54 protein-coding genes (2 of these 54 cut by a window edge) are annotated in these 57,671 nt (G+C 45.0%); 26 read left to right on the top strand and 28 right to left on the bottom strand.

What is annotated here, in order from left to right; translation table 11 throughout:
* A protein-coding gene (locus ACXAC1_RS17890; protein ID WP_475063253.1) for an alpha/beta hydrolase family protein crosses the window boundary here: on the top strand, positions 1 to 332 show its final stretch. The gene continues 532 nt to the left of window position 1, outside the view; only the last 332 of its 864 coding nucleotides appear in the window; the start codon falls outside the window, past its left edge; it ends in the stop codon at positions 330 to 332.
* Between the two features lie 11 nt (positions 333 to 343).
* On the opposite strand, the gene ACXAC1_RS17895 is transcribed toward ACXAC1_RS17890, so the two are convergent.
* Positions 344 to 1,276 (bottom strand): nucleoside recognition domain-containing protein, encoded by a 933-nt coding sequence (locus ACXAC1_RS17895; protein WP_475063255.1) that lies wholly within the window; start codon positions 1,274 to 1,276, stop codon positions 344 to 346.
* 480 nt (positions 1,277 to 1,756) lie between these two features.
* On the opposite strand from ACXAC1_RS17895, the gene ACXAC1_RS17900 reads away from it, so the two are divergent.
* Together ACXAC1_RS17900 and ACXAC1_RS17905 are read left to right on the top strand one after the other, a co-directional pair.
* Positions 1,757 to 4,150 (top strand): putative bifunctional diguanylate cyclase/phosphodiesterase, encoded by a 2,394-nt coding sequence (locus ACXAC1_RS17900; protein WP_475063256.1) that lies wholly within the window; start codon positions 1,757 to 1,759, stop codon positions 4,148 to 4,150.
* Positions 4,151 to 4,445: 295 nt separating this feature from the next.
* Entirely contained in the window at positions 4,446 to 4,898 is a 453-nt protein-coding gene (locus ACXAC1_RS17905) for a GNAT family N-acetyltransferase (RefSeq protein WP_475063257.1), read from the top strand.
* A gap of 52 nt (positions 4,899 to 4,950) precedes the next feature.
* Here the strand turns inward: ACXAC1_RS17905 and ACXAC1_RS17910 are convergent, their stop codons facing one another.
* A complete protein-coding gene (locus tag ACXAC1_RS17910; RefSeq protein WP_475063258.1) occupies positions 4,951 to 5,649 on the bottom strand; it encodes a YbiU family protein in 699 nt (232 codons plus the stop codon).
* Between ACXAC1_RS17910 and ACXAC1_RS17915 the strand changes: the two genes are divergently transcribed.
* From ACXAC1_RS17915 to ACXAC1_RS17945, 7 genes are all read left to right on the top strand, one after another.
* A complete protein-coding gene (locus ACXAC1_RS17915) occupies positions 5,586 to 6,032 on the top strand; it encodes a hypothetical protein (protein ID WP_475063869.1) in 447 nt (148 codons plus the stop codon). The two genes, ACXAC1_RS17910 and ACXAC1_RS17915, sit on opposite strands and share 64 nt — an antisense overlap.
* A 318-nt stretch (positions 6,033 to 6,350) precedes the next feature.
* Positions 6,351 to 7,223, top strand: coding sequence for a MurR/RpiR family transcriptional regulator (locus ACXAC1_RS17920; protein WP_475063260.1), 873 nt, complete (start codon positions 6,351 to 6,353; stop codon positions 7,221 to 7,223).
* A 25-nt stretch (positions 7,224 to 7,248) separates the two neighbouring features.
* Entirely contained in the window at positions 7,249 to 8,001 is a 753-nt protein-coding gene (locus tag ACXAC1_RS17925; RefSeq protein ID WP_475063261.1) for a transporter substrate-binding domain-containing protein, read from the top strand.
* A gap of 86 nt (positions 8,002 to 8,087) precedes the next feature.
* The gene (locus tag ACXAC1_RS17930) at positions 8,088 to 8,801 is read left to right on the top strand and encodes an ABC transporter permease (RefSeq protein ID WP_475063262.1); all 714 of its coding nucleotides are present in this window, start codon (positions 8,088 to 8,090) and stop codon (positions 8,799 to 8,801) included.
* Positions 8,801 to 9,511, top strand: coding sequence for an ABC transporter permease (locus ACXAC1_RS17935; RefSeq protein ID WP_475063264.1), 711 nt, complete (start codon positions 8,801 to 8,803; stop codon positions 9,509 to 9,511). The genes ACXAC1_RS17930 and ACXAC1_RS17935 overlap by 1 nt, the downstream gene beginning before the upstream one ends.
* Before the next feature lie 24 nt (positions 9,512 to 9,535).
* Positions 9,536 to 10,780, top strand: coding sequence for an NAD(P)/FAD-dependent oxidoreductase (locus ACXAC1_RS17940; RefSeq protein ID WP_475063265.1), 1,245 nt, complete (start codon positions 9,536 to 9,538; stop codon positions 10,778 to 10,780).
* Positions 10,781 to 10,788: 8 nt separating this feature from the next.
* Positions 10,789 to 11,580, top strand: coding sequence for an amino acid ABC transporter ATP-binding protein (locus ACXAC1_RS17945; protein ID WP_475063266.1), 792 nt, complete (start codon positions 10,789 to 10,791; stop codon positions 11,578 to 11,580).
* Between the two features lie 181 nt (positions 11,581 to 11,761).
* Here the strand turns inward: ACXAC1_RS17945 and ltrA are convergent, their stop codons facing one another.
* The 5 genes from ltrA to ACXAC1_RS17970 all read right to left on the bottom strand — a co-directional run bounded on the left by ltrA (position 11,762) and on the right by ACXAC1_RS17970 (position 17,951).
* Positions 11,762 to 13,096 carry a group II intron reverse transcriptase/maturase gene (ltrA, locus tag ACXAC1_RS17950; RefSeq protein ID WP_475063267.1) on the bottom strand — a complete coding sequence of 445 codons (1,335 nt, stop codon included), beginning with the start codon at positions 13,094 to 13,096 and terminating at the stop codon, positions 11,762 to 11,764.
* A gap of 743 nt (positions 13,097 to 13,839) precedes the next feature.
* Complete coding sequence (locus tag ACXAC1_RS17955) at positions 13,840 to 15,216, bottom strand: short-chain fatty acid transporter (protein ID WP_133559501.1); 1,377 nt, start codon at positions 15,214 to 15,216, stop codon at positions 13,840 to 13,842.
* A gap of 76 nt (positions 15,217 to 15,292) precedes the next feature.
* Positions 15,293 to 16,474 carry an acetyl-CoA C-acetyltransferase gene (locus ACXAC1_RS17960; protein WP_475063269.1) on the bottom strand — a complete coding sequence of 394 codons (1,182 nt, stop codon included), beginning with the start codon at positions 16,472 to 16,474 and terminating at the stop codon, positions 15,293 to 15,295.
* An 82-nt stretch (positions 16,475 to 16,556) separates the two neighbouring features.
* On the bottom strand, positions 16,557 to 17,216 hold the full coding sequence (locus ACXAC1_RS17965; RefSeq protein ID WP_475063270.1) for a CoA transferase subunit B: 660 nt from the start codon (positions 17,214 to 17,216) through the stop codon (positions 16,557 to 16,559).
* A gap of 36 nt (positions 17,217 to 17,252) precedes the next feature.
* A complete protein-coding gene (locus tag ACXAC1_RS17970) occupies positions 17,253 to 17,951 on the bottom strand; it encodes a CoA transferase subunit A (protein WP_133559498.1) in 699 nt (232 codons plus the stop codon).
* Positions 17,952 to 18,070: 119 nt separating this feature from the next.
* Here ACXAC1_RS17970 and ACXAC1_RS17975 point away from each other — a divergent pair, with 119 nt between their 5' ends.
* The 6 genes from ACXAC1_RS17975 (at position 18,071) to ACXAC1_RS18000 (ending at position 24,583) form a co-directional block, all read left to right on the top strand.
* Positions 18,071 to 18,982: a LysR substrate-binding domain-containing protein gene (locus ACXAC1_RS17975; protein ID WP_475063271.1), complete on the top strand. Its 912-nt coding sequence runs from the start codon at positions 18,071 to 18,073 to the stop codon at positions 18,980 to 18,982.
* Positions 18,979 to 20,409 (top strand): sigma-54 interaction domain-containing protein, encoded by a 1,431-nt coding sequence (locus ACXAC1_RS17980; protein WP_475063272.1) that lies wholly within the window; start codon positions 18,979 to 18,981, stop codon positions 20,407 to 20,409. Before ACXAC1_RS17975 ends, ACXAC1_RS17980 begins: the two co-directional genes overlap by 4 nt.
* Positions 20,410 to 20,685: 276 nt before the next feature.
* Positions 20,686 to 21,744: a TRAP transporter substrate-binding protein gene (locus ACXAC1_RS17985; protein ID WP_133559495.1), complete on the top strand. Its 1,059-nt coding sequence runs from the start codon at positions 20,686 to 20,688 to the stop codon at positions 21,742 to 21,744.
* Positions 21,745 to 21,826: 82 nt separating this feature from the next.
* Positions 21,827 to 22,420, top strand: coding sequence for a TRAP transporter small permease subunit (locus ACXAC1_RS17990; RefSeq protein WP_133559494.1), 594 nt, complete (start codon positions 21,827 to 21,829; stop codon positions 22,418 to 22,420).
* 9 nt (positions 22,421 to 22,429) lie between these two features.
* Positions 22,430 to 23,794, top strand: a complete 1,365-nt coding sequence (locus tag ACXAC1_RS17995; RefSeq protein ID WP_475063274.1) for a TRAP transporter large permease — start codon at positions 22,430 to 22,432, stop codon at positions 23,792 to 23,794.
* A gap of 15 nt (positions 23,795 to 23,809) precedes the next feature.
* Positions 23,810 to 24,583, top strand: coding sequence for a 3-hydroxybutyrate dehydrogenase (locus ACXAC1_RS18000; RefSeq protein ID WP_133559492.1), 774 nt, complete (start codon positions 23,810 to 23,812; stop codon positions 24,581 to 24,583).
* A gap of 49 nt (positions 24,584 to 24,632) precedes the next feature.
* Here the strand turns inward: ACXAC1_RS18000 and rcnR are convergent, their stop codons facing one another.
* Complete coding sequence (gene rcnR, locus ACXAC1_RS18005) at positions 24,633 to 24,905, bottom strand: Ni(II)/Co(II)-binding transcriptional repressor RcnR (RefSeq protein WP_133559491.1); 273 nt, start codon at positions 24,903 to 24,905, stop codon at positions 24,633 to 24,635.
* A gap of 131 nt (positions 24,906 to 25,036) precedes the next feature.
* On the opposite strand from rcnR, the gene ACXAC1_RS18010 reads away from it, so the two are divergent.
* On the top strand, positions 25,037 to 25,843 hold the full coding sequence (locus tag ACXAC1_RS18010) for a nickel/cobalt efflux transporter (protein WP_475063275.1): 807 nt from the start codon (positions 25,037 to 25,039) through the stop codon (positions 25,841 to 25,843).
* Here ACXAC1_RS18010 and ACXAC1_RS18015 read toward each other — a convergent pair.
* Complete coding sequence (locus ACXAC1_RS18015) at positions 25,832 to 26,770, bottom strand: DMT family transporter (protein WP_475063277.1); 939 nt, start codon at positions 26,768 to 26,770, stop codon at positions 25,832 to 25,834. The genes ACXAC1_RS18010 and ACXAC1_RS18015 overlap by 12 nt on opposite strands.
* A gap of 100 nt (positions 26,771 to 26,870) precedes the next feature.
* On the opposite strand from ACXAC1_RS18015, the gene ACXAC1_RS18020 reads away from it, so the two are divergent.
* Positions 26,871 to 27,443: a helix-turn-helix domain-containing protein gene (locus ACXAC1_RS18020; protein ID WP_475063278.1), complete on the top strand. Its 573-nt coding sequence runs from the start codon at positions 26,871 to 26,873 to the stop codon at positions 27,441 to 27,443.
* Positions 27,444 to 27,538: 95 nt separating this feature from the next.
* On the opposite strand, the gene ACXAC1_RS18025 is transcribed toward ACXAC1_RS18020, so the two are convergent.
* Positions 27,539 to 28,399, bottom strand: a complete 861-nt coding sequence (locus ACXAC1_RS18025) for a DMT family transporter (RefSeq protein ID WP_475063280.1) — start codon at positions 28,397 to 28,399, stop codon at positions 27,539 to 27,541.
* 106 nt (positions 28,400 to 28,505) lie between these two features.
* Between ACXAC1_RS18025 and ACXAC1_RS18030 the strand changes: the two genes are divergently transcribed.
* Positions 28,506 to 29,393 carry a LysR family transcriptional regulator gene (locus ACXAC1_RS18030; protein ID WP_475063282.1) on the top strand — a complete coding sequence of 296 codons (888 nt, stop codon included), beginning with the start codon at positions 28,506 to 28,508 and terminating at the stop codon, positions 29,391 to 29,393.
* A 24-nt stretch (positions 29,394 to 29,417) separates the two neighbouring features.
* On the opposite strand, the gene ACXAC1_RS18035 is transcribed toward ACXAC1_RS18030, so the two are convergent.
* The 3 genes from ACXAC1_RS18035 to ACXAC1_RS18045 are packed head-to-tail and all read right to left on the bottom strand — an operon-like array spanning position 29,418 to position 31,834.
* A complete protein-coding gene (locus tag ACXAC1_RS18035) occupies positions 29,418 to 30,338 on the bottom strand; it encodes a PDC sensor domain-containing protein (protein WP_475063283.1) in 921 nt (306 codons plus the stop codon).
* 34 nt (positions 30,339 to 30,372) lie between these two features.
* Complete coding sequence (locus tag ACXAC1_RS18040; RefSeq protein WP_475063854.1) at positions 30,373 to 30,663, bottom strand: proline racemase family protein; 291 nt, start codon at positions 30,661 to 30,663, stop codon at positions 30,373 to 30,375.
* A gap of 25 nt (positions 30,664 to 30,688) precedes the next feature.
* Complete coding sequence (locus tag ACXAC1_RS18045) at positions 30,689 to 31,834, bottom strand: aminotransferase-like domain-containing protein (RefSeq protein ID WP_475063284.1); 1,146 nt, start codon at positions 31,832 to 31,834, stop codon at positions 30,689 to 30,691.
* Positions 31,835 to 31,966: 132 nt separating this feature from the next.
* On the opposite strand from ACXAC1_RS18045, the gene ACXAC1_RS18050 reads away from it, so the two are divergent.
* Positions 31,967 to 32,848 carry an AraC family transcriptional regulator gene (locus tag ACXAC1_RS18050; RefSeq protein WP_475063286.1) on the top strand — a complete coding sequence of 294 codons (882 nt, stop codon included), beginning with the start codon at positions 31,967 to 31,969 and terminating at the stop codon, positions 32,846 to 32,848.
* A 48-nt stretch (positions 32,849 to 32,896) separates the two neighbouring features.
* Here the strand turns inward: ACXAC1_RS18050 and ACXAC1_RS18055 are convergent, their stop codons facing one another.
* The gene (locus ACXAC1_RS18055; RefSeq protein WP_475063288.1) at positions 32,897 to 35,092 is read right to left on the bottom strand and encodes an OsmC domain/YcaO domain-containing protein; all 2,196 of its coding nucleotides are present in this window, start codon (positions 35,090 to 35,092) and stop codon (positions 32,897 to 32,899) included.
* A gap of 106 nt (positions 35,093 to 35,198) precedes the next feature.
* Complete coding sequence (locus ACXAC1_RS18060; protein WP_475063290.1) at positions 35,199 to 35,405, bottom strand: hypothetical protein; 207 nt, start codon at positions 35,403 to 35,405, stop codon at positions 35,199 to 35,201.
* Between ACXAC1_RS18060 and ACXAC1_RS18065 the strand changes: the two genes are divergently transcribed.
* Positions 35,404 to 35,610 (top strand): hypothetical protein, encoded by a 207-nt coding sequence (locus ACXAC1_RS18065; RefSeq protein ID WP_475063292.1) that lies wholly within the window; start codon positions 35,404 to 35,406, stop codon positions 35,608 to 35,610. The two genes, ACXAC1_RS18060 and ACXAC1_RS18065, sit on opposite strands and share 2 nt — an antisense overlap.
* On the opposite strand, the gene ACXAC1_RS18070 is transcribed toward ACXAC1_RS18065, so the two are convergent.
* Positions 35,594 to 36,364, bottom strand: coding sequence for a sulfite exporter TauE/SafE family protein (locus tag ACXAC1_RS18070; RefSeq protein ID WP_475063294.1), 771 nt, complete (start codon positions 36,362 to 36,364; stop codon positions 35,594 to 35,596). The two genes, ACXAC1_RS18065 and ACXAC1_RS18070, sit on opposite strands and share 17 nt — an antisense overlap.
* A gap of 111 nt (positions 36,365 to 36,475) precedes the next feature.
* On the opposite strand from ACXAC1_RS18070, the gene ACXAC1_RS18075 reads away from it, so the two are divergent.
* Positions 36,476 to 37,339, top strand: a complete 864-nt coding sequence (locus ACXAC1_RS18075; protein ID WP_475063296.1) for a LysR family transcriptional regulator — start codon at positions 36,476 to 36,478, stop codon at positions 37,337 to 37,339.
* Between the two features lie 79 nt (positions 37,340 to 37,418).
* Here the strand turns inward: ACXAC1_RS18075 and ACXAC1_RS18080 are convergent, their stop codons facing one another.
* The 6 genes from ACXAC1_RS18080 to ACXAC1_RS18105 all read right to left on the bottom strand — a co-directional run bounded on the left by ACXAC1_RS18080 (position 37,419) and on the right by ACXAC1_RS18105 (position 45,180).
* A complete protein-coding gene (locus tag ACXAC1_RS18080) occupies positions 37,419 to 38,258 on the bottom strand; it encodes a tetrahydrofolate dehydrogenase/cyclohydrolase catalytic domain-containing protein (protein WP_475063299.1) in 840 nt (279 codons plus the stop codon).
* 70 nt (positions 38,259 to 38,328) lie between these two features.
* The gene (locus ACXAC1_RS18085) at positions 38,329 to 40,779 is read right to left on the bottom strand and encodes a GcvT family protein (RefSeq protein WP_475063301.1); all 2,451 of its coding nucleotides are present in this window, start codon (positions 40,777 to 40,779) and stop codon (positions 38,329 to 38,331) included.
* Positions 40,780 to 40,829: 50 nt separating this feature from the next.
* Entirely contained in the window at positions 40,830 to 41,687 is an 858-nt protein-coding gene (purU, locus tag ACXAC1_RS18090; RefSeq protein ID WP_475063302.1) for a formyltetrahydrofolate deformylase, read from the bottom strand.
* A 34-nt stretch (positions 41,688 to 41,721) separates the two neighbouring features.
* Complete coding sequence (locus ACXAC1_RS18095) at positions 41,722 to 42,672, bottom strand: electron transfer flavoprotein subunit alpha/FixB family protein (RefSeq protein ID WP_475063304.1); 951 nt, start codon at positions 42,670 to 42,672, stop codon at positions 41,722 to 41,724.
* On the bottom strand, positions 42,672 to 43,421 hold the full coding sequence (locus tag ACXAC1_RS18100; RefSeq protein ID WP_475063305.1) for an electron transfer flavoprotein subunit beta/FixA family protein: 750 nt from the start codon (positions 43,419 to 43,421) through the stop codon (positions 42,672 to 42,674). The genes ACXAC1_RS18095 and ACXAC1_RS18100 overlap by 1 nt, the downstream gene beginning before the upstream one ends.
* Positions 43,422 to 43,533: 112 nt before the next feature.
* Complete coding sequence (locus ACXAC1_RS18105; protein ID WP_475063307.1) at positions 43,534 to 45,180, bottom strand: electron transfer flavoprotein-ubiquinone oxidoreductase; 1,647 nt, start codon at positions 45,178 to 45,180, stop codon at positions 43,534 to 43,536.
* Between the two features lie 502 nt (positions 45,181 to 45,682).
* Between ACXAC1_RS18105 and ACXAC1_RS18110 the strand changes: the two genes are divergently transcribed.
* The 3 genes from ACXAC1_RS18110 to ACXAC1_RS18120 all read left to right on the top strand — a co-directional run bounded on the left by ACXAC1_RS18110 (position 45,683) and on the right by ACXAC1_RS18120 (position 48,422).
* Positions 45,683 to 46,684, top strand: coding sequence for a taurine ABC transporter substrate-binding protein (locus tag ACXAC1_RS18110; RefSeq protein WP_475063308.1), 1,002 nt, complete (start codon positions 45,683 to 45,685; stop codon positions 46,682 to 46,684).
* 67 nt (positions 46,685 to 46,751) lie between these two features.
* Positions 46,752 to 47,561 carry an ABC transporter ATP-binding protein gene (locus ACXAC1_RS18115; protein ID WP_475063310.1) on the top strand — a complete coding sequence of 270 codons (810 nt, stop codon included), beginning with the start codon at positions 46,752 to 46,754 and terminating at the stop codon, positions 47,559 to 47,561.
* Between the two features lie 3 nt (positions 47,562 to 47,564).
* Positions 47,565 to 48,422, top strand: coding sequence for an ABC transporter permease (locus tag ACXAC1_RS18120; RefSeq protein ID WP_475063312.1), 858 nt, complete (start codon positions 47,565 to 47,567; stop codon positions 48,420 to 48,422).
* An 80-nt stretch (positions 48,423 to 48,502) separates the two neighbouring features.
* Here the strand turns inward: ACXAC1_RS18120 and ACXAC1_RS18125 are convergent, their stop codons facing one another.
* Together ACXAC1_RS18125 and ACXAC1_RS18130 are read right to left on the bottom strand one after the other, a co-directional pair.
* The gene (locus tag ACXAC1_RS18125; RefSeq protein ID WP_475063313.1) at positions 48,503 to 49,417 is read right to left on the bottom strand and encodes a LysR substrate-binding domain-containing protein; all 915 of its coding nucleotides are present in this window, start codon (positions 49,415 to 49,417) and stop codon (positions 48,503 to 48,505) included.
* Between the two features lie 4 nt (positions 49,418 to 49,421).
* Positions 49,422 to 50,327: a LysR family transcriptional regulator gene (locus ACXAC1_RS18130; protein WP_475063315.1), complete on the bottom strand. Its 906-nt coding sequence runs from the start codon at positions 50,325 to 50,327 to the stop codon at positions 49,422 to 49,424.
* Between the two features lie 122 nt (positions 50,328 to 50,449).
* Here ACXAC1_RS18130 and ACXAC1_RS18135 point away from each other — a divergent pair, with 122 nt between their 5' ends.
* Positions 50,450 to 52,870: a GcvT family protein gene (locus ACXAC1_RS18135; protein WP_475063317.1), complete on the top strand. Its 2,421-nt coding sequence runs from the start codon at positions 50,450 to 50,452 to the stop codon at positions 52,868 to 52,870.
* Positions 52,871 to 52,990: 120 nt separating this feature from the next.
* On the opposite strand, the gene ACXAC1_RS18140 is transcribed toward ACXAC1_RS18135, so the two are convergent.
* From ACXAC1_RS18140 to safD, 4 genes are all read right to left on the bottom strand, one after another.
* Positions 52,991 to 53,581 (bottom strand): helix-turn-helix domain-containing protein, encoded by a 591-nt coding sequence (locus tag ACXAC1_RS18140; RefSeq protein WP_475063319.1) that lies wholly within the window; start codon positions 53,579 to 53,581, stop codon positions 52,991 to 52,993.
* A gap of 177 nt (positions 53,582 to 53,758) precedes the next feature.
* Complete coding sequence (pdxR, locus tag ACXAC1_RS18145; RefSeq protein ID WP_475063321.1) at positions 53,759 to 55,264, bottom strand: MocR-like pyridoxine biosynthesis transcription factor PdxR; 1,506 nt, start codon at positions 55,262 to 55,264, stop codon at positions 53,759 to 53,761.
* 206 nt (positions 55,265 to 55,470) lie between these two features.
* Positions 55,471 to 56,862 carry an aminotransferase family protein gene (locus ACXAC1_RS18150; RefSeq protein WP_475063323.1) on the bottom strand — a complete coding sequence of 464 codons (1,392 nt, stop codon included), beginning with the start codon at positions 56,860 to 56,862 and terminating at the stop codon, positions 55,471 to 55,473.
* Between the two features lie 293 nt (positions 56,863 to 57,155).
* Positions 57,156 to 57,671: the final stretch of a sulfoacetaldehyde dehydrogenase SafD gene (gene safD, locus ACXAC1_RS18155; protein WP_475063325.1), read on the bottom strand. Its footprint extends 855 nt past the window's final position; the window shows 516 of its 1,371 coding nt (coding positions 856-1,371); the start codon falls outside the window, past its right edge — the gene reads right to left on this strand; the stop codon is at positions 57,156 to 57,158.

The raw sequence follows: 57,671 nt of genomic DNA on the forward strand, positions 1-57,671 counted from the left end.
ATCTGCCACTCGATGTATTTCGTCAGTGGCGTCATTGGTGCCAATTTCCCCGTTACTTTTTCGACGACCCAGCTATGCAGGGGATTGAACAAAGTTATGCTGCGGTTACAACGCCGATCTATGCTGTCAATGCGCTCGATGATTTATGGGCCATGCCTGCATCGAGGGATGCTTTTCTACAAGCCTATACGAATGCCACCATTGAGCGAGAAGACTTAGATCCTAAAAACTATCAGGGCAAAGTCGGTCATATGGGATACTTTAGGGAACACGCCGCCCCTATGTGGGACGACGCTCTCTCTTGGTTTGAGGCAAAAAGAACTATGCCCTAACGGCCTTACGACTAGTAAAACCAAGCAATGTGGATCACAGCACGAACCAACAGCCCAAACAAGGCTCCCATCAGCGCATAACGGAAGATTTTACCGATACGAGGACCAATGGCTGAAAATAGCGCTAAACCTACTAAATCCACAGGGTTACTGGCCAAACCGACAATAATATTCAGATCACGTGCGGTCAGTGTGCCCTGCTCCACCTGATCAATGATCACCCCTAAATAGGCCGTTCCGCCAGCGATGTATTTGGTAATAATTGGCAGCACCGCAGTGCCTGGCAAACCTAGCGAACTGAATATCGGCTCCAACCACTTAGTTAGCACGTCGATAACATGCAAATCTTTTAGAATAGTGAGAATAAAAACCGTGATGATCAACATTGGGATCATGTTGATGGCGATCTTCATACCCTCCATGCCCCCATCAGATAGAGACTGCACGATGGTTTTTTTAACTTTAGGGCCTTCTTCGATGGCTTCTGTACCGTTTGCGTAGGCGGATTGATTACGCATTAAAACATAGTAAGTAAAGGCTGATGCCAAGATGCCACCGATAATTGAAGAGGCCAAGAGCACCCAAATATTGACGCCGTAAGCAATCATCGGAAAGGAAATGTTACCTTGGGTTAAAGTCAGGACTAAAGCCATGGAGGCAGCTAACTTGCGCTGATCTTGCTCCATCAAATCAATTTTTGCCAACGTTGGAAAAGGCGCGACAGAACTCACAAATAGCATTTTAGTGGAGGCGATCACACTCAGGCCAGATGCACCGAAAGTATGCGTAACAGCGGACAGTTTGACGGATAACCAAGCCAATATCCCTTTGTTTTCGATCACCTTCATAAGTCCCCCCATCACGACGGTAATGGGAAGCATCAAATATAAAACAAGGTCAATGGCAAGCCTGCCGGAGTTTTGAATGTTTTCGATAAAGTCCATTCTGTTCTTCTTATCAAGGTAGAGGCAAACGTTGTATTTACATATTATGTATCCAAAATACAATTAAGTAAAACCAACCTAGTTAACCTCAATTATCGATGTTATGCCTAAAGAAAGTGAGCGCTTCGAATTTAGCTATTGACTACTTTATCGCTATTGAAAAAATCTATCCATATCCATATCCATATCCATATCCATATCCATATCCATATCCATATCCATATCCATATCCATATCCATATCCATATCCATATCCATATCCATATCCATATCAAAGCCTATTCTTATCGAAATTTATGAGAAACGTACATCTAAATAAGCATTCTTTAGATTATCGAGCATTTTTTCTGTGGTGTTCACCAGTTCAAACAATAATAGACTTGTTAGCTAAACATACTCCGGTGTATTCGTAAGAAGACAAGGTGATACTCTCATGTTTTAATGGAGTCATGGATTTCAATACGTTTAGGAACGCCCCGCATGATGCTTTCACTGATCACTCAAGTTGCCCTTTTTTCTGCTTTTCCGCTTTATTTTACCTTTCTAGACCCATTAATACGTCGCGCCTCATTTTTTATCTACATTGCGTTGGTTCTTTTAATTGGCGGCTTCTTTGGTAATGTCTACAGCTTACCTATTACTGAAAGCATAAATGTCTCTGGAGGCAACCTATGTTACGGTGCTTTTATGATGTCTGCAGTTCTCTTCGTTTTAGTCGAACGAGATGCGTTTATTCTACGACACCTTGTTCGTCTGGTTGTACTGGTTGATCTCTTCAATATTCTTTTCTCAACGTTAGTGAGTCATGTACTAAACGACCCTGTGGTTATTAACCCTCACAACACGCCTGCAAACTTATTTGAAGTCTCAATTCCGTTTATCATTCTTGGCGGAGTGTTGATCATAACAGAGCTACTCCTTTTGCTATTTTGCTTTGAGAAAATTAAAAGTAGACACTGGTCATACTGGTTAACTGCCGCGATTTATATTGTATGCTTTGTAGTCGCACTTTGTTTAGATGGCATTTTATTCCCGTTAATTGCGCTAGGTTTCAGTGAATTAGCGATAGAAATTGTTATTGGCGGTTTACCAGGTAAAGCTCTCATAGCATCCCTGTACGCAATCCCTCTTTGGGGATTTGTTCTAATAAAACGCCAAACCTTCCGTCAGTTTCTACATGCAGAGCCCTTTAAATGGTCGCTTCTATTGACCACTAGCCAAAAGCTCATGCAGGAGCTTTCCGAGAAGGAGTACGGTTTAAAGCAGGCGGACACAGTTTTCCAACATGTCAAAGAAGGCCTTGCTATCATTGACTCTGATGGAACCGTGTTACGTACTAACCCTGCATTTACAAAACTATTAAACCTATCTCAAGGAAGTGAAATAGCTGGTCAAGATATTAGTCAATGGGTACATCCTCTAGATGCCAACTGGGCAGACATTCGAATAAACAGTAATTGGAAAGGAGAAGTAGTATTTAAGCCAAATAACACGCCCGGCCTACTGTCTATCAGTGCTACTGCTGGTGATCATACAGATCAACATAGTACTTTTGTGTGTTCACTCGTTAATATTGATGAACTTAAACAAACCCAAGAAAGATTGGCTTATTTAGCTAGACATGATGCATTGACCGGTGTTGCAAATCGAAGATTACTTGATGAACACCTAGCTGACTTGAAGCAACTTAATGCCTGTTTAATCATTGTGGATTTGGATCATTTTAAAGATGTGAACGACAGCTTTGGGCATGGTGCTGGTGATTATGTATTAAAAGAGGTGAGCCAGCGGATTATTCAAACCTTAACCGACATAGAATATGGTAACACTGTGCTTTCAAGAACTGGCGGAGATGAATTTGCCATTTTAATGAACAACGTCTCTAACAACGTCATTCGACAACTTGTTGAAAATATTCGTCTAGCCTTAACGCCAGTACTAACGCTTCCTCAAGGCAGTTTGATTTATGTATCAGCGACGATTGGAGTAAGTACTCAACACTTAGGTGAAAACCGAGATTTGCTGCAAGAAGCGGATGCAGCTTTATATTCAGCTAAACGCCAGCAGCGTGGTAGCGTTGGTTTCTACGAAGAGCACTTAACCGACATTAGCCAACGTAAGCTGATGCTCAGTTCCAAATTAAAGGCTGCACTAGAATCAAACAAGCTAACCGTTTTATATCAACCACAATATTCTGCTAACACTGGCGACATTGTTGGTGTTGAAGCATTAGCCCGATGGTGGGATGATGAGCTAGGCTGGATTTCTCCAAGTGAATATATTCCTATTGCTGAAGAAATGGGCATGATTGATGCGTTAGGAGAATGGGTACTACGAGCGGCGTGCGTACAAGCGAACAAATGGGCGCAGCAGTCAGGGAGCAAAAATCTTAAAGTATCCGTGAACGTATCAGCTTACCAATTACGCTTTGGGCGCTTTGTCAACACATTGAAAAAGGTACTAGATGAAACGAAACTGACTCCAAGCATACTTCAGTTAGAATTGACTGAGTCTGCATTCATTGAAAGAGAGCAAGAAGTCATTCCCCAAATGAGCTCCATCAAAGCTATGGGAGTCTCGCTGGCAATAGACGATTTCGGGACAGGATACTCCTCCTTATCTTACGTTGCTTCTTTACCTTGGAACACACTCAAAATTGACCGAAGCTTCATTGATAAACTGCCGAAAGACGAAACGCAACAAAAGATGGCCGACACAATCATTAAACTGGCCAAGAATATGAACCTAGAAATCGTCGTGGAAGGTGTCGAAACCAAAGATCAGCTAGATTGTTTAGCTGAATTGGGCTGTGATGTAATACAAGGATTCTATTACTCACCAGCCATCCCGGCCGATGAAATCAACTGGGCTTAGTTGAAATAAGTAGCGTCTAAGATGCTTAAGCTATTTAGTATACAGCTTAAGCATCGACCAAATTACACTTATTAAAACTCATTAAATGCTTACATCCCAAAAATAAAGCTAGCTAAAATCACTTGCAGCCAGTTTTTAGGGGTGGACAACGCAATTTGCGCCCCCGATCAAACTTCCGACGGCGCAGCGCTAAGCGGAACCCTTCATAGCATAATCTACAATAGATAAGTTAAGATGCTGTGCAGTAAAGTCACTCCCCCAGTAGAAGTGGGACAATTCGCAAGGCAACTATTGAATGATTACTTGGCAACTCAAATCCTTTTCCCAATTAACGACCATGCAGCTTTATCAACTGCTCAAACTTAGAATGGATGTGTTTGTGATAGAGCAAGAATGCCTTTATCAAGAACTGGATGACAAAGACCATATTCAAGCGGTGAACCATTTATTAGGCTATGACGGCGAGCATCTGGTGGCTTGCGCCCGCTTACTACCGAAGGGCGTTAGCTACCCATCGGTTAGCATTGGTCGTGTTGCCATCGCAGAAAGCCACCGTGGCAGTGGTACTGGCCATCAACTCATACAGCAAGCTCTGGATTCATGTGAAGCACTTTGGCCCCACGAACCAATAGAAATCGGCGCTCAAGAACACCTGTCTACGTTCTATCAAAAACATGGCTTTGTACCGACATCGACTATGTACATAGAAGATGGGATTCCACATATTGATATGAAATTAGAACGATAAGAGCGCTTCTTTTCATCAAGACTCCCGCCATAGCTTCTCATTAAATTAGCGTTTACCTTTCGGCAAACGCTTTAAGACCCAGTGAAGACAAGTCCTGCCACTGGAAACGATCCTCCCAATTCATCTCATAATGCTCTTCTGGGAAGTCATCCGGCGAACGACCGGCTTTGAAAGCCTCAGCACACTGTTTGGCATACTGGAGGTTTTTCTCACACCCAGGTGCCGCCGGAGTGTACATCACATTGCCCCAGCCTTGCTGATTTTCAACGGGATCCACCCCATGAATCAAATCACAGTGCCACCATACGGAGTCCCCTGCGTTAAGGTCTGGGATTAAGGCTTTAGCCCTTAATAATAAGCTATGCCATTGCTCATCAATCGGCAGGACTTTACGAGGCGACACACCACACAACGCTTCGTCAGCGACATCATCAAGTAAAGGGCGAATTAAGAGATAAGCCATGGCCGCTGGCAAAGGAATCGTGAACAATACTCCTTGATCACATTTTATATCGCACAGCGCCGTCCAACCTTGAAAGGTTCTAAACGCCGAGCATTTGGTGGTGCCTCCCACATACTCATCCACATAAGGACGATAGGCAGCATCCCAAGGATCATAATGCTGGAAATCGCCGCTCAAGATATGACGAAAGACTTTCTGATAGGCGGGTAATAACCATCGCTCCAATGCTCCAGAGTCTGTATGAGGACCTAAGCCATTCGAGCTCGTACCCGGTGGGCGTCGGCGCACACGATCGGGGTAAATGTAAAAGTGTCTACACCGAGCGCTTTTACCAACAAATTAAAGCCGATCAGCCTCACGTCGGTCTTGAAAGCATTCGTCTTATCACTCAGGCCCTGCGCTCAACCTGTGAAGTTTTTGCTCCAGAGACGATAATTCTAGGGGGGGAATTGTCGGCAATAGAAGCCTTTGTGCAGCCATTAACCATTGAGCTACAAGCCCAGCTTGACCAACTATCGGTGTTACAGAGTGAAGTGCCCGAATATGCCCCCGTGCTGGGGGCCGCTCAAGCCGCCTATGAACTCGCTTTGGTTTCCCTAAATTTAGTTGATGAACAAATGGCGGCTTTACGATTAGGTTTTTATACCCTCAAGCGACCATTAGAAGGGTAACGGTATGATTATCCTATATAGTCAATGCAAATAATCGCCCTAACTATGCCCTCTAGTAGGCGAGATTAACTCTCATTACTTATCTAATCATTCATTTCTGCTAGATGAATACACCTTGCTGCATTGTTAGCTATTAATTTGTGATTCTATCGTTCCTATCGCTTTTCTATAAGCGACTTCCACTTTAAGTTTAAAAATTAATTTCTAATAAAATCAATCACTTAATAATTTAAAAAATAATTTTTGACAGTTTTCTGTCACTATTGAAGCAATGACAGAAATTAATTAAATTCAAATTAAGCAAAAAGTGAGGTCGTCATGAGTCAGACATTAATACAACGTTTGGAACAAAGTTTAGAAAACGCTTCCGCGTCAGGTCGCGTGATTGCGACGTACATGCTTTCTAATCTTCAAGACCTACCGTTTCAAACAGCAGCCAGTATTGCTCAGAAATTAGACCTCAGTGAGTCCAGCGTTGGCCGTTTCTGCCGCTCATTAGGCTATCACCACTTAAAAGACTTAAAGCATGATTTAAAGAAAAGTCTGGGGGATGAACCTTGGCTGGTTGGCGACCGTTTACAAGAGTTTCGACAATCCCATGGAGATGGTCCAAATGGCCTATCGCGAAGCTTAGAGTTAGAAATCTCATCTTTAATGCGAGTATACGAATACGCGGTGACGAATGATTGGCACCAAGTTGCGCAAAGACTAGCGGATACACCACAAGTGTTCATCGCCGGGTTTCAAACGGAGCGCGGTGTAGCGGTCTGTATGACTCACCTTTTGCAATACATTCGCCCAGGTGTTCACCTTGTCGATGGTGCTGCTGGTCACTTCAGCGACGTGTTGCTCAGCCGTCCAGAAGAAACCGCATTGATCGTTTTTGAAGCCCGTCGATATTCAAAACATGCGATGGCATTGTGTGCCAAAGCTAAAGAACTCTGCATCCCGACCACCTTGGTAACAGACACTTATTGTGACTGGGCAGCGAGCAATGCCGATGAAGTTTTCCGCATCCCCACAGGGTTTAACTTATTTTGGGAATCCACGGCGTCAATGCTGTCTTGGGTTCATCTAATGGTCAACGAGGTCTGTAAGAAACTGGGGCCTGATGTTGAAAAGCGACTTGAAGCGACAGCTTCTCTTCATAATGAGTTAGTTGGATATACGTCCAAATCCAATAAAAAATAATCGGTAAAACAAAAGGAACAAATCGATGAAAAAAACAATTCTAAGCACTCTTCTAATGGGTTCATTCAGCATCACCCCATTACTGCATGCAGAAACCATTAGAATTGCCACCGAAGGGGCTTATCCTCCATTTAACTATGTGGATCCAAACAATAATCTTCATGGTTTTGATGTAGAGATCACCAATGCTTTATGTGCAAAAATGAACGCCGAATGCACCATAGTCGCACAAGATTGGGATGGTATTATTCCGGGTTTAGTTGCCAAAAAATACGATGCAGTCGTCGCCTCCATGATCAATACTCCTGAAAGAAGACTTAAGGTTTCTTTTACCAATCATTACTACAACACGCCTCTGTCTCTAGCTGTTAAGAAAGGCAGCAATACCACCATGGATAACTTCGATGCAAGCGGCCTTGTTATTGGTGCTCAATCCGCTTCCACACAAGCGTTTTATGCAGAAGACGTGCTTGCCGCAAAAGGCGCCACGGTCAAACTCTACCCAACTCAAGATGAAGCCAATGCGGACTTAGCCAACGGGCGCTTAGACGCAGTGATTGCCGATATGATCCCATTAATGGAGTGGGTTAATAATCATGGTGACGGATGTTGTGAATATGTCGGCGACTTCGAAGGTACAAATGCAGAAGCGGCCATTGCGGTAAGAAAAGAAGACGACCAGCTGAAAGAACGCTTCAATCAGGCCATCGACGCCATCGTTGCTGATGGCACTTATCTAGAGATCTCTAACCGTTATTTCGGTACCAACATCTATTAAGCCTAGTCACAACTTATCCTATGGCACTGTGAGATAGCCTGCCACTAAGAAGGGGCTATCTCTCCTTCATATAAAGAGAGACACCGATGGAATACTTATCGTTACTGTCATTTTCGGATGACGGGTGGGGCATCGCCTTGCTCAAAGGTGCACTGATCACCCTCTCCCTATCACTTGCTTGTTTGCCGATTGGCCTCCCCCTAGGCATGTGGATCGCTATTAACGCTCGTTCTAAGAATAAACTCGCGAAAACGTTTGCGGCCCTTTTTTCAACGGTGTTTAGGGGACTACCAGAGTTATTAACGCTGTTAATTATCTATTATGGTTGCCAAATTCTCATTCAAAACATCATGGAATCCCTCGGTTACAGTGGCGAATTTATCATTCACACTTTTGTCGCCGCGATGATTGCCTTTAGCTTTGTATTTGCTGCGTTTTCTAGCGAAGTGTGGCTGGGTGCCTTTAAGACGCTTCCAAAAGGACAATATGAAGCCGCCTTTGCCTTGGGGATTAGTAAACCCACCATGTTTTTTAAAATAATTTTACCTCAGCTGATTCGAATCGCCATTCCAGGGCTGTCTAATAACTGGCTATCACTTTTAAAAGACACGTCTCTTGTTTCTACTATCTCGCTGATTGATTTGATGCGACAAACAAGTCTTGCGGTGAGTATTACCAAAGAACCCATGTTCTTTTATACCGTCGCCTGTCTAATTTATTTACTTTTCTCCGCCCTATCCGGTCGAGTCTTTACCTTTATGGAGACCCATTACAGTAAGCATTTACGGAGTATTAAATAATGAATTACGAGTCTATTTTAGGTTTATTTATTAATAACGACTTATTTAATATTTATGGTGAAAAGCTATTTAATGGGCTTATCGTCACTGGAAAGTTAGTGGTTATTTCCTTCAGTTTAGGCGCTGTCTTAGGCTTAATCCTTGCGACGGCTCAACTTTCCCAAAATAAGTTTATTCGACGCTTTAGTAAGGGCTACATTTATTTCTTTCGTGGCTCTCCTCTGCTAGCCCAGCTCTTCATGCTCTATTACGGCCTTGGTGCGTTTATGGAGTTTTGGCAAGACGTTGGACTTTGGTGGTTCTTTAGAGATGCATGGTACTGCTCTTTATTGGCCTTTACGTTGAACACGGCCGCTTATCAAGCAGAAATTTTCAGAGGCAGTTTACTTTCCATTCCCAAGGGGCAATATGAAGCAGCTCATGCTCTCTCCTTAAAGCGCTCAACGACCTTTTTTAAGATTGTCTTACCGCAGTCACTTGTTGTGGCCATCGGACCGCTGGGCAATGAGCTGATTCTTATGATTAAAGCCAGCGCCATTTCCTCTCTCGTCACCATTTACGACCTAATGGGAGTATCTAAACAAGCGTTCTCTAGAACCTTCGATTTTGAAATCTACTTATGGGCCGCTGTTTTATACCTAGTGGTTGTGGAGCTGGTACGTCGAAGCATCGTTTATTTTGAAGGTCGACTTGGCCGTCATATGCATTAATACTTTTATAAGGAATACGGCTGCATGCAATTTCAAATCATCGTACTTGGAGCGGGTATCATTGGCGTCAGCAGTGCGCTTCATTTGCAAGCCAAGGGCTACCAGGTGGCGCTAATCGATAAAGCCAGTCCTGGTAAAGGGACCAGTTATGGCAATGCCGGTCTGATCGAGCGTTCTAGCGTCATTCCCTACTCATTTCCAAGGGAGTTCACGTCTTTGTTACGTTATGGCCTGAATCGACAAGCAGACGTCAGATACAGTCTATTTTTTTTACCCAAAGCGGCCCCATGGTTATTAAGCTACTGGAACCACTCTGCGCCTGCGGCACTCGATAACGCCGCGGCCGCCATGCTACCGCTTATAGAACGTTGTGTGGCAGATCATGATCAGTTTATCGAGGCGGCAAAGTTAGAGCGCTTTGTCAAAGACCAAGGCTGGATTGAAATATTTCGTTCTGAGAAAGCCTTTTCTAAAGCCAAAGAAGATGCCTTGGCACTGACCAAATATGGGCTCGCGTTCGATATCTTAGACGGGCCAGCACTGCGTGAACGTGAACCCCATCTCAGCCAGAAGGTAGTAGGTGGTATTCACTGGCTTGATCCCAAAACCGTCAGCAATCCTGGTGCTTTGGTGGAAGGCTATTGCGCTCTATTCAAACAACGAGGCGGTCAGGTTCTGCATGGCGATGCCAGAACCCTAAAACAAACCTCAGATCAATGGCAGGTTGACTCTCATAACGGAATCATCACGGCTCCAGAAGTGGTGGTGGCGCTGGGACCTCAATCCCCCGATGTCTACACGCCACTTGGCTATCGTTTCCCAATGGGCATCAAACGCGGCTATCACCAGCATTATCGCAAGTTGGACAATGTTAATTTAGAACATCCGGTGTGTGATACCAAGGGTGGCTTTGTTTTATCGCAAATGGATATGGGCATTCGTCTCACCACAGGGGTTGAACTGGCAAACTCAGAGGAAGCAGTGAACGCTATTCAGCTAGAACGCTGTGAGAAAATTGCGCGCTCTTTGTTTCCCCTTGGCGAACCCGTTGATGTGGAGCCTTGGTTAGGGCTACGTCCCTGTTTTCCGGATATGAAGCCCATCATCGGCCCAGCCCCCAAGCATAAAGGTTTGTGGTTCAACTTTGGCCATGCCCATCATGGCTTAACCCTAGGCCCTGTCTGCGGACGTTTATTATCCGAAATGATCGCGGGCGATGTCCCTTTTACCTCTCCAACGCCCTACAGTGCAACTCGATTCAAATATTAGGAAGCCTTATGAACACAGCGATTGACTTAACTAATCACGGCCAAACATCCATCGACGCTGCTCGAAATGTAGCCATAAATATCTCTGGACTGAACAAATCCTATGGTGATTATCAGGTTCTGAAAAACATCGATTTACAAGTTAAGGAAGGTGAGCGCATCGTCTTGTGTGGTCCTTCTGGCTCGGGTAAATCCACTCTAATACGTTGTATCAACCAGCTAGAAGTTGCCCAAGGCGGTCATATTTTTGTTCATGACACAGATTTGGCCATGTCGTCAAAGGCCGCTGATAATGTCAGAAGAGAAATTGGCATGGTGTTTCAGCACTTCAACTTGTTTCCACACATGTCCGTATTGGACAACTGCACACTGGCTCCTATGAGTGTCAAAGGCGTTAGTCGAAAAGAAGCGGAAGAGCTCGCCCGCCATTATTTAAAGAAAGTAGGCATTGAGAGTCAGGCCAATAAATACCCGATTCAATTATCTGGTGGACAGCAGCAACGTGTCGCTATTGCTCGTGCGCTGTGCATGAAACCTAAGATTATGCTGTTTGATGAACCAACATCCGCGCTTGACCCTGAAATGGTCGCCGAGGTGCTAGACGCGCTTGTTAAACTGGCTGACACAGGCATGACGATGTTATGTGTCACCCATGAAATGGGCTTTGCTCGTCAAGTCGCTGAACGAGTGCTGTTCTTAGATGGCGGACAGATCATTGAAGATTGCCCTCCCGAGACTTTCTTTAATTCTCCTAAAAGCGATCGCGCGAAAAACTTCCTCGCGCAGATTCTTCAGCATTAACATCCTAAGCGGCATCGCACGAACGCCTTGAAGGATGACTAATATCAGGAGAAGCGAAGCATGGATGGCTTCCCTTCTCCTTCACTATTCCAATCAAAGGAACCGTTCAGATATCGAGTAGGGTGAGGCGTTGCCGCCTCATCCCTCTCACAGAACCGTACGTACGGACCTCGTATACGGCTCATGCAAACTTACATTCAGCATAATTGCTGAACACATACCCCGTTTTCACTTCTTCAAGATTCACCAAACTCTGTTCATCGAACCATTTGTTTGGCATCGCATGGCTGGCTAATGGACTCGCTGCATTTCGCCAACCATTCATGGCTATATGCTTAAACGGTGGTTTGTAACCCAGTTGTTTGAGTCTTCTATGTAACCGTTTTGGCTTTTTCCATAATTTGAGTTGGATACTGCGCAGTCGTCTTCTTAACCATTGGGCGATTCTCTTGAACTCCCCGCTCGCATTGGCAATCCTGAAGTACTGACTGAACCCTCTTAATAGCGGATTCAGCTGTTTGATCACATCACTCAACGGTTTGCCACCGTTTCGCTTCGTCATCTGCTTGAGCTTTTGCTTGAACGAACACAGTTTCTTGGCTTGGATTCGGGTATATCGGCTTCCGATTTCCACACCTAAAAACTTGACTCCTTCACGACTGTGCGTGATATGGGTCTTGTCTTCATTCACTTTTAGCTTAAGCTGTTTCTCCAAGATCTTCGTCGCCTGTACTCGTGCATTCTCTGCACCCGCTCGACTCCGACATAAGATCAGGATGTCGTCCGCATAGCGTACGATTCGATGGCCTCGTTGACGCATTTGTTGGTCAAACTCATCCAAGTAAACGTTGGCTATTAAGGGGCTAATAACACCTCCTTGCGGACTGCCCTGCTCTGTTTCTTGCCAATCCGTACCAACCATTACGCCACTTTTTAGGAACTGTTCTATCAACCTTAATACGCTGCCGTCTGTGATTCGCTTTCTCAGACTTTTTAATATTAAGTCATGATCCAGGCGATCAAAGCACTTTGATAGATCCATATCCACTACATGATTTAGCCCATATCGGCGCATAAACATCGTGGCTTTGTTGATCGCATCATGGCCGCTTCGCTTTGGTCGATAACCAAAACTAGAAGGGTGAAACTGTTCCTCAAAGATGGGCGTAAGGAGATCGGCTAGGGTTTGTTGAACGACTCGATCCCGAACCGTCGGGATGCCAAGCAATCTGACGCCACCATCTGCTTTAGGGATTTCTACCCGTCTGACTGGATGTGGTTTGTATTGCTTGGTTTTCAGTTCAAGAAGAAGCTGATCCAGTTCATCACTCAACTTCGAGGCGAAGTCACTCAGGCTCTGCTTATCTATGCCAGCCGCGCCTTTTGCTTTCCACACCTTTTTGAAGCCTTTGTATAATCGCTCCTTGCTCAGCAAGTGACCATACACACTGTAATAAACTCGATACCTCTTCTCTTGGGTTGTGCGCTGTGTGGGGACAAAATGTTTCTTGTTCATGTCGGTCTATTTCGGTCTGCGGTTTAGCCTTCTAGCTCAATGGCAATTTACTAAACGGTATCAGATCTACTCCCTTGTACAGTTTCCAGCTCCAGCGTTCTGCTTCCACAGTCCACCACGTTGGAAGACCCCAATGATTCATTAGTTCGTGTACCACTAAAAAAAAACATCTGCTCATCACAGGCTTAAAGTTTACTTCCTCCCTTCGCAGCATCGATTAGCTTTTGACTAAACTATGCCCCAACAAACGCCATGTTGTTGGTCAGCTCAGTTTTCTCCTCCACACCATTACTGGGCTTCATTGGCCGAGCCTTACTCACTACTACGGATTCATCTGCCACCTCACACCAACACTTATCTTGGTTCACACCTCGAATAAATGCTTCCGACTTACAGTCGGATTCGATGCCAGGCTTCCCCAGTTACTGCACTGACGCCCTGTTAACAATGCCACCCTCAAACACAGCCTAGGTCTGACTGAGTATTGGACTTTGCGCTATTTTGCACGCTTACCCACCTAAACTGCCGAAGCAGGTTCACTTGCGTTGTGTACTGTTAACTCCCTATCGCTTCCTTCAGACCCTGTCGTTGGCCAGCGACGCCCTTGCGATTCGGATTCTCTTCCCCTCAGTCGGGGTGAGACAGGTTTCTTTCAACCTGACGGGTTTGCCAGCTTCGCTGGGCAAACAAAAAAACGCCCGATTTCTCGGGCGCTTGCTTAACGAAGGAGCGGAATAACTTCGTTAGAAAATCATTAAACCTAGACCGATGATGACACCTGAACCTAGTAGAGCAAGTAGGCAGTAACCCATTACATCTTTTGCTCCAAGCCCTGCGATAGCCAAGGCAGGCAGTGCCCAGAAAGGTTGGATCATGTTGGTCCAAGCATCCCCCCACGCTATTGCCATGGCGGTTTTCGCAGCGTCCACACCCAACTCAGCGCCAGCCGGCATCATGACCGGAGCTTGCACTGCCCATTGTCCGCCACCCGATGGTACAAAGAAGTTCACTATGCCAGCACTTAGGAAGGTAAATAGTGGGAAAGTGGTTTCATTGGAAATCGCCACAAAGCCTTGAGAAATAAGACTTGCCAAGCTGTCACCAGAGCTACCCACTGCTGTCATCATCCCCATAATTCCTGCATAAAACGGGAATTGAAGTAAGATACCTGAGCAGTTTTTCGCGCCATCAGACACAGCATTTAGTAAGCTTTTCGGTGTGCCGTGTAACAAGATGGCGGTGAACAAAAAGGTGAAGTTCACGATATTAAGATTCAGTGCAAAGCCGTTCTGAACAAAGTAGTACACGACAAATACGTAGCCCATTAGACCGATTAAACCAGAAAGCACACGGCTATTTTCCATGCGTTCTGCAGGTGTCATAGACGCTTTATCGATCGACTCAGCGGCATTCGACTCTAATAGTTCTGAAGTATCAAATTCAATCGTATCCTGCGGCGCTGGATGCATTAAGCGATTTAATAGCGGAATGGTCACCAACATCACCAGCAATATAGTGATGTTCATCGGTGAAAAAATCGTCTCAGATGTTGGGATCGCTGCGGTCACTGCACCATTCGTGACTGTCTCAATGTTCGCACCACCTGCGATTGCTAATGGAATCGAGCCAGACAAACCCGCGTGCCAAAACAAGAAACCACTGTAAGCAGAGGCGATTAATAGACGGTAATCCACTCCGCGTATTTTAGCGGCAAGCTCACGAGCAAAAATGGCACCAACAACTAAGCCAAAACCCCAGTTGACCCAGCAGGCAATGGCACTGACTACTGTCACCAGTACGATAGCTTGGCCTGGTGTTTTGGCAATGCCTGCCATGATGGCAAGTTTACGTTTGAACGCCGGCGCACTGGCCATGGCATGACCTGTCACCACAACCATGGCCATTTGCATGGAGAAACTTAGCAGCTTCCAAAAGCCACCAGCCCAAGCTTCAACCACTTGAACAGGGCCTTGCCCAGTACTGGGCATCACCAATGCGAACACCACTAGTGTTAGGACAATCGCAAAAATGAATGGATCCGGTAAGTAACGTTGTAATAGCGTTACGAAGAAGTAGCTTATCCGTTGTAAAGCGGTTTTCTGAGTCATTGAATGAGACATATGTTTTCCCGATTTTATAGTTATTTTAGGTAGGGCTTGTGGCCCTATTTTTACCACTTGCTTTTACTGAACGAACTCAGTGTGATTGACTGATCAACATGGCAACGCCCATGCCTCCGCCGATACACAAAGTCGCCAATCCTTTTTCAGCTTTTTGTTTTTGCATTTCATGAATAAGTGACACCAATACACGGCATCCAGAGGCACCGATCGGATGGCCTAAGGCAATCGCACCGCCATTGACGTTGACTCGTTCAGGGTTGAGCCCAAGCTCTTGCCCCACGCACAGTGCTTGCACAGCGAAGGCTTCGTTAGCTTCAACCAAATCTAAATCCGCAACCTGCCACTGGGCTTTTTGCATCGCTTTTTGGGTGGCAGTAATCGGGCCTGTTCCCATGATTTTCGGATCTACACCCGAGGTTGCAGACGATTCAATGGTGGCTAGCACAGGCAGGCCTAGGCGCTTCGCTTCTGCATCTGTGGTCACCACAACCATGGCAGCGCCATCGTTTAAAGTGGAGGCATTGCCCGCAGTAACACTGCCTTCTTTAGTAAAGGCTGGACGCAATTTCGCGAGAGACTCAGCCGTGGTGTAAGGACGAATCTGCTCATCTTCTGCCACAACGATGGGTGAGCTCTTACGCTGTGGAATGGTGATAGGGATGATCTCATCCTGAAAACGCCCTGCTTCTTGTGCCTTGGCCGCTTTTTGCTGTGAAGCTGCTGCGAAGTCATCTTGTTGAGCACGGCTGATTTGCCATTGATCTGCAATGTTCTCCGCAGTCTGTCCCATATGGTAATCGTGGAACGCATCCCATAAGCCATCAGTGATCATCGTATCCAGCATTGACCAATGGCCCATTTTTTTGCCCGTGCGACTTTGTGGCAATACATGAGGCGCTTGGCTCATGCTTTCTTGTCCACCTGCTACCACTACTTTGGCATCACCATTCAGAACGGCTTGAGCCGCGAGCTGAACGGCTTTCAAGCCTGAACCACAGACCATATTGATGGTCATCGCTGAAACATGATTGCCAAGTCCAGCGTTTAAAGTCGTTTGACGTGCAGGGTTTTGGCCACAGCCTGCGGTTAACACTTGACCAAGTATCACCTCATCAATGTGTTCTGCTAACGAAGGCTGCTTGTCTAATAAGCCTTGTAATACTTGAGTGCCAATGTCTACTGCACTCAGTGGTGATAGCGACCCTTGGTATGCCCCGATTGCACTTCGTCCTGCTGCCACGATTACCGCTTTCATAATGTATTCCTCTTGTCTTAAACCATGATCATAAGAAAAATAAAGCAGTGAATGTCTCCCGTACCAAACGAGAATTCAAGCCTTATGCGAACGTCATTTCCGGAACATGATCAGGAATGATCAACTCACCAGCCGTTTTCTCTTTGATCTCTTCAATAGAAACCCCTGGTGCACGTTCTTTTAGAACGAAGCAACCATTTTCGATTTCTAACCAAGCCAGATCGGTTAAGACTTTCTTGATACAGCCTTTACCCGTCAATGGTAAAGAGCAGTTAGATAGCAGCTTTGATTCGCCACTTTTAGAAGCATGTGTCATGGTGACAATGATGTTGTCTGCGCCAGCCACGAGATCCATGGCGCCGCCCATTCCTTTTACCAGTTTGTTAGGGATCATCCACGAAGCGATGTTTCCATTGACATCCACTTCAAAAGCCCCCAACACGGTTAAGTCCACATGACCACCGCGAATCATGGCAAAGGATTCTGCGGATGAGAAAATGGATGCGCCAGCGACTGCGGTAACCGTTTGTTTGCCCGCATTGATCATGTCAGCGTCTAAGGTTTCTTCCGTTGGGAACGCCCCCATACCTAGCAAGCCATTTTCTGACTGCAACATGACATCCATGCCTTCAGGGACGTAGTTCGCCACTAAGGTTGGAATGCCGATACCCAAATTTACGTAAAACCCGTCGCGCAGTTCTTTTGCCACACGCTGTGCCATTTGTTCTCGTGAAAGAGCCATAGCAACCTCTTATTATTGTTGGATTAGGAGAAACCGTTATGAACGAACGGTGACTTTTTCAATGCGTTTCTCAAATGAGCCTTGGATGACACGATCCACATAAATGCCTGGTGTGTGGATTTGAGACGGCTCAAGTTCGCCCACTTCGACGATCTCTTCAACTTCAACCACGGTGATTTTGCCTGCTGTTGCAGCCAGTGGATTAAAGTTTTGAGCTGTATGACGGTAGATCACGTTGCCAAAGCGGTCAGCTTTCCAGCCCTTTACGATGGCAAAGTCTCCGGTAATGGACTCTTCTAAAAGGTATTCTCTATCATGAAAGCTGCGTGTTTCTTTGCCTTCGGCGACGGGTGTACCAACACCAGTAGCTGTGTAAAAAGCAGGGATACCAGCCCCACCTGCACGCATTTTTTCTGCTAAGGTGCCTTGAGGGGTAAGATCAACTTCCAACTCACCGTTCAGCAGTTGCTGCTCGAACAATGCGTTCTCGCCCACATATGAGGCGATCATTTTCTTGATCTGCTTATCTTCTAATAAGATGCCTAAACCAAAACCGTCGACACCACAGTTGTTCGACACAACGGTGAGGCCCTTGGTTTGGCGGCGCTTGATTTCTGCGATGAGATTTTCTGGAATGCCACAGAGGCCAAAGCCACCGGCAATGATGGTCATGCCATCTTCTAGACCTGACATGGCCTCTTCGTAGGATACGACTACTTTGTCAAAACCCGCCATCACGCCACTCCTAATTATTATTGTGTGATTAATGCTGTCTGGGATGTATGGCAAACAGTTTGACTTATTGGTAAAGATTAATTAATTTTATTTTTCATATTTATTAATAAGAAAAACAAATGAATATCAAACAAGTGAAGGCCTTTTTGTCCGTCGCAGAATCGTTAAGCTTTGCTCAAGCCGCTAATCAACTGCACTTATCTCAACCTGCCCTAAGCCTTGCTATCAAAGGGCTTGAAGAAGCTTTGGGCGGGAAACTGCTGACCCGTACGACTCGAACCATTGCGCTAACACCCGAAGGGGATGCCCTCGTTCCGATTGCCAAACGCTTACTAGCACAGTGGCAAGATGCGGAAGACGAAATGAAGCAGCGCTTCGCTCTGCAACTGGGGAAGATCTCTATTGCGGCCATGCCTTCATTCGCTGGATCATTGCTCCCTAAAGCGATTCAGCAATACCATCAGCGCTTTCCAAATATTCAAGTTGCCATAGACGATGTGCTCTCAGATATCGTGGTGGAACGAGTTGCCAATAACAGTGTTGAACTAGGTGTCACCTTTGAGCCTCAACATTCGGAAGGCCTGACGTTTTATCCTCTGTATAACGATGAATTTATTGCCATTCTTCCGAATCAACATCCACTAGCATCCCAACAAGAAGTCACATGGGCGACTTTGTTACAACACAATTTCATTACTCTACAGCGCCCCTCTAGTGTCCGAAAGATGATTGAGAATACGCTCAAGGACGCCAATATTGATTTGACCGTTGCCTTTGATGCTCACCAATTAACCACTGTCATTCGCATGGTCAGTGAAGGCATGGGGGTGGCGGTGGTTCCAGCCACCTGCCGACAACAAATTCGCGAACAGAACGTGGTTGAACGAACCATTACCTCCCCTTCTATAGAAAGGACGGTTGGCGTCATTTGTAAGCCACGATCCATGTTATCTATAGCCGCAGCCGCAATGCTCGACACCTTAATGGATGCCTTTGCTCAACCAATTAAACAAAGTGAGTCAGACTCATGAAAACATCATCGACATCGAAACTACGCCAAGCGGCGGATACCTATCGCACCATTTTAGATGCCCTTGAAGAATGGGTGGTCGTGGTGGATCACAACGCGCGGATCTTCTTCTTGAACCGTCCATACGCACGCTTTTTAGGGGTTAACGCGGATGATGTAAAAGGCAAGAAAGTCACTGATGTCATCGAAAACACACGAATGCATATCACCATTGAAAAAGGTGTAGCCGAGCGCTTATCCATCCAGAAAATTCGCGGTAGCAATATGATCGCCAGCCGCTTTCCGATTACGGACCAAGGCAAAGTCATCGGTGCTGTGGGTACGGTTATTTTCCACGATACCTATGAGTGGAAGCGAATTAACAGCCATATTAAAGCCCTACTTGCAGAGCATGAATTTCGCGCACAAGACAAGAACACCCCAGAACTACCTACCAGCAGTCATTATCGCTTAGCCGATATCGTTGGCGACAGTAAAGCCATTAAAGAGCTGAATCAAACCATTACGCAAGTCGCATCGGGCGATGTCACCGTCCTATTAAGAGGTGAGTCTGGGACAGGGAAAGAACTTTATGCTCATGCCATTCATCAACTTTCAGAGCGAGCCGATGCACCGTTTATTAAAGTAAACTGCGCTGCTATTCCTGAGAACCTTTTAGAAAGTGAACTGTTCGGCTATGAAGAAGGCGCGTTTACTGGGGCCAAAAAAGGCGGTAAAGCGGGTAAGTTTCAGTTGGCCCATGGTGGCACCTTGTTCTTGGACGAGATCGGCGACTTGCCCTTATCTATGCAGGCGAAGTTACTGCGCGTTCTTCAAGAGCGAGAAGTTGAGGCTGTGGGCAGCACATCACCCAGTCCCGTCAATATCCGCTTGATTACCGCTACGCATCGCCCATTAGAGACTCTGATCAAAGAAGGAACATTTCGCGAAGATCTTTATTACCGCATTAATGTCGTTAATGTCTCGCTGCCACCACTTCGTGAAAGACAAGAAGACATTGCCAAGCTGGCAGAGCACTTCTTACAAGCCTTGTCACGTCGAACTGGCCGTCGCGCCCCTAAGCTAACAGCGCAGGCCATGACCGCACTACTGGAATACCATTGGCCTGGTAACATACGTGAGCTAGAAAATATCATGGAAGCAGCATTTTTCACGGCACAAGATCGTAAGATCCCCTTGTCACTGTTACCTTCGAATGTTCGTAATCATACCCAGTTAGAAACGTCCGTTGAACAAAGTAACGAAAGCGCGACAACATCAGTCTGCACAACAACAGGCACTCTCAAAGAACAAATGGATCGGGCTGAAAAAGCAGCTATCAAACAAGCACTTAGTCAAGCATTTGGCAACAGAACACTGGCAGCAAAACAGTTAGGCATTAGCAAATCCACCCTCTATGAAAAGCTGAGCAAGCATCAGCTAGCCTAAAATATCATGCATTTTGTCCGAATAATCGAACGCCGTCCGATTATTCGGACACCTCAATTATCATTTTTGATTAACAAACCATCACAAAGCGTTCGATTTCTCGGACTATATCTGTCAAAAAAATCTAAACCAAACACTATAAAAACCATAAGCAATTGTTTTTAAATGATTTTTACCAATTGGCATCTTTATTGATATAGAAACTTCCGCTAGATAATTGCCTCTGCATTGGAATGCATTCAGGCACTAAAACAACAATAACTACAGGATCTCATTATGAAGAAAACTCTTGTCGCACTGTCATGCGCGTCAGCGCTTGCCCTATCTGCTCCAACTTATGCAGACTTCGATAAGATTCGCTGGCAAGTACCGATGTCCTTCTCTTCTACTCTCACGGCTCTTGGCGACACTATGCCAGAAGTCTCTAAAATGCTAAGTGATGCCAGTGACGGTCGAGTCAAACTGCAAGTCTTTGAGCCCAATACCGTCATTCCAGCCTTGGGCGTTTTTGAAAACGTCAGTAGCGGTACCATTGACGCTGGCTATTCTTGGATGGGTTATGAGTGGGGACAAGTACCAGCCTCTGCCCTATTTGGCGCAACACCCTTTGGCTTAGAGTCTAGCGAATTCACTGCATGGATGTATTTCCATGGCGGCAATGAAATGCTTAAAGACCTTTTCAAACCACATAATGTTTACCCTATTCTATGTGGCACTATCAGCCCAGAAGCAGCGGGCTGGTACCGAAATGAAATTAATACCCCTGAAGACATGAAAGGGCTTAAGTTCCGCGCCGCTGGTGTGGGTGGTGAAATCATGTCAGAGCTAGGTATGTCAGTAACGGTTCTACCTGGCGGTGAACTGTATCAAGCGCTTGAAACAGGCGTCCTAGATGGTACTGAGTTCTCGATCCCAACCGTGGATCAGCAACTTGGATTCTATCAAGTGGCCAAACACTACTACCTGCCAGGCTGGCATCAACCTAGTACGAACCAATTTTTATACATCAACCTAGATAGCTGGAATGGCCTAAACAAGCAGACTCAATCACTGATTGAGAACACCTGTATGGCCGCAAACACTTTGTCTATCGCCAAAGCAGAAGCCATGCAAGGTGCTGTGTTATCCGACTTTGAGGAAAAAGGTGTTCAACTGCACCAGTACTCACCAGAAATCCTAATGGCGTTTGAAGAAGCGACGCAAAAAGTAATGGCTCGCCGCTCAGCAAGCGATAAAGCTTTTGGTGATATTTACGCTTCCATGAAAGCATTCCAAAAAGAGCACAGCTCATGGAAGAAATTCGGCTACTTACCACGTGATTGGGGCAATAACTAAGCCACACAACACTGTGTAACGTCGTTGTAAGAGGCCAGCCTACGCTGGCCTTGTTCGCTCATTTCTGATTTGGAATTCTAGTATGTCGAATCATGATAACCGCCTTGATCTGGAAGAGATCGAAGCAAAATTATCAGACACTACTTGGTCTGCCCTACCACACACAACGTTAAGCCGACGCATTGAACAGGTTATCGAAACCATTGGACGTAACATTTCGTTTGTTTGGATTCTATTAATGTTGTTAATCGTGGCTAACGCTCTGATGCGCTATTTTTTCAGCGTCAACTTCATCGCATTAGAAGAATTGCAATGGCACCTTTACGCTGTGGGATTCATGATTGGCCTATCTTATTGCTTGATCCACGACGGTCATGTGCGTGTCGACGCCTTGGTTGAGCACAGTCAGTTGCGCACACGGGCCATCATCGAGCTGATTGGCTTAACTCTGCTGCTATTCCCGTTTTGCTTTATCGTCATTGATTACGCCATCCCTTTTATTTCTCGGGCGTATCAACTAAATGAAGTGTCCTCTGCCCCCGGTGGATTACCCATGCGCTGGTTGATCAAATCGACCATTGTCGTGGCATTTGTACTGCTGGCATTAGCGGCATTTTCTCGTTGGCTGCGCTGTCTTGCCTTCCTACGTCAATCTCACTCACGAACGTCTGCGTAGGAGCCAAACATGTTTGAAACGTATGAAATTCTTGTTATGGCAATGCTAGGAAGCTTCATTGCCCTAATCTTTACCGGTTTTCCTGTTGCTTGGATTTTGGCTGGATTAGCCGTGGTTTTTAGTGGTGTAGGCATTATTGGCTATGAATACCTTGATTGGGACACTTACTACATGACCAATTGGCGTATATACGGCACCTTTGTTCAACGCATCTACGCACAAATGAGTAATTGGGTGCTAGTGGCACTCCCCATGTTTATCTTTATGGGACTGATGCTGGAACGCTCCGGTGTTGCCGAAAAGTTAATGGTCAACTTTGTTCGACTGTTTGGCCGTTTTCGTGGTGGTTTAGGCGTTTCCGTTATCTTGATTGGCATTCTTTTCGCCGCTTCCACAGGTATCGTAGGTGCATCCGTGGTGCTGCTTGCGATGCTGTCTATGCCGGTCATGCTGCAGCAGAACTATTCTAAATCCTTTGCCAGTGGCATTGTCGCCTCTTCCGGCACTCTGGGGATTTTGATCCCCCCTAGCATCATGTTGATCATAATGGCGGATCAACTGTCGCTTTCTGTTGGCAACCTCTTTATGGGAGCCTTGATGCCGGGGTTGATGCTGGGCTTTTTGTACATTGCTTACGTCGTTTCTAGTGCATTTCTGAACCCAAAATCTTGTGAGTTGCCCACGGATTTACCGCCTGTTACTTGGGGGCTTATAAAAGAAACCTTGCTTGCGGTAATACCACCCTTAGGCTTGATCTTAGCGGTACTTGGCTCCATTTTCCTAGGTATTGTCTCTCCTACCGAAGCGGCAGGTGTTGGTGCTTTGGGAGCCACCCTGCTCGCGATCGTAAATAAGCGTTTTTCGTTTGAAATGCTGGCCGATGTTTGTCGTCGAACTACAGTCACTACGGCGTTTGTATTCGGTATCTTCTTAGGGGCAACCGCCTTTGCTGTGGTGCTACGTACCCTAGGTGGTGATGAGTTCATCAGTGAAATGCTGCAAAGTATCCCGCTGTCAGCGGCGGGGATTGTGATCGTGATTTTGCTAATTACGTTCGTGGCAGGCTTCTTCTTAGATTGGTTAGAAATCAGCTTAATTTTACTGCCATTAGTCGGCCCTGTTGTGGTCGAGTTGGGATTTGACTTGGTGTGGTTTGTGATTTTGTTTGCACTGGCACTACAGACCTCTTTCTTAACGCCCCCTGTCGGTTTCTCACTGTTTTATCTAAAAGGTGTCGCACCGCCAAATGTCACCACCCTTGATATCTATAAAGGCGTCATCCCATTTATTTTAATCCAGCTTTTAGCAGTCAGTTTGGTGTTTTACTTCCCAGATATTGTGCTGTGGCTGCCTCAATCGATGTATGGGAATTAATTTAAGAGAATCGTTATGAAACATAAAACCGTTTTAATTACTGGCGCAGCCAGCGGAATTGGCCTTGAAATCGCACTAGCGTTTCTTAAACAAGGTGCCAATGTTGCCATTATCGACTTTAACCAAACCGCTTTGGATCAAGTCGCAAAAGACCTGACCCGTTTCTCTACGCAGCTTTGTTTATTGCAGAGCGATGTTACGGATGAAGTGCATTTTGAAAATGCGATGGATCGAGCCATTGAGCATTTCGGCAAAGTAGATATTTTGATCAATAACGCAGGCATTCAACATGTGGCACCGATCGAAGAGTTCCCTACTGAGCGTTATCGCCAGTTAATCGATATCATGCTAATTGCCCCTTTCGTGGCCATTAAGAAACTGATGCCATTAATGAAGGAACAAGGCTTTGGCCGAATTATCAATATGGCGTCAATCAACGGTCTAATCGGTTTCGCTGGAAAAGCGGGCTACAACTCGGCCAAACATGGAGTCATTGGTTTGACTAAAGTTGCGGCTTTAGAAGCAGCCCCTTACGGTGTCACCGTCAATGCTCTTTGCCCAGGGTACGTGGACACTCCTTTGGTTCGTAATCAGCTCAAAGACTTAGCCAGTACCCGCGGTGTCGCTCTAGAGGAAGTTTTAGAAGAGGTTATCTGGCCTTTGGTACCGCAAAAACGGTTACTGGAGGTGGAAGAGATCTCGGACTATTGCTTATATTTGACCAGCGCCTCCGCGAAAGGCATCACCGGACAAGCCGTTGTTATTGATGGTGGCTATACCTGCCAATAATCCCTAATAAACGCCTCTTAGCTTTGATTGGTTAAGGGGCGTTACATAGTTACTTAATGTAAGAATCCAATACCTTTAGGATGACTTGCATATCCTGTTCGCGTTTTTGAGCGTCTTCTTGCTCAGCGATGTGTTCCACCAAATGCCCTTTGATCAGCTCACGCATCACGCCATTCACCGCACCTTTTACTGCGGCCACTTGTTGTAATACGGCTTCACATTCGCCATCTTCCTCTAGCATTTTTTTCAAACCATTCATTTGGCCTTGGATCTTACTAACACGTGCAAGCAACTTCTTTTTGTCTTTTATCGTATGCGACATAGCCAAACCTATTGATGAATGAATAGTGCCTATTGTACTGGCAAAGATAGCAGGATAATTATACTCCCCCATAGTATTTTATACTAAGGGGGAGTATAGTTTTCTCAACATTTACTTTAAAAGACTTTTCTATGGACTTTGTTTCACTTCTACAAAATGGCAATGCATGGCTCTATATCCCTAGCGCGATCCTGTTGGGGGCTTTGCATGGCTTAGAGCCTGGTCACTCAAAAACTATGATGGCGGCTTTCATTGTTGCGATTCACGGCACCGTCAAACAAGCCATTATGCTCGGATTGGCGGCGACGATTTCACATACATTGGTAGTTTGGTTGATTGCTTTGGGCGGTTTATATGTCAGTAATCAACTCACCGCCACCCATGTTGAACCATGGATTCAGTTGCTCTCAGGCGGGATTGTGTTGATCATGGGTAGCTGGATGATTTGGCGAACTCAGCGAAGTCATGCACATCATCACCATCATTCACATGACCATGACCATGACCATGACCATGACCATGACCACCACGATCATAGCCATGAGCCAGAGGAAATCTACTTTGATGAGCATGAGCGTGCCCATGCAATGGAAATCAAACAACGTTTTGAAAACAAGCCTGCGACTAACCTGCAGATCCTTATTTTTGGCCTAACTGGAGGGCTTATTCCATGCCCTGCCGCGGTGACAGTGCTTTTGATCTGTCTTCAATTGAAAGAAGTAGCCCTTGGTTCAACCATGGTTTTGTCTTTCAGCATAGGACTGGCTCTGACATTAGTATCGGTCGGAGTCATTGCCGCGATTGGCGCTCGTAAAGCCCAGCAACGCTGGTCAGGGCTAAACAGCATTGCGACGCGTGCGCCCTATCTATCAGGCGCACTGATCTGTGTTGTCGGCGTTTACATGTGCTGGCATGGTGCCAGCGTACTATTTTTCTAATGCGTCTTTGATTTGCTCTGCAGGGGTTTCGATCAAGGTTTTTTTTCGCTTTGGTCGAAGCTCACTTAGCAATAGTCCAATCACTACCAATACGCCGCCTAGTAGTGCCATCGCAGGTAGTCGCTCCCCTGCTATACGTCCAATGATGCCAGCCCAGACAGGCTCACCCGCATAGATAATAGCGGCGGTAGAAGAATCCACACTGCGTTGTGCCCAGTTCATAGTGAGCTGAATACAAGCGCTGGCCAAACTCAACCCACCAATGATGCCCACTAACGCCCAAGAGAACTCAGGAAGCTCTGTTTCACCGACGATTGGCATGCTGATAAAGGCAAACACCGCTGCAAAGAACAATTGTAAGATCGTGACGTTTTTAAGGTTCACGTTGGGGGCAAAGTGACTAATTAAAATAATCTCAATCGCCAGCGCGATGGTGCTGAGTGCCGTGATGATGTGACCAAAATTCATAGTTTGAGAACTGGAGCCACCGCCAGACAACACCACCAACCCCATAAAGGCGACCAAGGCACCGATACAGGTCATGTAATGGGGGACCTTTTTGAACACCAGAAACAAGATAAATGGCACCAAAGGAACATACAGAGCCGTAATAAACGCCGACTCACTACTGGTGATGTACTGCATACCCACGGTCTGTGCGCCGTAGCCTCCTGTAATGGACAAACCAATGGCCATGGCCGCTATTAAATCGGCTTTGGTGGTGCGTTTTAGCGACTGATAGGACAACAGCCCAATCGCCAAAGCGGCTACAAGAAACCGGCACGCCACAAAAAACATGGGAGAGCTCAAAGTCAGACCAAATTTCACCACCACAAACGTCCCACCCCAGACCACTGTTACCATAAGCAAAGCGGTTTTAGGGCCTATCCAACGTGCCAACCATGGCAATACTGTGTTTTGAAACATAGCTGTTAACTCTTATTGATTTGTGTAATATAGTGCACAAATTAACACTCATTCGCGTATTGTGCAATATAATGCACATGCAATTTTTATGGAGTTTGCTTTGTCCGACTCACACCCTGCCGAAACTCCTGCTGTCTTGGAGTTCGTCGCTGAAAATGTAAAGCGCCTACGTAACGAGCGCCAATTGACCCAGCAACAACTGGCCGACCAATCTGAGGTTAGCCGCAGAATGGTGGCAGCTATTGAAAATGGACAAGCCAACATCAGCCTCGCAAAATTAAACCAATTGGCCATGGTACTTGGCGTGACGTTCTCTGAAATTGTTCGCCCTGCTATCGATAACACGACTCAGCCAGAGCAGATTCTGACTTGGAAAGGTGCGAAAGCGGGCAGCGAAGCATATTTAGGCTGCTCAGTCATCTCGCAAAATGAAGTGGAACTGTGGTCATGGAAACTCGCTGCCGACGACTTTTACCAAGCAGAGCCAGACCCACAAGGCTTCTATGAAATGCTCTATATCATCGAAGGTGTTTTACATCTAGAGCTTAGCGATCAAACCCATATCCTTCAGGCGGGGCAATCTATCAGCTACCCGAGTGATCAACACTATCGCTATGTTAATCAACAATCCTCCCCTACTCGCTTTATCCGTAATGCAGTTGTGGTGAGGTAAAATGACTTTATTATTTAGATTAAAAATTGAACAACTCTCTCAACTACGGCTTTTCAACTTTTTGCTCTGTAGGTTTCACTGTAAAAATGTGACATTTATGCATCCGAGACTTTTAATGTTCTCGCTGTCACCGCTGCGATAATTAGCCCGCCGCCAATCAAGACACTCATGGTTGGCACAGTACCTAATAGCGCCGCAAATAGAATCGCCCAAACTGGTTCAAGGGTAATCACAACCGCGGCTTTGGACGATGGCACAGATTGCAGTGCTTTGGTGAGTACTGTGTAAGCAACGCCTGTGCATAAGAAGCCAATCACGATTAGTGAAATAACATCGTCTGCACTAATGGCTGGCAAAGAGCTGATGCCAAATGGCAGCGCGAATAATCCACAGCTGACAAACTGTACCCACGATGATTGTATCGCCGAGCCTTTTACGGACACTCGTTGGTTGTAAACCAGTATGACCGCATAGGAAGCCCCCGAAGCAATTGCCCAAGCCAATGCCAGCAGACTGTCGGAATCTAGAAAGCTATCGAGTGATAAGATGGATAAGCCTAAGATAATGACGCTAATACAGAGCCATTCGTATTTAGAAATAATAGTCCCGTAGAGTGTTTTATTGATAAGTGCGACAAACACTGGGAAACAAGCAAAGCCCAATGTCCCCACGGCGATTCCCGCTTCTATTACGCCGATGAAAAAACACAGCCAGTGCAAAGCCAAAAGCCCACCGAGTGTAATTAAATGCCCCCACTCCTTTACACTCAGCCTGCGCCACTGATTCTTCTTGAAGAACGCCAACACCAGACCCAATGCTAACGCCGCCAGCAGAGCCCTCATGGCAACAATATTGGTTACAGAGACCTCCATGTTTTTCGCAAACACGGCCGATAACGCAAATAACGCTGTGCTCAAATGAACCAGTAAAACTGCGTGATTTTTCGTTGCTTTCATTTAGCACTCCCTAAAAAAGTGACAATAGCAGCGTTTTTTCGTCCCGTAAAATGCATAATACAGCCATACTCTACCCGAAAATCGAATAGCTAAATGGACCTTCATTGTGAATGTGGAACGAGATTTAGAAATCCAATGGTTAAGAACCTTTAAATCGGTGGCCCAAACGGGCTCCATGACCAAGTCCAGCACTCTGCTGAATCGGTCCCAATCTGCCATCAGCATGCACATTAAAAACTTAGAATCCGTTCTAGAAGGCGAGTTATTTCACCGAGAAATCCGACGCCTCACATTGACCACTTTAGGGCAAGAATTTTTGATCCATGCTGACAATATTCTAAAAGCCCATCGCTCTGCCATTGTCATGGCGAAAGAACAAGACCTGACGGGGAAAATCAGCTTGGGCATTCCAGACGACTATGCGGTGAGTTTCTTTCCGGCCATATTAAGAGCTATAAATGAGGCCTACCCTCAAATCGAAATTAGTTTTGTCTGCGAACCCTCCACGACTCTTGTTCCGCGGATCGCAAAAGGTGAAATAGACATCGGCATCATTACCCAAGACAAAGCCGATAGAGGTGTAAAAATAGCGGCCGTGCCACTTGTCTGGGCTGGCTACATTCCTTACCAATGGGATGAAACCAAACCCCTTCCTGTCGCTATGTATGAATTTGGCAGCGAAGCACGCAAGAAAATCACCGGAGTTCTCGATCAATTAAAAGGCGGTTATAAGATCATTTACAGCAGCGCCTACATTGCAGGTCAGATCGCCGCCGCACAAAGCGGCATAGCGCTATCCATGTTAACCAAATGCTCTGTACCTGAACGCTTACCACTGGTTAGCCATAAGGCACTGCCAACACTGCCCGCTCTGGAGATAGCAGTATTCAAAAGCCCAGCAGAAGATAAGCGCTCCGCCCTGGTCGATTTGATCGAAGAGCTGATAATAAAAACACCGTTTAATGGTGACTACTCTTTTAATGCTCAGACCTAATCAGGGTTTGAGCGTTGCCTCATATCAACTGTCTTCTCGGCTTAATCTTAAATACGCACCAAGCCCCGCTAACAAACCAACTCCTGAAAGCAGCATCCACACACCAAATTGAATATTCTGCACGTTCGCGCTCAACACCGATTTAAACATCAACAACAAGGCTTCAATGGTCACCGCGATAATGATCGCTGACATAAACCGCATAATGGTTCTACGTGAAGACTGATAGTGGTTAATGTCTTTACTCGATAGCACTTCCTCTTCGAGAATGGTTTTACCAAGATCAAATATCGCTAACGACAAGGTCAACATGACCACAATGCCAAAGGAAATATCCGGCGCGCTGCGTTGCTCATCAAATACATTTAAGAAGCTATAGAACGATGCACCAAGCAACCAGATGGCAACCCCAATGAGCGAGGCACCAATCAAGGCATATATGCTCTGAAAGAAGGGATGTAATGAATTTTGACGCACGTTACCTAGCAGGTACGCCACCAACTTAGGCAGATTAAAGTTAATCACCAAGTAGCCTTGATCATTTCCATCTTCGTCCACCAAATGCTGCACCGACGATAATGAAAGCGTGTGCGTCGCTGACGATAAATACGGCGCTGTCACTACCGTTGAATTGGAACTGTTTTGCGCCTCTAAAAAGTAAGGTCGATGACTGCGATCCGCGCCTTTACTGAAATGACGCTTCTTGGCCGCCGTCACACCTTTACTTAAGGCCGTCTCAAACTGCTGAATCCCATGTTGATCGAGACTGTACATCAACTCGATAAACGGATAGGAACGACTCAAATCATGGATTGTCGCAATTTGCTGTTGCTCACTTTTAAGCAATGCCATGGAATCTAAACTGGTAGTGATAGAAGCCAACAGATCTCGTATGGTGCGCTCGTGTTTTCGGTATTTATCAAGTAAAAGGAAGTGATTATGCATTGGAATGAATTCGCTAACTTAATGATTTTATTTTTTATAATTTTAAGTTATTTTCACAATTCACTGAATGAATATATTGATTTATTTTAAAAAAAGCGGTGCTACCTAAAGCATCACCACCATTGGCACTAAGCCAGTACCCAACAGCACGGTTGAAACACAGATACTGTTTGAACCTGGCATGGGGAGTATCTTCTGGCTCCATAATGATCCACGCGTAACTTGCTTCAGGGTGCTTAGAAGGCAACAGCAAATTTACATGGCGAAAGACACCGCCACGGGGCTCGTTTAAAACAAAGTTACGCAGTGTCTGATCCTGATGAATCCACTCGCGCTGCTCCCAAAGTGTTTCACCGTTTCGAAAGTGCCTGCGCCATCCTTGATACGGCTTCTTCTAACCGTTCAGGCGTTGCATTGGTAAAGTTTAAACGCAGTGCCGATATGCCTTTCTCAGCAGAATAAAACACGTCACTAGGCACTGTCGCGACACCTTGCTCAATCAAGTATTTTGCTAATGCGAAACTGTCACAATCAGGCAGTGTCAGCCAGACAAACATTCCCCCAGCAACAGGTTGTGCCTGACATCCAAACGGTTCCAGTTGTTCCAAAGCCTTCAGCAAAACTTGATAACGGCCATGGTATAAGTCACACACTTTGGCGATGTGCTGCTTAAATTCTGAATGCTCCAGTAGCCCTAACAACATGGCTTGCGCAGGAACATTAGAATGTAGATCCGCGCCTTGTTTTACCTTGATCAAAGCTTCAATCCATTGAACGGGGCCTGATACAACGCCGATGCGAAGGCCTGGCGAGGCAATTTTTGAAAACGAGCGCAGCACCAACGCTTGATCAGGGCAAAAGCTCGATACCATCGGCAGTGACTCACCAGAAAAGCGCAGCGGTCGATAAGGCGAATCTTCTAAAAGCGTGACGCCATATTCAACACAAAGCTTGGCCACCGCCTGCCGTGTCGCTAAAGACCAGCACACACCAGTTGGGTTATGGAAATCTGGTACGGCATAAAAGAGCTTTGGCTTATCGTTAGCAAAGCATCGTTCCAATGCCTCTAAGTCAGGACCGTCCGCTAACTGTGCAACAGGTAGAATCGAGGCTTGAACAAAATCAAATACCTGCATCGCTCCCAAATAGCTGGGTGCTTCCATTACTACCCCATCACCAGGGTTAATGTAAGCCCGTGCAATTAAGTCCAATCCTTGTTGAGAGCCTGTGGTCACCAGTAGTTTGTGGTGTTCAGGCAACTGGTACAACTGATTTAGATGCTTGACCAGCGGCGCATACCCTTGAGTGGGGCCATATTGAAACAGCGATACGTCGTTGTGTAACTGCGCAATCGTTGGTTTTAGCAATTCAATAGGAAAAGTCTTTTCATCGGGCAGACCACCAGCCAACGAGATCATATCTGGGTCACTGGCAGCGGCAAGGATTTCACGGATAAAAGAAGACTTCATACGATCAAGAGAAACAGCGGTTTGCATGGTTAGGCATCCATTTGTATTGTTTTTGGAAACACTATCCTACAAATTCAAATACAATATTAATTGTCCATTTATGCGGTAGCTTTTGTTCATTTATGCTATTTTTAAGCCTTTCAACTTGGTGAATTGACTATGTCTTCGCACTCTATGCAGCAACATCAGAACCGTATTAATGAAGTCTTGTTCTACATTCACCAAGACATCAGTCGGCCTTTGGGAGCGAAAGAGCTAGCAGAGGTCGCGGCCTACTCTGAACAGCATTTCCATCGTTTATTCAAAAGCGTTGTGGGAGAATCCATTCATCAATACATTCGTCGTGTTCGCATGGAATACGCCGCCAATCAGCTTATGTTCGATAACCACTCCTCTATTATCGATATCGCCAATCGCTGTGGTTTTAGCTCGGCTTCCTCTTTTAACAAGGCGTTTAAAAGCACCTTCCACTGTGCGCCATCGGCTTGGCGACAACAAGAAAGTCCGACGTTGGAAAAGCCCTACCTAAAAGACCCTGATGTGGCGCGAGGCTATGAGTCCGTCGCCAGTTGCCCGCTTCCCACACCACGTATTCAAGAATGTCCTGCTCGATTAGTCGCCTACAAGCGGCATCAAGGCTATAACCGTTCAATCAAGGAAGCGTGGATAACATTAATGGCTTGGGCCAATGCAGAACAGCGCGATACGGATAAACAATTTGGTTTGCATCATTCTAATCCGGCGTGGGTAGAGCTGGATCAGTGTCGCTATGTGGCGTGTTTAGAAATCGATAGGCCTGTGGCGAGACATTCTGTGGTCAGCCAACTGGTGATACCTGCTGGTTTGCATGCGGTGTTTCGCTTACAGGGAAAATACGGAGAACTGCTACCAAAAATCAGCCAAGTTCTGGAAACTTGGTTGCCCAGCTCGAAGTTTAAACTGCGCTCTACACCAGGCTACGTGCAGTATTATCAAAACCAATTCTTAACCGAAGACGAAAGCTTCGATTTGGAGTTTTACCTGCCAATTAGCTTCTTTTAAGGAAGGTTTATTATCTGAGCGCAATTCCCTTTGCGCTCAGATAAAAGCTTACTTCGATGCCTCAGCGTGCTTCTTTGCACGGTAAGCGTGGAGCTTTTTATAGCTATCGATCAGCTTCAAGTGACGATCTAGCCCTTCAAGTTTCATATTCGTTGGTGCTAGGCCGTAGAACTTGACCGTACCATTCACGGAACCCACTACGTTTTCCATGACTTCTTTGCCAAACATACGGGATAGGTTGGGTAGGAAATCCTCGAGTTCAAGCTCGTCGTCTAGTTCGATTTCCAACACCGCACTGACAGCTTGATAAAACAAACCACGCTCCACGGTATTGTTGTTATAGCTTAGGAATTCCTGCACTTGATCCTTTGCTTCTTCGTGCATTTGCAGCGCGAGGAACAGCAAAAGCTTCAACTCACCTACATCCAACTGGCCCCATGGGGTGTTTTCATCGAACTCAACACCGATCAAGGTACGAATATCGTTGTAGTTATCCAGCTCGCTTTCTTCTAAACGCTCTAGCAATGCTTCCAGCGCTTCGTCGTCCAGTGTGTGAATGTTGAGAATGTCTTCACGGAACAACAAAGCTTTGTTGGTGTTATCCCAAATCAAATCGTCCGCAGGATACACTTCAGAGTAATCTGGCACCAAAATACGACAAGCGTTAGCACCTAGCTCATCGAACACCGCCATGTAGACTTCTTTGCCCATGTCTTCAAGGATGCCCATTAGACCATCGCGCTCTTCTTCTGTGGTGCCTGAGAAATCCCATTCGCAGAATTCGTAATCTGCTTTGGCGCTAAAGAACTTCCAAGAAATCACACCGGTCGAGTCGATAAAGTGCTCAACAAAGTTATTCGGTTCTTGTACTGCGAATGAGTTAAACGTTGGCAGCGGCACATCGTTTAAACCTTCGAAGCTACGGCCTTGCAGCAGTTCAGTTAGGCTTCGCTCTAACGCCACTTCAAAGCTTGGATGCGCGCCAAAGGAGGCAAACACACCACCGGTACGTGGGTTCATCAGCGTCACGTTCATGACAGGGAATTGACCGCCCAAAGACGCGTCTTTCACTACGACAGGGAAACCGTTTTCTTCTAGGCTTTTAATGCCTTCCAAGATACTTGGGTATTTTTCCAAAACCGACATAGGCACATCAGGCAGGACAATTTCTTGCTCGATGATTTGTTTCTTCACAGCACGTTCAAAGATCTCAGACAAACACTGCACCATGGCCTCAGGTAGCGTGTTACCGGCACTCATACCGTTACTTAGGAACAAGTTTTCGATCAGGTTTGATGGGAAGTAGACCGTTTCTTGGTCAGATTGACGCACGTAAGGGATCGCACAAATACCACGCTCGATATTGCCAGAGTTGGTATCGATAAGGTGTGAGCCTTGAAGCTCTTGCTCAGGATCGAAAATGTCCAAGCAGTAATCGTCAAGCAGACCTTGTGGAAGAGAATCGTCTTCGGTCAGCGGGAACCATTTCTCCGTTGGGTAATGCACGAACTCCGCGTTCGCTAATTCTTCACCAAAGTACTGGTCGTTGTAGAAGAAGTTACAGCTAGCGCGCTCAATGAACTCACCTAGCGCAGAACACAACGAACTTTCTTTGGTTGCCCCTTTACCGTTGGTAAAACACATGTGCGACGCGGCATCACGCAGATGAAGAGACCAAACACCAGGCACGATGTTACGCCAAGATGCCACTTCGATCTTCATACCAAGATCTGCCAATAGACCAGACATATTGGCGATGGTATCTTCTAGCGGTAGATCTTTACCCAAAATCACCGTTTTCTCAGCACCGTCAGGTCGCGCCATCGCCATTAGCGACGCACCTGCGTCTAAGTCCTCAACGGTTTCGATCTTAAATTCAGGGCCTTCTTGTACTACCTTTTTAACAGTACAACGCTCAATAGAACGTAAAATGCCTTGGCGATCTTTATCGCTGATGTACTCAGGCAACTCGACTTGAATTTGGAAAATCTGGTTGTAACGGTTTTCAGGATCGACAATATTATTTTGCGATAGGCGAATATCCTCAGTAGGGATATCACGGGCCTTACAATAAACCTTTACGAAATAGGCAGCACAGAGCGCAGACGAAGCCAAGAAGTAATCAAATGGGCTGGGCGCAGAACCATCCCCTTTGTAACGAATGGGTTGATCCGCTACGACTGTAAAGTCGTCGAACTTGGCTTCTAAGCGAAGATTGTCTAAAAAATTTACCTTGATTTCCATGCTGGACCTCTAACTCAATATGGCGCGAAGTCTAACATTATTTACTGCGCGTATCGTCCAACTTGCACGGCAAAACTAAGATATTTTTACGGATCTCACTAAACCATTATGTCAAAAAGTAGCGTGCGCCGTGAAGCTCAACTAACCCTCGATACAACAGGTAATCAAGTGCTTTGATCACCTCCTGAGGCGGTCGAACAAGCTTCTGAGCTAAGGCGCTAGATGTTTGTTCCTCTTCTAACGCTAACAACAACAGCTTTTGTTGTAATGCATCATCCGATGAATGGTTTATTTTGAAAGCGATGGCTGACATGACGTTTCTCCCTGAATGTCTCTCGACGGCGTATGTCGACTTTGCAATCGCTCAGTTGCCCAGAGCAACAACAAAGCGTTGTATAAACCGAACACAGAGCAAGCTTGACGTCACTGTGCCAGAGCTAATGATCAGTGCAATTAATCCTGCGTATTCAACCGATACCTCTATTACACGCCAGCAGCCACCTAAGCAGCAGCTGTAAGAATAGACATCCCCATCCGACCTATTAGGAACACTAGCAGCACTAGAAACAGTTTGCGTATTAGGCCACTGCCATATTTCAATGCAACGAAGGTGCCGACGATGGCGCCCATAACGTTACAGGCAGCAATGTAAAAGCCTAGCTGCCACAACATATGGCCAGATGGCACGAAGAACGACAAAGCGGCGATAAAGGTGCCAATATTTAATAGTTTGGAAGAAGCCGCAGCATTGAGAAAGTCGAAACCAAACAGACGTACAAACATGAAAATAAAAAAGCTGCCGCTACCTGGGCCAAATGCACCGTCATAAAAACCAATCATGCCTCCCAGAAAACAGCCTTGCAGGATTTGAAAAGTCCCTAACGTTTTTTCTTGTTGGACTTGCCCTAGTTCCTTGCGCATAAAGGTATAGAAAGCCATTGCTACAAGCAGGACAAATACAAGGTATTTCATAACGTGCGTTGGAATACTGGCAACGGAGTAAGCGCCAATGTAGGCACAAGCAAAAGCACTGAGTAAGCAAGGAATGATCAAACGCCACTGAATTTTGACCCGTTTTAAAAAAGTCAGCGCAGAAGAACCAGTTCCCAAGAGCACCGCCAGTTTGTTAGTACCCAATACCGTTGCTACCGCATGTTGAGGTAACGCGTGCAATAAAGCTGGGATTAATATGAGTCCGCCACCTCCTACCGCGGCATCGATTAACCCACCCAAAAACGAAAAGACTCCCAACATCAATAAATCCACTGTCACGACCGGCTACTCCTCTGATCAACGCAAGATTTACGTTGCAAAGTACGCCACATAAAGGATAAATTAAAGTGACTTATAGAGACTTAATAAATCATTTAAAGTGAGCATTTAATGGAGCTGTCACAGCTAAGAATGTTTAAGACCATTACTGATCTAGGCAGCATTGCTCGGGCTGCAGAAGAACTGCATTGTGTGCCTTCAAACATCACAACACGCATTCGTAAATTAGAAGAAGAGCTGGGGCAAGACTTGTTCGTAAGGCAAGGTCGAGGATTACGGCTTAGTCAGAATGGTCAGGTATTTCTTGAACATGTTAATAAAATATTGATTCAGTGCGATGCTGCCAAACAAAGCATGCAGCAAGACATCCGCCCTACTGGACTATTCAAACTCGGCGCTATTGAATCCTCTGCCATGAGTCGCTTGCCAAGTTTGCTGGCCGCTTTTCATCAGGAATACCCCGATGTTCAAATCCAATTTCAGACTGACCGTTGGCCTGTGCTGCAACAAGAAGTACTGAATTTTCGATTGGATGCTGCAGTCATTGCCGCAAAGCCTACTCATCCCAATATAGGCTATGCAGCATTGTACCAAGAGCCACTGATACTCATTGCACCGGCGACACATCCCGCTATTCAATCACCGCAGGATTTAGCTGGACTCGGCTTTTTCATGTGGCCAGCGGGATGTCCTTATCGACAAATACTAGAAGCTTGGACTCAGTCATTAGATATTCCTATCCACATCACTGATATGGCCAGTAATGGCGCTATTTTAGGCTGTGTCAGCGCTGGCGCAGGCCTTGCCATGGTGCCAAAAAGCATTTTTGACCGCTTTATTCAAAAATCAGAAATCCAGCACTATCAGTTTGACGCGCTTACGCCAGTGACGAATTACTTTATTTGGAATAAAAACGTCACCAAACACCCAGCGAAAGAAGCGTTTCTATCGCTGGCGAATGATCTCAGTTTATGAGGCTGATATTCGCTTGCTGAAAGTTATCAATAGACTTATGCTGAACCCTTTGAGCAAGCGTATGATAGGGATAGAAGTGTTATAACTTTCTCTTAGCTGATTCCAAAGTTTGACTAATAAGGGCATTAATCGTCATTGGACCAACGCCACCTGGAACAGGTGTCAGCGCGGCAACACGTTCTTCCAAGCCTTCTTTACCAATGTCACCGATACCACCTGGGTGGTAGCCAGCATCAACGACTACTGCGCCGTCTTTAATCCATTCAGCCTTGATCAATTCAGGCTGTCCCACCGCGCCAATAACGATATCAGCACGTGAAACCTGATCTGCCAAATCTTTGGTACGAGAGTGACAGATTGTAACCGTAGCATTAGCATTAAGTAGCATTGCAGCCATTGGTTTACCCAGTATTGCACTGCGCCCTACCACTACTGCGTTTTTACCTGCAATCTCAATATCATAGTGACGAAGAAGAGTCATGATCCCTGCAGGCGTGGCAGAACCAAATGCAGGAAGTCCCATGCTCATTAAGCCAAAACCTTTTGTCGTCACGCCATCTACGTCTTTTTCAATCGCAATTGAATCAAAACAAGCGCGTTCATCGATCTGAGACGGAACTGGATGCTGCAACAAAATACCGCAAACATTGGCATCGTTATTCAGCTTATCGATCACAGCCAACAACTCTTCTGTCGTTGTCGTATCAGGTAACTCAACAGCTTGAGATCCCATGCCAACACGCTTACACGCATTTTGTTTCATCTTAACGTACGTCGCTGAAGCAGGATCAGCACCTACAAGGATAGTCGCTAGTACAGGTTGGCCCTGACCGCTTTCCACCAAAGAATCTGTTTCAGCTTTAAGCGACACTTCACGACTAGCCGCCAGTTTTTTTCCATCTAAAATCAATGCAGACATTGCAAACACCATCCCCTAAATCAGATTAAAACACGCTAAGCCGAGTGGCTTAGCGTTTAACAAAGCGATATCAACACTTAATATTTTCCATTGCTGGATCGTAGAACGAACGCAAAGACGGCGTTACCTTATAACGTTTGCACTCTACTTCAATCTCAAACTCGCTTGCTTCTAGCCAGTCCTTATTTACGCCGTCTAGGTTATTTATATATCCCATAGCAACCGTAGCCCCGACGGTGTGTCCAAACATACCAGCTGTAGTACGACCAACAATCTTACCATTGGCATAAATAGGCTCTTCGTGATAACAAAGAGGCGCTGGATCATCAAACTTAAACGCTACAAAGCGTTTAGTTAATGGCCCTTGCTCTTTCTGCTTTAACAGAGCCTCTTTACCTATGAATCCACCTTCTTTGTTGAAGTCGGAAGCAAAACCTAAACCAGCTTCAAGTGGTGTATCTTCATCGGTAATGTCATGTCCCCAGTGGCGGTAACATTTTTCCATACGTAGCGAGTTCATTGTGTGGTAGCCATAAGGGCGAATACCAAACTCTTCACCTGCTTTGAACACCGCATCGTATACGGACGGCGCATATTCTGTTGGAATATAAAGCTCCCAACCTAGCTCACCTACGTATGTAATACGAGAAGCGCGAACCACTGCATAACCCAATTCAATCTCTCGGGATGTAGCAAACGGGAAGCCTTCATTTGATAGGTCGTCACGCGTAAGTTTGCTTAACGTTTCGCGAGATTTTGGTCCCATCACAGTCACAACCGCATATGCAGACGTGACATCGGTAATAACAACAAACGCGTCGTCAGGCTTGTTGCGTTTTAGCCAGTCCATGTCGCGGGTCTGACATGCAACACCTGAGACAATAAGGTATTTGTCTTGAGCCAAACGAGTAACGGTAACGTCAGCCTCGATTCCACCTCGATCATTCAACCACTGCGTGTATACCATCTTACCGACTGGCACTGCGACATTGTTTGAACAGATACGGTTCAAGAAGCGCTCTGCATCGGGTCCTTCAACCTGATATTTACAGAATGAGCTTTGATCGATTACGCCTACCGCGTTACGAACAGCTTCATGTTCTTGTTTGTTGTTTTCGAACCAGTTTTGACGACCGAAAGAATACTCATAAGAAGGATCTTGGCCTTCGTTCGCAAACCAGTTAGCACGTTCCCAACCATTTTCAGATCCGAATACAGCACCTTGAGCTTTTAGTTGGTCATGTAGAACAGAACGACGTACGCCACGAGACGTTTTGTATTGCTTAAATGGGTAATGAGTTTCGTACAATAGGCCAAGTGTTTCTGTCGTACGCTCTTCCAAGTACCCTTGTGTGCCTTGGAAAGGCATATTACGACGAATATCAACATCCCAAAGGTCGCGTGGTGCATGACCTTTATGGATCCATTCCGCCAACATTTTACCTGCGCCACCTGCAGATTGAATGCCTACGGAGTTGAAGCCAGCGGCCACAAAATAATTACGTAATTCAGGGGCTTCACCCAAATGGTAACGGTCATCTGGCGTAAACGACTCAGGGCCGTTAAAGAAAACTTGCAAACCCGTTTCCATCAGTTTTGGAACACGGTGCATTGCCGCTTCTAGATAAGGTTCTAGGTGATCGAAGTCTTCCGGCAATTCGTCAAAGAAGAAATCTTCTGGGATACCTTTCATCCCCCAAGGCTTTGCATTTGGCTCGAACATACCGACAAGCAACTTACCTGCATCTTCTTTGTAGTAGCAGTAACCGTCCATATCACGCAGTGTTGGTAGACCGTGCGTTAGGTCTGGCATATTTTCAGTTACAACATAGAAGTGCTCTGCTGCATGTAGAGGAACGTTAACACCTGCTTTCTTACCGAATTCACGCGCCCACATACCAGCACAGTTGACGACGTATTCTGCATCAATATCACCTTGTTCAGTGATAACGCCTGCCACTTTACCGTCACGAATCTTCATATCTAGCACTTTAACGCCTTCAATGATCTGTGCTCCGCCCATACGGGCGCCTTTAGCTAAAGCCTGCGTTACATCGACTGGGCTGGCCATCCCATCTTCAGGTAAGTGAATTGCACCAAACATGTCATCTATGTTTAGCAAAGGCCATAGCTCTTTTGCTTGATCAGGATCGATCACATCACAAGGGAAGCCACACACTTTCGCCATGGAGGCACCGCGTTTTAACTCAGAAAAACGTTCTTTGTTTGTAGCTATTGTCAAAGAACCATTGCGAACAAAGCCAGTTGCCTGGCCTGTTTCAGCTTGCAATTGCTCGTACAAACTCGCGCTGTAGTTGGCAAGCATGGACATGTTGTACGTTGCGCGTAGCGTTGGTACAAGACCAGCCGCGTGCCACGTCGTGCCACAAGTAAGCTGACGACGTTCTAGCAGAACAACATCTGTCATACCAAGTTTTGTTAGGTGGTATGCAACACTGGAGCCAATCACACCGCCACCTACAATTACTACCTGCGCAGAAGAAGGTATTTTCTTAGTCATAGTCTTTTCCTCGATGCCCAACATGGCGGGCGTAATTCACTGAGCTGTTTCTATCTGAATACTACTGTCTTATTTCCATGCACTAAGACGCGATCTTCAAGGTGATCACGTAAGCCTCGTGCCAGCACAGTTTTTTCTACATCTTTACCTAGACGAACCAAGTCATCCACTTTGTCGCTGTGCGATACTCGAACAACGTCTTGATCAATAATTGGTCCTTCATCCAGCTGCTCAGTCACATAGTGACATGTTGCACCGATTAACTTTACCCCACGACGAGACGCTTGATGGTAAGGGCGTGCACCGATGAAAGATGGCAAGAAACTATGGTGTATATTGATAACTTTGTGACGCAGCTTTTCACATAGAGACTGCGGAAGAATCTGCATATAACGGGCAAGAACAACACAATCAGCTTGGTATTCTTCGATCAGGCCTTCAACTTGTGCAAAGCCAGGTGCTTTATCTTCTTTTTGAATCACAACGTGGTGAAAAGGAATACCGTACCACTCAACTAAACCGCGCATGTCTTCATGGTTAGAAATTACGCAAGGAATATCGCATTTAAGGTCACCGCTTTTCCAACGATCAAGCAAATCGGAAAGACAATGGCTGCCTTTACTCGCCATGATCACTACGCGTTTTGGCTTAGCGGTATCAATCACCTGAAGGTTCATATTGAACTCAGCCTTGAGATCGGCAAGCTTCTCTTCAAGCTCATTCAATTCAAAAGGTAAAGAGTCGGCTCTAACTTCGAATCGAGAAAAAAAGCGATTACTTTCTTCATCAGAATGATGCGATGCTTCATCAATCCAGCCGCCATTGGACGTAATCACTTCACCTACGCGAGTGACAATGCCAACTTGATCGGGGCAATCTAACAGTATTCGGTACAATCGATTTGTCATTCTATTTATCTCCTGCTCAGCGACATTTGAGTGATTAGCTCAATGCCGCCTCTAGTTCTGGAAGTGCTTCGAAAAGGTCTGCATGAAGGCCATAATCCGCCACACCAAAGATTGGCGCTTCGTCATCTTTGTTGATCGCGACGATCACTTTGGAATCCTTCATACCAGCAAGATGCTGAATAGCACCGGAAATACCAACCGCGATGTAAAGATCAGGAGCAACAATCTTACCTGTCTGACCAACCTGCATATCGTTAGGTACGAAACCAGAATCCACCGCTGCACGAGACGCGCCTACTGCAGCACCAATCTTGTCAGCTACTTTTTCAAGCATGACAAAGTTGTCACCGTTTTGCATACCGCGACCACCTGAGATGATGATGCGCGCATTGGTTAATTCAGGACGCTCAGATACGCTTACTTCTTCACCGATAAAACGAGACAGACCAGAATCTTCAACTGCACCTAGCGCTTCAATGCTAGCGGCGTCGCCACTTTCTTCAGCCGCTTCAAACGCTGTAGTACGTACAGTTAATACTTTGATTTCATCTTCACTTTGAACTGTCGCCATTGCATTGCCCGCATAAATAGGACGAACAAACGTATCAACGCTTTTAACAGCTGTAATTTCCGAAATTTGCGAAACATCTAATAACGCTGCAACGCGCGGCAACAGGTTCTTGCCTTGTGTTGTCGCTGGAGCAAGCACATAAGTCGCTCCAGAAGATTTAACTAACTCAAGTACTGCAGGCGTCATATTTTCAGCTAGCTGAGCAGACAACGCGTCACAATCAGCAACAAAAACTTTGCTTACGCCAGACAGCTTGGCAGCTTGTTCAGCGACACCAGAACAACCACTGCCTGCAACAAGAACATTTACATCAACTCCTGCAAAGCCAGCTAACTCATTGGCTGCTGCTACTGTATTCGCGGTAGCCGCTTTAAGTTGTAGATTGTCGTGTTCAGCGATAACTAAAATGCTCATTACAGTACTCCTGCTTCGTTTTTCAGTTTCTCAACTAGTTGAGAGATGTTGTCTACTTTCTCACCAGCCGAGCGAGCGGGTGGCTGATTCACTTCCAGAACTTTCACTTTTGATGTTAAATCAACACCTAGTTCTTCAGGGGTGAGTGCTTCTATTGGTTTACGTTTTGCCTTCATAATGTTCGGCAATGAAGCAAAGCGAGGTTCGTTCAATCGAAGGTCAGTGGTGATCAAAGTAGGTAATTTAAGAGCAATTTGTTGTAGACCACCGTCTACTTCACGCGTTACAAGCACCTCTTCACCTTCGATTTTCACTTCTGATGCAAATGTAGCCTGAGACATGCCAGCTAATGCCGCCAACATTTGGCCTGTTTGGTTGTTATCACCATCGATGGACTGTTTGCCTAGAATAACAACTTGAGCTCCCTCTTTTTCGACTACTTTGTTTAGAGATTTTGCGATAGCAAGCGGTTGCAGCTCATCTGTTGCTTTCACATGAATCGCTCGATCAACTCCCAATGCAAGAGCAGTACGAAGTTGCTCCTGGCAGGCATCACTGCCAACAGTTACCGCTACAACTTCAGAAGCCACACCCGCTTCTTTTAAGCGTATTGCTTCTTCAATCGCAATTTCACAGAATGGATTCATCGCCATCTTGACATTGCTAAGCTCTACACCTGAGTTATCAGCTTTCACTCTAACTTTAACGTTGGCATCAACCACACGCTTAATTGCAACCAAAATCTTCATATAACCACCTTAAACAATAAATAAATTCATATAAATGAAATTATTAGAAAAAACTTCACATTAAATTTTCAATTCAAAGCAACGTGTTTGCACAAGTTACTGAGCTACTTTTTTACATATTTGGATAATTTGGCCCTCCTGCTCCTTCTGGAGTAACCCAATTAATATTTTGAGATGGGTCTTTTATGTCACATGTTTTACAATGCAGGCAGTTTTGAGCATTGATTTGAAAGGTTTTTTGTTCCCCCTCACTCACCACTTCATATACTCCAGCTGGACAGAATCGCTGCGCTGGCTCCGCCCATTTTGGTAAATTTATCTTCAGCGGAATTTGATCATCTAAAAGGGTCAAGTGGCATGGTTGATCTTCTTCATGATTCGTATTTGATAAAAACACAGATGACAATTTATCGAAACTTATCACGCCATCAGGCTTTGGATATTGTATCTCTTGACATGAATCTGCCTGTTTTAAACAACCATAATCTTCATGTGTATCATGCAAAGTGACAGGAACAGCGAATAGGTTCTGATCAACATAGTTAAAAGCACCTCCCATGATGGTGCCGAACTTATGCAATGCAGGTCCAAAATTACGACTTTTATACAACTCTTTACATGCCCAAGACTCAGACCAGCTGTCACTGAATGCAGTCAAATCAGAGCCACCTTGATCGCCATTTTTAATTGCATCAAAAACCGTTTCAGCAGCGACCATTCCAGACTTCATGGACGTATGCGTCCCTTTAATCTTCGAAAAGTTAAGCGTCCCCGCGTCACAACCTAACAAAAGGCCACCTGGAAACGTCATTTTTGGTAAGCAGTTGAACCCACCTTTGGTGATCGCACGGGCACCATAAGAAATTCGAGTACCGCCTTCTAGATACTGCTTCAGTTCTGGGTGGTGTTTCATACGCTGAAATTCATCGAAAGGGCTCATATATGGATTGTCGTAATTAAGGTCTGTGATTAAACCTACAACAACTTGGTTATTTTCCGCATGATATAAAAAGAAGCCACCGCTCGCACCACGTTCAGACAAAGGCCAACCTGTACCATGTACAACCAAGCCTGGCTGATGCTTAGCGGGGTCAATATCCCAGAGTTCTTTTATACCCAAACCGTAGTGCTGAGGATCCTTACCCTCATCAAGTTTAAATTGATTGATAAGTTGCTTACCAAGGTGACCACGACTGCCCTCGCTAAATAATGTGTATTTAGCACGCAGTTCCATGCCGGGCATGAACATTCCTGTTTTTTCATTTCCATGTTTATCTACACCCATATCGCCAGTGATAACACCTTTAACGATGTTATCCTCTATAAGTAGTTGCGCCGCTGAAAATCCAGGAAAGACTTCTACACCTAATTCTTCTGCCTGCTCTGCTAACCAACGGCATACATTTCCTAAAGAAACAATGTAATTGCCATGGTTGTGCATAGGCTTCGGCACAAACGCATTGGGCACTCTCAGACTTGACTGTTCATTTTTCAACATGAATATCTGGTCTTCTTTTACTTCTGTCGTCAGAGGTGCGCCACGATCTTTCCAATCTGGAATAAGCTCATTCAAAGCTCTTGTCTCAAGGACGGCACCAGATAAAATATGAGCCCCTACTTCCGAGCCTTTTTCGACAACACAAACGCTCAGCTCAGTGCTCGAATCGTTGGCTTGTTGCATTAAGCGAATTGCGGCTGAAAGACCGGAAGGCCCCGCACCAACAATAACGACATCGAACTCCATCATTTCACGTTCCATTCAGCACCTCTTAGTAAGAAAACTACTTATCTAGGATCACGTATGCTCATATCTCTAAATAAGTTGGAATTAACGTATCAACGAGGACAAAAATAAATTTTTAAAAATGAAATTACAAACATTTTTTTCATTTTAAAAAATATTAAGGATTTATTTTTCATATGCGCACCATTTTATTGCACTAAAGTGTGCTCTCACACCTACCTAAAACTCTGTCATAAAAGTTCAAAGCTTGATTTTTCGCGCTGTTTTAAAAACACGTTTCTTGCTGCCTCTCATCACCACAAAGCAAAAACACACAAACAGTGCAAAAATATTTTTTTTATTTTTTTTCGCACCAAAATCAGACATTTAGGTGAAGTTATTTTTTCTAACATCAGCACAAAAGTTCTCAATTGTTAGCATTTTTTTTTCATTGCAGTATTAAAAAAAGTGATCGAAAAGTGGTCACTGGCTTACAAAGATTCAACAAATAACTCATACACTTAAAAGGAACAGCAAAATGAAACTAAAATTATCAACTTTATTTAATACTGTTTTTTGCACAACCATTGCAGCCTCATCGCAACTTGTCTTAGCAGAAGAAAAGCCCGATACAGTAACCGTTGGTTACTTCCTTGAGTGGCCTACCGCAAACCAATATGCACAAGCTAACAACACTTATGAAAAAGAAATGGGTGTTAATGTTGAATGGAGAGCCTTTGACTCAGGTACAGCCATGTCAGCGGCGATGGCGTCAGGCGATGTTGATATTTCATACTCTCAGGGCCTTGTTCCTTTTACTGTAGCAGTGTCACAAGGCTTGCCGATCACCATGGTTGGCATTGCCGTGTCATACGCAGAAAACGATAACTGTGTCGTAAGCTCTAAGTCAGGAATCACTAAGGCAAATGCAAGTGAGCTTCAGGGTAAAAAAGTTGCTGTCCCTTTCGGAACAGTGGCTCACTATAAAATGCTGAAAGTATTCGATCATCTTGGCGTTCAAGCAAAGAAAGTACGTTTGCTGGATATGCCACCAGCTGATGGCGCAGCAGCTCTTGTGCGTGGGGATGTTGCAATGGCCTGTGGCTGGGGGGGCGCACTGACTCGAATGAAAGGCTACGGCGACGTCCTTATGACGGCGAAAGAGCAAGAAAGCATTGGCATTCGAGTTTTCGATGTCATTTCAGCAACAAACAGCTTCAAAGAAAAATATCCAGAGCTTCTGACGGAATTCCTATCTGTTACTGATGACTCAAACTCCATTTACCTTAACAACCCCGACAAAGCCGCTCCAGTTATCGCTAAAGCTTCAGGACTATCAATTGAAGCGTCTAATCAAGTCTTGTCGTTATTCGAATTTCCATTAAAAGATGAACAGATCTCTGATAAGTGGTTGGGCGGAGCGGTTCAATCTTACACAAAAGAAGTCGCTGACTTTTTTGTTGAGCAAAAACAAATTCCTAAAGCTCTTCCTGATTACAGCACAACTATAGATGCAAGTTTCTACGCAAACGTTAAATAACCCGATTAAAGCTTAACAACAAGACTAGTGGCGAGCAGCCACTAGTCTAAATGAAAGGAACAAACAGATGTCCGAACTCGTAGTAGATAATGTTTCCATGATATATGACGTACCAGGCGGGGAGGAAGTCGAGGCGTTACGTGACGTAAGCTTTACCCTTAAACAAGGAGAGCTGCTTTCTGTGCTTGGGCCATCAGGTTGTGGTAAAAGCACCTTGCTAAATATTATTGCAGGTTTTTTAGCCTCCACCAAAGGTCAAGTAAGTAACGGCAATACAGTTCTCCATGGGCCAGGGCCCGATCGAGGAATGGTATTTCAACAAGGTGCACTATTTGAGTGGCTAAACGTTAGAGAGAACATTGGGTTCGGCTTAAAAATGAGAGGCGGCACCAACAATAGTATTAAAACCGTTGTAGATGAATTACTCGAAACGGTTGGCTTGAAAGACTTTGGAGATAAGGCTATTTACGAATTATCAGGGGGCATGCAACAGCGCGTAGCACTCGCAAGGTGCCTCGCAAATGACCCTGATATTATATTAATGGATGAACCACTGGGTGCACTTGACGCCCTGACGCGTGAAAAGATGCAAAGCTTGATCCTTAAGCTTTGGAAAGAGACAGGAAAGACAATCATCTTAATCACCCACAGTGTTGAAGAGGCACTTTTCCTAGGGGAGCGCTTATTCGTCATGGCTCCTCGTCCGGGGCGAGTTAAGAAAGAATATACATTACCATTTGCGGAGGCAGGGTTAAGCCAAAACCCTCGTGAAGTAAAAGCATCAAAAGAATTTATATCTACTCGTGAAGAAATTCTCTCCATGATTTGGGAAATGGAAGAGGAAATCATGGGTGTAAACGAAGCTGAAGGAGCCTAATTAATGACATTTTTAAATGAGCTCAAAGTCAAACTAGGCATAGAAAAATCTGGCTTTGAAAAGCGTAAAACTGTTACTTTCGGTGATACCTCTGCGGTGAGTGACGGTCGTTTTTGGAGTGTTTTATCAGTTCTCTCTTTGGCAATACTCTGGTACTTTGCAAGTACATTCGGTTGGGTAAACCCAATTTTCTGGCCAAGTCCTGGCGCGGTATGGGATCAGATAATTAACATATCAGTAGATGGTTATCGTAACTTTTCATTATGGGAGCATATTTGGGCAAGTCTATATCGCATTCTGATGGGCTTTTCATTGGGTTGCTTGGTTGGTATTCCGCTAGGTTTCGCTATGGGCTTATCAAAGTTCATGCGAGGATGGTTTGACCCTCTAGTCGAGTTTTTTAGACCTATTCCTCCTCTAGCCTTCATTCCGCTAGTCATTATTTGGTCTGGTATTGGTGAACGTTCAAAAATTTTGCTGCTTTTCTTTGCTGCCCTGTGGATTATGGTCATTGCTGCAAGAGCGGGGGTTGGAAGTGTAAAACTTAACAAAATTCATGCTGCTTACTCTCTGGGTGCGAGCAAACGTCAAATTCTGTACCATGTAATTTTACCTAATTCGCTACCAGAGATCTTCACTGGGATGCGTGTGGCTATGGGGGTGTGTTGGGGAACAGTAGTCGCCGCAGAACTCGTGGCTGCAGAATCCGGCATTGGATTTATGATCATGGTTGCCAGTAAATTTCTATCAACCGATATCGTAGTCATGGGTGTGATTATAGTTGGCCTAATAGGTTATGGCATTGACATTTTGATGAGAAAGATTGAGGCTAAACTAATACCTTGGAAAGGAAGAGCCTAAGCAACGGTTTGGCGCTTTAGTTTCTTTTGTGATGCTATGAGGGAGTCTAATTTCCTCATAGCATTTTAGAGGATGAGGAATCATTCACAACGATATTGCTTAAGAACGATATCTTCTTCAAGCTGGCGCTTCAGCCAATGGCTGAAGCAAGTTGCTCGTGAGTTAAGCAGATAGTCCGGTTGTTGGACTAAGTACCAACTACCTATCTCAGGAAACGTATATTCAATTGGGACAACCAATGAACCATTTGCAATTTCACTGCTAGCAAAGAAAATAGGAACTATGGCAATACCTTTACCCATTGCAACAGACTCCATAGCTAGCAGATAGTTATCTTGTACTTCTTTAATACAAACATCTTCCAACGTTAACCCTATTCCTTTAAACCAATTACGTAAGTTATTAGGCGCCTCAGATACATCTATAATGGGTAAACTTTTAATATTATGTATACTAATATTTGGGTTGGCCTGCTTAAACTCTGGACTACAGATAGCTACCAACGCTCCCCTAAATAAGGGGTGGTAAATAAGCTCATCATTTGGTTTTTCACTGTATATGATACCAATGTCCGCTTTGTCTTTTTCATACTCCCAACTCAAATAATTGTTATACAAATTGATATTTATCTTTGGATAGTGCTGACGAAAGTCACCCAATCGCTTAATAAGCCAATGAGCAATAATCCCGAAATAAGCTTGGATTTTTAGGTCTCCAACATTCGGATCACCAAATATCTCTGCTGTACTATGTTCTATTCGTCTAAACACTTCATGTATCTCAACATAGTACTGAGCGCCTTTTTCAGTCAATTTGATATGACGCCCTTGACGCAAAAATAGACTGCACTCAATATCACTTTCCAACTTTTTAACTTGATGGCTCACTGCCGAGTGGGTGACATTTAATTCTTTAGCAGCCTGCTGGAAACTAAGCAACCTAGCAGTGGCTTCAAAAGCACGTAACGCATTCAGCGGAGGCATAAATCGTTTCATGGGGCTACCCTCTTGGTAGTGTAGATATCGAATTCATGTCGAGCAGCCAATCCTTGAACGCCAATGAAGCTGGTGAAAGCTGGATATCGTGACGATGACACAAATAATAATTACCAGTCGTCGTAATGCGCGTGTGAAATGGGGCAGTTAAATGTTGAGCAAATACACCGCCGTACATCATATCATCGTACATTAAGCAAGCACCAAAGCCGTTGGCCGCCATTGCTACTGCCGCTGCATGACTATCCATATAATGCCGGGGGCTATCAACTAGAGAAGTCTCTCCAGCTTCTTCCAACCATTGACTCCAACCACATGGTGTGCCGATTACTTCTAATAATGGCACATCTTTGAAATCTTCAGGGTGACGCAAATTGCGAGCGACGGTTTCCGAGCAATAAGGGCGTAAATGAGGCGTGATTAATGGCGTTACCTCAAATTCAGGCCATTTTCCATCTCCATAGCGAATTTCGAGTTCAGCTGTCGATATATTAAAATCTGAATCCCAATTAGTACCTAGTTGGCGCACTGCAACATTAGGGTAGATAGAGTGAAACTCATCCAAATTAGGCCCCATCCAAAGAACGCTAAAGGAAGTATTGATACTCACTTCTACTACAGAAGCATTTAAGGGCGTAAATATTTGCGCAGCACCAATATTTAATTCGCGCATGCAATTTTCTACAAGAGGCAAAAAAGCTCTTCCTGCATCAGATAACTGAATAGTCCTATTAGCCCTTATAAACAATTTATGGTCAATATGATGCTCGAGCAACTGAACTTGCTGACTTACAGCAGATTGGCTCATATTTAAAATCTTAGCAGCCTGGGTAAAACTTAACTCTTTTGCAGCCACTTCAAAAGTACGTAACCAATTCAATTGGATGTTACTTGTTAACCTTTTATCCATTAGCCCTACTTATTAATTTAAGCTTAATTAATCGTTTGAAGTAATCTTTCATGATTTATAACATCGATTTTAACCGGACCACAAGTCCACTTTTCAAATCCCCAGCAAGAGATCGATACTCGATGAAAAATACTACAGATGTACTGATAATCGGTGGTGGTATTGCAGGCGTAAGCACGCTTTACCATCTTACAAAGCTAGGCTGGACTGATGTTATGCTGACTGAAAAGTTAGAATTGACTTCAGGTTCCACTTGGCATGCCGCGGGCAATCTTCCTCATTTTAGCAATAGCTATAATGTTATGAAGCTTCAGCAGTACAGTATCGCTCTGTATGCAAAGCTAAAGAAAGAAACGGGGACCGTAGACCATCATCAAACAGGGGCTGTTCGACTAGCGCATACACAAGATCGTATGGATGAATTCCAGCGAGTTGTAGCGATGTCTGAGATTGCAGGATTAAACCTGAAAATCATCGATAACGACGAATTGAAAGAACTCTACCCTTTCCTAGACACTACAGGTCTTGTAGGTGGTATGTGGGATCCAGATGATGGTCACATTGACCCATCAAGCATCACAAATACAATGGCAGCAGCGGCACGTGAAGCAGGTGCAACCATTGTTCGTAACAACCCTGTGAGCGCAATCGAACAGCTAGAAAACGGCCGTTGGAAAGTAACAACAGAAAAAGGTGTCATTGACGCAGGTATCATCGTTAACGCAGCAGGTTTCCGCTGTAACGAAGTTGCAGAAATGGTGGGACACCAACTTCCTGTTACCTCTATGGAACACCAGTTCGTCGTTACTGACAACATTCCTGAGCTGGAAGCACTAGACAAAATGGTGCCTATGCTGCGTGATCCAGACGTATCTTACTACCTACGCCAAGAAGGTAATGGTTTCATTCTTGGGCCTTATGAAAAAGGTGGCATTCCTTGGGCAACGGACGGTGTACCTGCTGCTTTTGGTCAAGAACTTCTTCAGCCTGATCTAGACCGTATCGAAGAGATCATGTGTACAGCGATGGAACAAGTAGAAATCATTACACATGCAGGTGTTAAAACGGTTGTAAACGGCCCGATCACTTACACGCCTGACGGCCATCCTCTCATTGGCCCTGTTCACGGTTTTGACAACTACTTCGTTTGTACTGGCTTTAACTTCGGTATCGTACAAGGTGGCGGCGCAGGTCACTTTATGTCTCAGTGGATTGTTAACGGCCACCCAGAACTAGACTTGTTCGAACTTGACCCACGTCGCTTCGGCGATTACGCAAATCACGACTACACCGTTGCTAAAGCGACTGAAGTTTACGCTAATGAATATCAGCTAGGCTTCCCGAACGAATACGCAATGCGTGAAGCAAAACGCAACAACAAGCAATCCGCTATATACGAAGATCATAAAGCGGCTAATGCAGTCTTCGGTGCTTACTTCGGCTGGGAACGTCCAAGCTGGTTCGCTGAAGAAGGTCAAGAACCTGTGGAACAACACAGCTTCCGCCGTGGTAACTGGTTCGAAGCGGTTGAAAAAGAATGTAAATTGGTTGAAAACCACGTTGGTCTGCAAGACCTTAGCCCGTTCACTAAGTTTGAAATTTCCGGTGATAATGCATTCGCTTACTTGGATGCAATGTCGCCAAACAAACTACCAACAAAAGTCGGTCAAATCGCCCTTTCTCACCCTCTTACAAAAGAAGGTGGTGTTGCTTGGGAATTCTCGATTACTCTGCTTGAAAACGGTTCATACTACCTAATGGGACCTGCGGCAGGCGAGCTTCTTATCGAGGATTGGTTACGCACTCGTCTACCGAAAGACGGTTCTGTCACTTTGAAGAACATCACTCGCGACTACGGAACGCTTGTACTAGCAGGCCCCGACGCTCGTAACGTGCTGTCTCAAGTAACAGATGCTGATCTTTCTAACGAAGCGTTCCCATGGTTTAGCGGTCAAGAAATTGAAGTGGCAGGTGTGAAAGTTCGCGCACTACGTATGAACTTCGTGGGTGAACTTGGTTGGGAATTACACCACCCAATCGAAGGCCAAAAAGCACTTCACGACGCACTTATGGAAGCAGGTAAGAGCTTCAATATCGGCTACTTCGGTATGCGTGCGATGGACTCTCTACGTCTTGAGAAAGGTTACCCAATGTGGGGCCACGATCTTAACGTTGAATTCAGCGTCTTGGAATCGAACCTTGGTTACTTCGTGAAACTAGATAAAGGCGACTTTGAAGGTAAAGAAGCGCTTGTTAAAGAGAAAGAAGCTGGCCTTAAAAAGAAAGCCGTTCTTATCGAGCTACATGACACATCTGTTGATGCATGTGTTGGCATGGAGCCAGTATACAGCGACGGCAAAATAGTTGGTCAAGTAAGCTCAGGCGGTTACGGCTATCGTTGCGGTAAGAGCTTAGCTCTTGCTTACGTCGATACTCAATACTTAGATGCAGAACTAAGCGTGAAAGTATTGGGCGACGTATACAAGGCAAGCGTTCTTAAGAAGATCCCTTACGATCCAACAGGCGCTAAACTGAAAGCTTAATTTCTAAACATTAAGTTTCCATTAAGATACTAAAAAGCCAACTGAAAAGTTGGCTTTTTTATTGTCTATTGGTTATGTCAATAGCGGGAGTCTTTTGCCTATTTGAAATGATATTTAAGATTAATAGCCCGCCACTAACGTCCAGACTATAACCGTTTCTTGCGTATCAGAAGGGTTTCGCAACCAATGAGGCTCATCTCCTGTTAGAGAAAAACTGTCGCCGGCATTAAGTATAAAACTCTTATCACCGATCCCTAACTCAAGAGTACCGGATTGAACAAGGCCACCCTCTTCACCACAACGTTTTCTTGGTTGACGGTTACCTTTCCCTGGATCAATAGTTGTAAGGATCATTTGCATTTGACCCGAGAGCCGAGGTGACAGTAATTCTTCTTTGATGCCACTACCAGAGTAATTCAAACTCCTTCTAGAATGACGACGAACAATATACTTTAGTTCATCTAGTGGAACTTCACTATCCGCATGAAAAAACCAACTCACCTTTACGCCAAGAATATCGCTGATATTCTGTAATATAGAAATTGGTAATGACGACACTCCTCGTTCGACTTGACTGATGTAACCGACAGACCTTCCAATTTTTTCAGCCATTGTCGTGAGCGTAATGCCTTTCGATTTACGAAGGTCACGGATTTGACGACCGATACGCAAATTTTCTTGGTCTACCATTCCTTCTTTAGCTTTTGTCATTCTTTGCTCTATATCTGTGTTGTTTTAATCTTTAAGGATAATTTATTCAGTTTTCGTTTTTAAGATGGTCCACCTAGGGTCTTTACTACATGTACATGTTCGATTAAATCACCTTATACCTAGCCGCAGAATTCTACTTGCTACACATCTCTGAGAAGACGATAAAAAAATAGCGCCCTAAACTTCCATGCTCTGTATTATCTCAGACAGTTTTTTAATACCAGAATCAATTTTATTTGTTGGTATTGAGGAGAAGCCTAGTCGAAAATATCGATTAGGCCGTGAATTTCCTAGAAAGTGAACATTACCTGGCTCAATCAAAATGCCAGCTTCTCGAGCTCGATCTTTTAAGATCGAGGCATTCAATAACTCAGGCCCCCTCACCCAATAACTAGAGCCTCCAAAGCTTGGAGTTTCATGGCAACCAGGGAGATAACGATCTAAAGCATCATGCATTGCTTGCCAACGGGTCTTATAATTGCGAGCAATATTCATGATCAATGAGTCGTGATAACCTCTTTCTAGGAAAAGTGCAGCCGCCCGCTGATTGTTTGAAGCGGGATGGCGAATCATTAAGCGGCGCAATGCTCGCGCTTCTTTAATTAAGGCTTCTGATGCTACAACATAGCCTAGTCGCAAACCTGGCGCGAGTGTTTTTGACAGACTGCCAATATAGATCACTCTATCATTCTGATCCAAGCTCTTTAGCGCAGGGCTAGGACGAACATCAAAGTTCGTCTCGCTTTCGTAGTCATCTTCTATAATGAGTAAGTCTTGTTGATTGGCTTTTTCAAGTAGTTCATAACGACGCTCTATAGGCATTGTGACCGTCGTGGGACATTGATGACTGGGGGTAGTATAAATTAAATCACATTCATCAAGAGACTCGTCAATGATTAACCCCTTGTTATCAATTGCTAAGGGTTTAACATCACATTTGTGTAGTTTGGCGATGTTATATACATCCACATAACCAGGGTTTTCTAATCCAAATACACTGCTAGAATCTAAAAGCAATTGCACCAACATAAAAAGAGATTGTTGAGAGCCAACAGATACCAAAATTTCTTCTGGTTTGGCCCAAACCCCTCTTCGCGGTAGAAGGCGTGTACGTATCTGTTCGATCAATCTGGGGTCATCATGATCCATACTATCTGACGCCCAATCACTCACCGCAGCATCGCTCACCGCATCTTTGCAGCATTCTCTCCAATTAACGGAAGGAAAGATCTTTTCATCAAACTGACCATATATGAAAGGATATTCATATGACTGCCAGTCTTGAGCCTTCACAATATTTTGTTGCTCGCTAGGCCGCACTTTGAAAAGAGAGGACCAATTTGGCTTTAGTGCGGGTGTATTTTCAATCTTAGGAAGGTCTGTAAAGTTATTAGCATTTCCATCCATTATAGCGGGATTCACAAAATACCCACGCCGCTCTCTGGCGACTAAACAACCATCGTCTAAAAGATGTTCATAAGCTAATACAACTGTATTTCGTGCAATCCCTAACTGTTGAGCCATTTTTCTACTAGATGGCAAAGGGATATCTAAGGGGATATTGCCATTGAATATGGCTAATGCAATTTGCTCTCTTAACTGCTTTTGTAAACTAACTTCAGCGTTGTGTGTTAGATGAAACAAATGATACATCGCATTTATTCCTAGTACTTCTAATGGCATTTAAAAATAGTATACCAATAAAAAAACTTAGGTGGTCAACAAACTTGAGTCATTCCAATAAGATCTCTAAGTTTAGCGGATGTGACCACCTAAGTGTAAACAGGTAAAAGAGCCGTTAGTTAACTATGTCAAAAACTCGCTCGCGTTAATGCTGACTTACGCCACAAAAACACTAACGCACAGCTCGATAGCCCTAAACTCGTCTTTTAACAGCTCGTTTTACATACCTCTGTAATAGCTTCATCAATTGCATTCACAATCTGATCGATGTCTTCGCGTGTTGATACCAACCCAGGCGCCAAACATACGGTGTTATTGAATGACTTAAATGAACGGTTTGTACGGCCGATAATCACGCCATTAGCCATACAGTGAGCAGCAACAGCCATGACTACACTTTCTTCTACCGGCTCTTTTGTGACACGGTCTTTAACCATTTCAAAACCAGCGAACAAGCCTTTGCCACGCACATCACCAATGATCTCATGTTTTTCCATAAGTTGGTTCAAGCGACCTTTCAGGTATTCACCTTGCTCAGTCGTGTTTTTAAGCAATTCTTCGTTTTCGATGATTTCCATGTTAACTAACGCCGCAGCTGGACCAGACGTACAACCACCAAACGTAGAAATGTCACGGAAGTAACCCATACGAGGATCGTCTTCTTTAAAGGCTTCGAACACGGCTTCTGTCGTAACAGTACAAGAAATCGCAGCGTAACCCGATGCCACACCTTTCGCCATTGTTACGATATCTGGCTTAACACCATAATGCTGATAACCAAACCATGTACCTGTTCTACCTAGACCACATACTACTTCGTCTATGTGAAGTAAGATGTCGTATTGCTTACAAATTTCTTGTACGCGTTGCCAGTAACCTGCAGGCGGCTCGATCACACCACCACCAGCAGTGATTGGTTCAAGACAAAGTGCACCTACCGTATCTGGACCTTCACGCAAGATTACTTTTTCAATCTCATTTGCAGCCCAAACGCCATAGTTTTCTTTATCTGCGCCTTCTTGAGCACGGTATTCACAACAATGTGGCACTTCTACAAAGTCAGGCACGAATGGGCCGTAGTCGTCACGACGCTCAGACTGACCTGTCGCACTCAATGCAGCAATCGTTGTACCGTGGTAATCACGCTCACGGTAAAGGATTTTATTCTTTTTACCGCCGTATTTTTTCTTGGAAATTTGGCGAACAATTTTGAATGCTTTCTCATTCGCTTCTGAACCGGAGTTTGAGTAATAAACACGGCTAAGACCTGGCATCTTTTCGATCAGCTTTTTAGCAAACATCGCCGCTGGTACATTACCTGCCGTTTGAGCAAAGTAGTTAAGCGTCACCAATTGATCACGTACGGCGTCAGCAATCTCTGTACGGCCATAGCCAACGTTAACTGTCCACACGGCACCTGAAACCGCATCTAGGTATTCATTACCTTTTGCATCCCATACACGCACGCCTTCGCCTTTCACAATCATTAGAGGATCATTACTTTCAAATGGCTTATGGTGCGTCAAGTGGTGCCATACGTGCTCTTTGTCGTTAGCAACCACATCCAATGAATCAAAATCGTTTGTGTTGTAAGTCATCTTAGACCTCTAATGTATATTCAAATTTTCGACATATTTGGGCGGTTTGCTGATTCATCGCTCCACCAAGTAAGTAAGCTACGATTTTTCCTCCATGAAGAAGCCTTTACCGTAGTTTCATTAACATTACTCTTGTGTCGAATCCCCAGTTAGAGCCAGTTTTCTATCGCCTGTGAGACCAGCAAAAGCACCACCAACAGAACCCTCTAACCCATTGAAAAACAGGCAAAAAAAAGCGACCTACAGGAGGTCGCAAATGAGCGAAAAATGTAATTTCTTTGGGGATGTAAGCGTTAAATGACCAACGTTTTAGTAAAGCTCATTTCACGAATTGCATACTTGATCCCTTCACGACCCACACCACTTTCCTTCACACCACCAAACGGGAAATGTTCAGTGCGGAAGCCTGGGCCATCGTTAACCGCCAATGTACCGACTTCAAGCTCTTCAAATAAGTAGCGTACAAGGGCTAGATTATTTGTGAAAATCCCTCCCTGTAGCCCATAGGCAGTGTTATTAATGATCGGAATAATGTCTTCCACTTCATTGAATTTAAACAACGGCATGACAGGCCCGAATGTTTCTTCAATCATCACTTCGCTCGTTTCGCTAACGTTTTCCAAAATTGTTGGGTAAACGAACGCCCCTTCATAGCGGTTACCCAGTGCAACCGTTGCACCATCTTCAATCGCGGATTCAATACGCCCACGAATTTCATCTGCTGCCGCTTGATGGATTACAGGGCCAACAAACGTTTCATCTTTCATCGGGTCTCCCACAACCAACTCGGAACTTTTCTTAACCAAAAG

The organism is Marinomonas sp. AWM4_232 (assembly GCF_056158325.1).

Bases quoted from the DNA above. Each gene is read 5' to 3' on its own strand.
- ACXAC1_RS17895 (WP_475063255.1), bottom strand. From the start codon at position 1,276: ATGGACTTTATCGAAAACATTCAAAACTCCGGCAGGCTTGCCATTGAC.
- ACXAC1_RS17900 (WP_475063256.1), top strand. From the start codon at position 1,757: ATGATGCTTTCACTGATCACTCAAGTTGCCCTTTTTTCTGCTTTTCCG.
- ACXAC1_RS17905 (WP_475063257.1), top strand. From the start codon at position 4,446: ATGATTACTTGGCAACTCAAATCCTTTTCCCAATTAACGACCATGCAG.
- ACXAC1_RS17915 (WP_475063869.1), top strand. From the start codon at position 5,586: ATGCTCCAGAGTCTGTATGAGGACCTAAGCCATTCGAGCTCGTACCCG.
- ACXAC1_RS17920 (WP_475063260.1), top strand. From the start codon at position 6,351: ATGAGTCAGACATTAATACAACGTTTGGAACAAAGTTTAGAAAACGCT.
- ACXAC1_RS17925 (WP_475063261.1), top strand. From the start codon at position 7,249: ATGAAAAAAACAATTCTAAGCACTCTTCTAATGGGTTCATTCAGCATC.
- ACXAC1_RS17930 (WP_475063262.1), top strand. From the start codon at position 8,088: ATGGAATACTTATCGTTACTGTCATTTTCGGATGACGGGTGGGGCATC.
- ACXAC1_RS17935 (WP_475063264.1), top strand. From the start codon at position 8,801: ATGAATTACGAGTCTATTTTAGGTTTATTTATTAATAACGACTTATTT.
- ACXAC1_RS17940 (WP_475063265.1), top strand. From the start codon at position 9,536: ATGCAATTTCAAATCATCGTACTTGGAGCGGGTATCATTGGCGTCAGC.
- ACXAC1_RS17945 (WP_475063266.1), top strand. From the start codon at position 10,789: ATGAACACAGCGATTGACTTAACTAATCACGGCCAAACATCCATCGAC.
- ltrA (WP_475063267.1), bottom strand. From the start codon at position 13,096: ATGAACAAGAAACATTTTGTCCCCACACAGCGCACAACCCAAGAGAAG.
- ACXAC1_RS17955 (WP_133559501.1), bottom strand. From the start codon at position 15,216: ATGTCTCATTCAATGACTCAGAAAACCGCTTTACAACGGATAAGCTAC.
- ACXAC1_RS17960 (WP_475063269.1), bottom strand. From the start codon at position 16,474: ATGAAAGCGGTAATCGTGGCAGCAGGACGAAGTGCAATCGGGGCATAC.
- ACXAC1_RS17965 (WP_475063270.1), bottom strand. From the start codon at position 17,216: ATGGCTCTTTCACGAGAACAAATGGCACAGCGTGTGGCAAAAGAACTG.
- ACXAC1_RS17970 (WP_133559498.1), bottom strand. From the start codon at position 17,951: ATGGCGGGTTTTGACAAAGTAGTCGTATCCTACGAAGAGGCCATGTCA.
- ACXAC1_RS17975 (WP_475063271.1), top strand. From the start codon at position 18,071: ATGAATATCAAACAAGTGAAGGCCTTTTTGTCCGTCGCAGAATCGTTA.
- ACXAC1_RS17980 (WP_475063272.1), top strand. From the start codon at position 18,979: ATGAAAACATCATCGACATCGAAACTACGCCAAGCGGCGGATACCTAT.
- ACXAC1_RS17985 (WP_133559495.1), top strand. From the start codon at position 20,686: ATGAAGAAAACTCTTGTCGCACTGTCATGCGCGTCAGCGCTTGCCCTA.
- ACXAC1_RS17990 (WP_133559494.1), top strand. From the start codon at position 21,827: ATGTCGAATCATGATAACCGCCTTGATCTGGAAGAGATCGAAGCAAAA.
- ACXAC1_RS17995 (WP_475063274.1), top strand. From the start codon at position 22,430: ATGTTTGAAACGTATGAAATTCTTGTTATGGCAATGCTAGGAAGCTTC.
- ACXAC1_RS18000 (WP_133559492.1), top strand. From the start codon at position 23,810: ATGAAACATAAAACCGTTTTAATTACTGGCGCAGCCAGCGGAATTGGC.
- rcnR (WP_133559491.1), bottom strand. From the start codon at position 24,905: ATGTCGCATACGATAAAAGACAAAAAGAAGTTGCTTGCACGTGTTAGT.
- ACXAC1_RS18010 (WP_475063275.1), top strand. From the start codon at position 25,037: ATGGACTTTGTTTCACTTCTACAAAATGGCAATGCATGGCTCTATATC.
- ACXAC1_RS18015 (WP_475063277.1), bottom strand. From the start codon at position 26,770: ATGTTTCAAAACACAGTATTGCCATGGTTGGCACGTTGGATAGGCCCT.
- ACXAC1_RS18025 (WP_475063280.1), bottom strand. From the start codon at position 28,399: ATGAAAGCAACGAAAAATCACGCAGTTTTACTGGTTCATTTGAGCACA.
- ACXAC1_RS18035 (WP_475063283.1), bottom strand. From the start codon at position 30,338: ATGCATAATCACTTCCTTTTACTTGATAAATACCGAAAACACGAGCGC.
- ACXAC1_RS18045 (WP_475063284.1), bottom strand. From the start codon at position 31,834: ATGCAAACCGCTGTTTCTCTTGATCGTATGAAGTCTTCTTTTATCCGT.
- ACXAC1_RS18050 (WP_475063286.1), top strand. From the start codon at position 31,967: ATGTCTTCGCACTCTATGCAGCAACATCAGAACCGTATTAATGAAGTC.
- ACXAC1_RS18055 (WP_475063288.1), bottom strand. From the start codon at position 35,092: ATGGAAATCAAGGTAAATTTTTTAGACAATCTTCGCTTAGAAGCCAAG.
- ACXAC1_RS18065 (WP_475063292.1), top strand. From the start codon at position 35,404: ATGACGTTTCTCCCTGAATGTCTCTCGACGGCGTATGTCGACTTTGCA.
- ACXAC1_RS18060 (WP_475063290.1), bottom strand. From the start codon at position 35,405: ATGTCAGCCATCGCTTTCAAAATAAACCATTCATCGGATGATGCATTA.
- ACXAC1_RS18075 (WP_475063296.1), top strand. From the start codon at position 36,476: ATGGAGCTGTCACAGCTAAGAATGTTTAAGACCATTACTGATCTAGGC.
- ACXAC1_RS18080 (WP_475063299.1), bottom strand. From the start codon at position 38,258: ATGTCTGCATTGATTTTAGATGGAAAAAAACTGGCGGCTAGTCGTGAA.
- ACXAC1_RS18085 (WP_475063301.1), bottom strand. From the start codon at position 40,779: ATGACTAAGAAAATACCTTCTTCTGCGCAGGTAGTAATTGTAGGTGGC.
- purU (WP_475063302.1), bottom strand. From the start codon at position 41,687: ATGACAAATCGATTGTACCGAATACTGTTAGATTGCCCCGATCAAGTT.
- ACXAC1_RS18095 (WP_475063304.1), bottom strand. From the start codon at position 42,672: ATGAGCATTTTAGTTATCGCTGAACACGACAATCTACAACTTAAAGCG.
- ACXAC1_RS18100 (WP_475063305.1), bottom strand. From the start codon at position 43,421: ATGAAGATTTTGGTTGCAATTAAGCGTGTGGTTGATGCCAACGTTAAA.
- ACXAC1_RS18105 (WP_475063307.1), bottom strand. From the start codon at position 45,180: ATGGAACGTGAAATGATGGAGTTCGATGTCGTTATTGTTGGTGCGGGG.
- ACXAC1_RS18110 (WP_475063308.1), top strand. From the start codon at position 45,683: ATGAAACTAAAATTATCAACTTTATTTAATACTGTTTTTTGCACAACC.
- ACXAC1_RS18115 (WP_475063310.1), top strand. From the start codon at position 46,752: ATGTCCGAACTCGTAGTAGATAATGTTTCCATGATATATGACGTACCA.
- ACXAC1_RS18120 (WP_475063312.1), top strand. From the start codon at position 47,565: ATGACATTTTTAAATGAGCTCAAAGTCAAACTAGGCATAGAAAAATCT.
- ACXAC1_RS18125 (WP_475063313.1), bottom strand. From the start codon at position 49,417: ATGAAACGATTTATGCCTCCGCTGAATGCGTTACGTGCTTTTGAAGCC.
- ACXAC1_RS18130 (WP_475063315.1), bottom strand. From the start codon at position 50,327: ATGGATAAAAGGTTAACAAGTAACATCCAATTGAATTGGTTACGTACT.
- ACXAC1_RS18135 (WP_475063317.1), top strand. From the start codon at position 50,450: ATGAAAAATACTACAGATGTACTGATAATCGGTGGTGGTATTGCAGGC.
- ACXAC1_RS18140 (WP_475063319.1), bottom strand. From the start codon at position 53,581: ATGACAAAAGCTAAAGAAGGAATGGTAGACCAAGAAAATTTGCGTATC.
- pdxR (WP_475063321.1), bottom strand. From the start codon at position 55,264: ATGCCATTAGAAGTACTAGGAATAAATGCGATGTATCATTTGTTTCAT.
- ACXAC1_RS18150 (WP_475063323.1), bottom strand. From the start codon at position 56,862: ATGACTTACAACACAAACGATTTTGATTCATTGGATGTGGTTGCTAAC.